This is a genomic window from Nonomuraea sp. NPDC049625 (assembly GCF_040675285.1).
Lineage (GTDB): Bacteria > Actinomycetota > Actinomycetes > Streptosporangiales > Streptosporangiaceae > Nonomuraea > Nonomuraea angiospora_A.
On record NZ_JBFAOQ010000004.1, the window covers coordinates 548,040 to 604,880 of the forward strand.

The window sequence follows — 56,841 nt, forward strand, 5'->3', positions numbered from 1 at the left end:
CACCGTCATTTTGACATCCCCCCGCTCCCGGGACCCGGTGACGCACAATCGAAAGCAGGACCCGCGGTAGGAGGCCTGATGCGCTTCATTCGCCGGAAGCAGGACGACGACGTCGAGCCTGGCCAGGTCACCCGCATCACGCCTGCCGTGGCGTACGACGGCGACCTCTACCACCTGCCCGACTGGGCGCGGCGCCGCCACGAGGAGCGCGAGCTCGGCCGCGGGCACGCGGCCGACGGCCAGATCGACACGCTCACGCTCCAGACCGGCAGCGTGCCGCGCTTCCACGAGCTGGAGGACGAGCGGCTGGCCGAGCTGGCCGAGATCGAGGACCGTACCGAGCAGGAGATCCAGCGGGCCCGCGCCGAGTTCGAGTCGCAGAAGATCGGTCTCGCCGAGTCGCAGCGGGCCTTCGGGGAGGCGCGCAAGGCGCTGGACGACAGCCAGCGCCAGGTCACCGAGCTGGAGCAGCCGAGCCGCCGGCCGGGCGACGGGCGGCCCAGCTCCATCGCGATCTCGGGCAGCCGCTGGCCGGTCGTCCGCCGCTGGCTGCCCGCCGCGCTCCTCCTGCTGCTCCTGCTGATCGTCGAGGTGCCCATCCTCTACCAGGTCATCCTCAACTGGGGCGACAGCGTGGCGATGACCGCGCTGCTCGCCGCCGGTGCCGCTCTGATCATGCTGGTGGCGCCGCACATGTACGGTCGCGCGTTCCGGTCGTGGCAGGAGCACGGCAGCCCGGCGAAGGGGCGGTGGCTGCTGGCCGGGGTGGCGCTCGTCTGGCTCGGCCTCATTGTCGCCGTGGCCGTCCTGCGCCGGGACGCCCTGGTCAAGCCGCTGGTCGTGGACGGCCAGGACATCGGGCCGACCTCTGAGGGGGTCAGCCAGTTGCCCACCATGATCCTGCTCCTGGCCCTCCTGATCGCCACCGCCCTGATCGCCGCCGACCTGGGGCGGCGCATGCACAACCCCAACGACCAGCGGTTACGGGAGCTGCGGGCCAAGCGTGACGCCGAGGCCCGCGCCTGCGCCGCCGCCCAGGCCGCCTACCAGCGGGACGCCGGATACGCCGAGAGCATCGCCCAATACCTTCAGGCGGTGGACCGGCGCAGGGCCGGCCGGCTGCGCCAGCTCGACAGCGGCTTCGACAGCCTGGCCACGGCGTACCTGGGAGGCGTGGTGGAGGGCCTCAAGGACCCGGAGGCGGCCAGCTGGGCCGAACGCATCGTCCTCCACCGCCGCACCCGCTCCTGACTCCCGTACCGGTGCGAGGGCTCAGCTCGACTCCCTGACCACGAGCCGGGTCGGCAGCACGGCGGAGGTGGTGTGGCGGCCCTCCAGCCGCGACAGCAGCAGCCGCGCGACCGCCAGCGCCTGCTCCGCCAGCGGAACCCGCACGGTGGTCAGCCCCGGCGTGGTGGCCGAGGCGGCGTCGATGTCGTCGAAGCCCACGATCGCCAGGTCCTCGGGCACCCGGCGGCCCAGCTCGCGCGCGGCCTGCAGCGCTCCGATGGCGAGCTGGTCGGTGGCGGCGAACACGGCGTCCAGCGCCGGCTCGTCGCCGAGGAGCTGCCGGGCCGCCGCCGCGCCCGAGGCGCGGGTGAGGTCGGCGAGGGCCAGTAACGGCTGCGCGCCCGCCCGCTGCAGCGCCGCCCGGTGCCCGGACAGCCGGTCCTGGACGGCGACCAGGTCCATCGGGCCGCAGATCATGCCGATGCGGCGGCGTCCGCTCGCGAGGAGGTGCTCGGTGGCGGCGGCCGCGCCGCCGGCGTTGTCCACGTCCACGTACGGCACCAGCGAGGCGACGGCCGGCTTGCCGAGGAGCACGATCGGCACGTCCGTACGCGAGAGCCGCTCGGCCAGCGTGTCTCCCCGGTCGGGCGGCAGCAGCACGACGCCGTCCACCAACCGGGCCTCCGCCTGCTGGACGATGCGCCGGTGGCTCTCGGCCGTGTCGGCCAGCATGAGCGTGATCTGCTTGCCGGCGCCCTCCAGCATGCTGGTGACGTACTGCACGACGGCGGCCGTCAGCGCGTCCCCCTGCCTGGGGACGGACAGGACGAGGGCGATGGCGTTGGTCCGCCGGGTGACCAGGCTGCGGGCGGCGGCGTTGGGCACGTAGCCGAGCTCCTTGACGGCCCGCATCACCGCCGTGCGGACCTCGGGGCTCACCGAAGCCTCGCCGTTGACCACGCGCGAGACGGTGGCGCGGGAGACGCCGGAGCGGGCGGCCACGGTCTCCAGGGTGGGCCGCTTGGGCCGGGTCTCGGTGAGGCCGTTGCGCCGGATGACGTCGCGGTACCACAGCGCGCTGTCCTTCGGCCGCCGTTTCTGGGTGGCGAAATCGACGTGCACGAGGCCGAACTTCCGCTGGTAGCCCTCGGTCCATTCGAAGTTGTCGAGCAGGGTCCAGACGAGATATCCGCGAACGCGGGCGCCGTCCTCGACGGCCGACAGCAGGGCCCGCAGATGCTCCTCGACGAAACTGATGCGTTCGACGTCGTGAATGCCGTCGCCGGTCACCACGTCGACGAAGTCGGCGCCGTTCTCGGTGACCATCAGGTCGAGCTCCGGATATTCCGCAGAAAGGCGCCGCAGCACCAGTGAAAGGCAATTGGGCACGATCGGCCAGCCCATCGCGGTGACCGCCGTCGGAATCGTGCAGAACAGCACGCCCTCGCTTCCCGGATAGGCCGAGGCGGCGGGCTCGCTGGGCTGGGCCTGCACCACGGAAGGCGAGTAGTAATTGATGCCGAGCAGGTCGAGGGGCTGGGCGATGATGTCGAGGTCGCCGTCGCGAATGTGGTCGAGGCCGCCGTTGCGCTCGATGATGGGCAGGATCTCGGCGGGGTACGAGCCGCGCAGCATCGGCTCCAGGAACTGCCGGTTGGCCAGGGCGTCGATCCTGGCCACGGACTCGGCGTCCTCCTCCGACAGCTGCCTGCCGAAGTCGCTGACCTGGGCGGGCGTCAGGACAGGCGAGATGTTGAGCACCGTCCCCACCCGGGCCGCCCCGCCTGAGCGCAGGGCCTGCGCGGCCAGCCCGTGCGCGAGCATCATGTAGTGGGCGCTCCTGAACGCCTCGGCGGCCGATTTCCGGCCCGGCGCGTGGCTCCCGTCGCCGTATCCCAGGAAGGCCGCCACCCAGGGCTCGTTCAGCGTGAACCAGGTGTCGACCCGGTCACCGAGCCGGCCGTGCACGGCGGCGGCGTAATCCGCGAAACGGCCGGCGGTGTCGCGGGACGGCCAGCCGCCGAGCTCCTCCACCGCCTGCGGCAGATCCCAGTGATAAAGGGTCGCATAAGGCGTGATGCCGGCCGCGAGAAGCTCGTCGAGCAGCCGGTCGTAAAAGTCGAGGCCGGCCTCGTTCACCTTGCCCGAGGCGTCGGGGAAAATCCGTGGCCAGCTCACCGAGAACCGGTAGGCGGCCATTCCCAGGTCTTTCATCAACCGCACGTCTTCGGGATAACGGTGGTAATGGTCGCAGGCCTCGGCGCGGTCGGCGGAAAAGACGTCCCAGATGGACGGCCCCCGGCCGCCGGCGGACGTGGCGCCCTCGATTTGAAAGGCCGAGGTAGAGACTCCCCACACGAAACCCTCGGGGAAGCTTGCGGTGCTCATTTTGGCGGAACCCTCCGATGACTGTTTGCCCGCTTAGTCTCCCGCGCGCCGCTCGTCGCGCGCCAGCCTGGCCAGGCGGTATACAGAGCGCGTGGAACTGGATCGGCTCGATCGTGACATCATCGCGGCGCTCGTCGAGGACGCCCGCGCGACCTTCGCGGACATCGGACACCAGGTGGGGCTGAGCGCGTCGGCGGTCAAGCGCCGGGTGGACCGGCTGCGCGAGACGGGGGCGATCACCGGGTTCAGCGCGAGGGTGGCGCCGCAGGCGCTCGGCTGGACGACCGAGGCGTACGTGGAGCTGTTCTGCCAGGGCAAGACCAAGCCGTCGGACATCGCGCTGGCCGTGGCGAAGTTCCCCGAGGTGGTGGGGGCGGCCACGATCACGGGCGAGGCGGACGCGCTCCTGCACATCAGGGCCACGGACGTGCGCCACGTGGAGCGGGTGATCGAGCGCATCGCGGCGCAGTCGTTCGTGGTGCGGACCAAGAGCTCCATCGTGCTCTCGCGGCTCGTGGACGCGCCTCCCGGCACCACCGTTCCGGAGCCGCGCAACGGATCGCCCGCCCAGCTCTGAAAGACGCAACAGACCCGCGCGAACACGCAATGCCAAACACTTGGCCTGCATAAACATGCATTCTTAGGCTGTCTCCGTCCCTTCGAAAAGGACATCCACCCATAAACCTCGACGGAGACCTGCATGCCCAAACACTTCCTGATGTGCCGTCCGGACTACTTCACGGTCGAGTACGCGATCAACCCGTGGATGGACCCCGAGGCCGGTGCGGACCGCGACCTGGCGGTCCGGCAGTGGGAGGGCCTGAAGGCGGCGTACGAGGAGCTCGGACACCGGGTCAGCCTGATCGATCCGATCGAGGGGCTGCCCGACATGGTCTTCGCCGCCAACGGCGCGCTGGTCGTGGACGGCCTCGTCTACGGCGCCCGGTTCGCCCACGCCGAGCGCGGCCCCGAAGGCCCCGCCTACCTGCGGTGGTTCACCGAACGCGGCTACCCGGCGCGCGAGCCGCTGCACGTCAACGAGGGCGAGGGCGACTTCCTCACGCTCGACGACGTCATCCTGGCCGGCACCGGCTTCCGCACGGACGTGGTGGCGCACCAGGAGGCGCAGGAGTTCCTGGGCCGCCCGGTGATCTCCCTGACGCTGGTGGACCCGCGCTTCTACCACCTGGACACGGCGCTGTTCCCGCTCGACGGGCGCAACGTCGCGTACTACCCGGAGGCGTTCTCCGAGGGCAGCAAGAAGGTGCTGCGCAAGCTGTTCCCGGACGCGGTGATCGCGACCGCCGAGGACGCCGAGGTGCTCGGTTTGAACGCCGTCAGCGACGGCAGGAACGTCGTCATCAACGCCGAGGCGTCGAACCTGCAGCTGGAGCTCAAGCGACGCGGCTACGAGGTCATCCCCGTCGACCTGTCGGAGCTGCGTAAAGCAGGTGGCGGACCCAAGTGCTGCACACTGGAGATCAGGGGGGAGAACTGACCATGACCACCAGCGCAGAGCTCATCGAGATGAGCGAGCGCCGTAGCGCGCACAACTACCATCCGCTTCCCGTCGTGATCCACGAGGCGCACGGCGCCTGGGTCACCGACGTGGAGGGCAAACGATATCTGGACTGCCTGTCCGGCTATTCCTCGCTCAACTTCGGCCACGGCCACCCGAAGATCATCGAGGCCGCCCGCGACCAGCTCGACAACCTGACCCTGACCAGCCGCGCGTTCTATCACGACCAGTTCGCGCAGTTCTGCGCCGGGCTCGGCGACCTCACGGGCAAGGACCTGATCCTGCCCATGAACACCGGCGCCGAGGCCGTCGAGACCGCCATCAAGGTGGCCCGCAAATGGGGCTACGAGGTCAAGGGCGTCGAGCCCGACCAGGCGAACATCATCGTGATGGAAGGCAACTTCCACGGCCGCACCACCACGATCGTGAGCTTCTCCACCGATCCGGAGGCGCACGACAACTTCGGGCCCTACACGCCGGGCTTCCGGCTCGTGCCGTACGGCTCCACCGAGGCGATCAGGCAGGCCGTCGACCCGAACACGGTCGCGGTGCTGGTCGAGCCGATCCAGGGCGAGGCCGGGGTGCTCGTGCCGCCGGACGGGTACCTGAGCGAGATCCGGGAGCTCTGCACCGCGCAGGGGATCCTGATGATCGCCGACGAGGTGCAGTCGGGGCTGGGGCGCACCGGGCAGACGTTCGCGTGCGACTACGAAGGGGTCGTGCCCGACGTCTACGTCCTGGGCAAGGCGCTCGGCGGCGGCGTCGTACCGGTCTCGGCCGTCGCCGCGAACCGCGACGTGCTCGGGGTCATCCAGCCCGGCCAGCACGGGTCCACGTTCGGCGGCAACCCGCTGGCCTGCGCGGTGGGCATCGCGGTCATCGAGCTGCTGAACACCGGCGAGTTCCAGGCCAGGGCCGCCAAGCTGGGTGAGGTGCTGCACGCCCGCCTCCGCGAGCTGATCGGCAAGGGGGTCCTGGAGGTGCGCGGGCGCGGGTTGTGGGCCGGCGTGGACATCGACCCGGAGCTCGCGACCGGGCGCGAGGTGTCGAAGGCGCTGATGGCGCGGAGCGTCCTCGCCAAGGACACCCACGGCTCCACGATCCGCCTCGCCCCGCCCATCGTGGTCTCCGAGGAGGACCTGATCTGGGCCGTCAACCAGCTCGCCGACGCGCTCTACGAGCTCAACACCGCCTGACCCGGTTTCAGAAAGCCGACCCGCCGTTCGGGGCTGAGCTTCGCAGGGTCTTTACGGCGGAGCACGGGAGGGCCCAGCCACCGCACGTGGCCGGGCCCTGTCCAGGGAGACGCTTCTCCGGTTCACGGGGCCGGGCGCCGTAACGGCGCCCGGTTGCCCGTCTGGGTGGTCATTTGCCGGCCGGGGACGCCTTCGCGGTCGCCGGCGCCGGCTCGTCCGACGGCCCCTCGGTGACCGTCGGCGGCGCGGCGGGCCCGTCCGACGGCTCCGCGCTGATCGCCGGCTCCGGCGGCGCGGTCGGGCCGTCCGTCGCCTCCAGCGAGGCCGTCATGGTCGGCACCGGCTCCGTGACGGCCTCGTCGCTCGGCAACGCCGACGGCACGGCCGAGCTCGTCTCGCCCGGTGCGGGCTCGGCGCTGGACGGGGCGCAGGCCGCCTCCTCTCCCTTGTCCGACGGCGTCGCCTGCGGCAGCACGTCCACCACCGACGTCTTGAGCTGGGCGGTCAGCGCCAGCACGCTCCCCTTGGGAGCCCGGGCGAGCCGGTCGTCCACGACCGTCTCCCGCTCCCCCATGAACACGTGCGTGGCCGGGTCGAAGATGGCCTGCCTGAGGATGCCCTGGGGGTCGACCCGCCCGAGCGCCACCCCCTTGCGGCCCGACGAGTCCTCCACCCCCTCGGCCACCTGCACGCCTGGGATCGACTTGGCCGCCTCGAAGAGCGCGTCGCGCTGCGCCTTCGGCAGGTACGTCTCCCTGACCAGGTCCGTCAGCTGGTCGAAGGCGGCCCGGTCGTTCTCGTCGCCCTTGGCTTCGGCGGCCACGGCGGGCATCTTGTAGAGGCGTGCCCGCATCCCGGCGACGTCCGTCGGCAGCGTGCTCAGGTAGGTGTAGTCGGTGCGGTTCTCGCCCAGCTGGGAGGGGCAGGCCGGCAGCACGTGCCAGTCGGAGCCCTGCCAGTTCTTGGCGTCCGCCGGCAACTGCTCGCCCGGCCACGGCTGGGGCTCGCGGCCCTCGATCAGCAGCAGGCCGTTCGCGCTCCCGTCCACCGACTGCCAGATCTTCCTGTGGGTCCGGTAGAGGTGGCGGGTGGTCTCGCCGCTCTGTCCGGCCGACATCGACCTGTACATGGTGTCGGACTCCATCAGGATGAACTGGCCGGGACGGGGAGCCAGTTCGTCGGACGACGACACGGCGGCCGACTGGGTCACCCCCGTGGCGGGGCCGGTGCTCCCGTGGCCCTGGTTCGTCAGGGCCACGGCCACCCCGCCGACCAGCGCGACCGTGACCCCGAACGCGGCCGCGGCCTGCCAGCCGAATCCGGGCAGGCGAAAGCGGCCCCCGCCACGCGCCTCCACCAGCAGCCGTTCCCGCGCCGTGGCCCTCGCCTCGGCCCCGTACGGGGGCACGGCGGGCCGGCCGTCGGCGAACGTGCGGATCTCGTCCTCATCCATGCTGGGGCTCCTCTGCTGCGAAGGGATCGGTGCCGCCGAGAGCCCTGCGCACCTTGACGCGGAGCCTGTGGAGCCTGGACCTGACGGTGCCGACCGGCACGCCGAGCGCGAGCGCCGCGTCCTCGTACGTCAGGTCCGCCCACGCCACGAGCAGCAGCAGGTCGCGCTCGCCCGCGCTGAGCCGGGTGAGCGCCCTGGCCAGTCTGGGCTGGAGCTGCTCGGCGGTCACCCGATCCGCGCTGCGGTCGTCGAAGCTGCCGGGGCGCTCCACGTTCACCTTGGCCATGGCGGCGGTGCGCCGCCGTTCGGCCCTGCGGTGCTGGGCGACGACATTGGTCGCGATGCCGTACAACCATGGCCTGGCATCGGGCCACGAGCGGTCGTAACGCGCCCGCCGGCGGAACGCGACGAGGAACACCTCCCCCGTCACGTCGTCGGCCAGCTCGGTCCCGAGGCGCCGGGCCGCATACCTGTGGATCTCGTCGGCGTGCCGGTCGAACAGCGCCGCGAAACTCTCCGGGTCGGCCAGCGAATGCCCGATCAGCGTCGAGTCATCCAGCGTCTCAGGCACATCCTGAACACCCACCACTCTGCCGGTCCTCTCTCATGCGGTCACCCTGTTGTTGGCCGCACGCCGGAGGGCGGTTCCACCTTTCTTGCGGCTAGAGGAGGCGCCACACCTCCATCCCCTCCGGAGCCGGCTCCGGGGTGAAGCCCGCGCTCTCCAGCTCCGAGACCAGCCGCTCCCGGGCGGGCCAGTGGTTCGTGAGGACCACCTCGTCCTCGCTGATGGCCACGCCGTGCTGCCTGATCCGGTAGACGAAACGCGTGGTGACGCTCTCCCCCTCGGCCTCCAGCACCTGCCCGGCCACCTCGTACTCGTGCCGGCCGACCTGGTACGACCCCATGACCTCCAGATCGCCCGGCACCGGCGCGGACCGCTCCCGCCAGTTGAACACCAGCCGCCCGCCCGGCTCCAGCTGCCTGGCCAGCACCTCCCACAGCGTGGCCCGCTCCTCCGCGTCGAAGCTCTGCAGAACGGAGATCATCACGACCGCCTCGACCGGCTCGTCCACCTCCACGTCGAGCGCCCCATACGGCAGCACGGTCACCCGCCGCAGCGTCGCGGGGTCGGACGCCAGGCGGGAGACCAGGACCGAGCGCATGCCCAGCGACGGCTCCAGGGCGTAGATCTCGGCCGGCGTCTCCCTGGCGATCAGCTCGGTGATCAGGCCGGTGCCCGCGCCGATCTCGAGCACGCTCCGCCGCACCCCCTTCAGCAGCAGGGGAAGCAGCTCCCGCACCATCGGGACATGCCCGTCCTCGTGCCAGAGGTCGTAGAACGGGACGGCGGCGGCGTAATCATCCTTGTGCATGCGCTTCAGCGTAGGCGGACGGAGTCGATCGGCCTGACCGCATCGCCGACGGACTCGTACCAGGTGACCTCGTCGGGCAGGGTCAGCGTGGCCACCGCGTTCTGGAACCAGGGCCCCTTCGTGACCCGCCACCTGAACGGCGGCTTCGGGATGCCCGCCAGCCGCGCCAGCAGGCCGCCGACCAGCGTGGCGATCGAGAACTGGGTGAACACGTTGGCCCAGCGGAGCAGGCGGCTGAGCGGGTTGCGGATCGGCGAGCAGACGATCTGGTAGATCTGCCCGGCACCGGCCTTGGCCAGGTAGGAGTAGTGGACGTCGCCCGAGAGGATCAGCACGGGCCGGCCGGCCTTCACCAGCAGCCGGGACAGGTCCTCGAACGAGCGCCGGAACGCCGCCCAGTGCTCCAGGTCGATGCGCTGCCGGAACTTCTCCGACCACCGCCGCGCCGGCCCGCCCCACTTGCCGTCGCACAGGGCCTCGTTCCAGTTCTGCACGCCGTGGACGCCCTCGGGGAGCAGGAACGGGATCGACGAGCCGATGATCAGCCGCTCGGCCGGGGCGGCGACCTGCTCCTCCAGCCAGGCCCACTCCCCCGGGTCGAGCATGCGGCGGTCGCCGGGCGTGAGCTGCCTGGCGCACCTGGTGTCCACCATGATCAGGCGGGCGTTGCCGAGGTCGCGGGCGTAGCTCCAGCGGTTGCTGCTCGGCTCGGCGTCGGCCTTCTCCGCGAACGAGTCCAGGGCCGCGCCGCCGTCGCCGTCCATCAGCTTGCGCAGCAGCGGGTCCTCCGCGCGCTCGGCCGGCGAGAGGTTGCCGAGGTGCTGATAGATCCAGTACGCCCCCAGCCCCGCGACGACGCGGCGCGGCCACCACGGCACGGCGGCCATCTGCTCGCGCCAGGGCTGCGAAGTGTTCCAGTCGTCACGCAGGTCGTGGTCGTCGAAGATCATCGCGGACGGGACGGTGGACAGCAGCCAGCGGATCTCCTCGTCGGTCCAGGCCAGGCGGTAGAGCTCGGCGTACTCCTCGAAGTCGGCGATCTCCCCCTGCGGCTCCGTGCTCCTGCGGGAGCGGATGTATTCGAGCATCGCGGGCGAGGGGTTGTCGGCGTAGACCTGGTCGCCGAGGAGCACCAGCAGGTCCGGCCACTCCTCGTCGTCCGCGGTGGGGAGGTGCTCGCCGTACGCGCGCAGGACGTCGTCGCCGTGGGTGAGGACGTACGTGGCGTCATGCGGGACGCTGGTGCGGCACGAGCCGAACGCCAGCTTGCGCAGCCCATCGGCGGGCAGCAGCCGGATCCGGCTCGGCGGGCGACCCGCCAGGGGCCATACCTGCTCCCCGTCGAGCCTCACCGAATACGACCCGATATCCTGGGAGAGTTCAACGAGATCCACGATCGCGTAGTGGTGACCGTGCACGGTGAAGGTAGGCGACCGGTAAGACCTGCCGTCCGCCTCGATGGTGACCGTGCAGGGCTCGGCGGTCTCCACCCAGATCGAGGCGCTGACGGAGTCCACGTATCGCAGCATCGGCCCCATCACGAGTGCGGGCATCTCACTCCCCGAGATATTCACGATTCAGCACACTGACCGGACGCAAGCCTGCCAGAGTGGCACGGTCCACAGCACCTCGGGATTTCATCGACCGCTAGGCAAGGTCAAACCCTCCGCCTTAGGATGATCGAGACAAGCACGCCCAAAGCGGGAGGCAAAGGCGCTTCTCTCTTAAAAAGGGCGTCATAGCAGGAGGATTCTCTTCCATGAGCATCATGGTGCCGTCAAAGACGCCGGCCCTGATCACCCCGGGCCGTCAGGCCCTCGACTCCGCACTCCACCAACTCGACCAGGCCGCCGAGCAGCTCGGACTCGACGACGGGCTCCGCACGATGCTGGCCACGCCCCGGCGGTCGCTGACCGTCTCGGTCCCGATCCGGCGCGAGAACGGCCGCCTGGACGTCGTGCAGGGCTTCCGCGTCCAGCACAACGTCTCGCGAGGACCCGCCAAGGGCGGGCTCCGTTTTCATCCGGACACCGACATCCACGAGGTCACCGCGCTCGCGATGTGGATGACGTGGAAGTGCGCACTGGTCGGCATCCCGTACGGCGGCGCCAAGGGCGGCGTGGCCGTGGATCCGTCCACGCTCACCGAGCGCGAGCGGGAGCGCATGACCCGCCGCTACGTCAACGAGGTCATGCCGCTGATCGGCCCTGAGCAGGACATCCCGGCTCCGGACGTCGGCACCGACGCGCAGACCATGGCCTGGATCATGGACACCTACAGCGTCCACACCGGCTTCCCGGTGCCCGGCGTCGTCACCGGCAAGCCGAAGACGCTGGGCGGCTCGCACGGACGCATGTCCGCCACCTCGCGCGGCGTGCAGATCGCGGCGCTGGCCGCACTCGGCCGCTCGCCCGCCGGCAGCACCGTCGCCGTGCAGGGCTTCGGCAAGGTGGGCGGGCCGGCCGCGCAGTTCCTGGCCGACGCGGGTTGCAAGGTGGTGGCCGTCTCCGACGCCACGGGAGCCGTGTACGCACGCGGCGGCCTCGACATCCCCGCCCTGGCCGCGTACGCGGCCGAGGCCGGGGGCGTGCGCGGCTTCCGCGAGGCCGACGCGCTGACCCATGACGAGCTGCTGGAGCTGGACGTGGACATCCTCGTCCCGGCGGCCCTCGAAGGCGCGATCACCGAGGCCAACGCGCCCCGGATCCGCGCCCGGCTGATCGTGGAGGGCGCGAACGGCCCCACCACGCCCGAGGCCGACGAGATCCTGACGGCCAACGGCACCACGGTGGTGCCCGACATCCTCGCCAACGCGGGCGGGGTGATCGTGTCCTACCTCGAGTGGGTGCAGAACCTGCAGGCCTACTCGTGGAGCGCCGAGGAGGTCGAGCGCAAGCTGCGCGAGCTCATGCTGGAGGCCTTCGCCGAGGTGAAGTCGGTGGCGGCCGAACGCGGCCTGACGCTCCGGCAGGCGGCGCACGTCATCGGCGTGGGCCGCGTCGTCGAGGCCCACCAGCTCCGCGGCCTCTACCCGTAACCACACCTCAGTCCCACCGGCTGAACCAGGGTGGGCGCGCCACCACCGCGCGCCCACCCCTCCCCGAAGAACCCCAGCCCCCCCTGCGACGGTGGCGCGGACGTAGCCGTGGCACCCGCCTACTGGTGCTCGTAGAGGCGGTAGGAGGCCAGGACGTTGAGCCGGTGGAGGTCCCGGCAGAGCGCGAGCATCCCCTGCTCGGCCAGTTCCCGCGGCACCGGATAACGGGCCAGGGCCGCCGCCAGGCCGGGATCGAGCGCCTCCGCCCACGGATCGGCGCAGGCCGCGTACGTCTCCTCCAGGCTGCGCCCCGCCCGCACACTGGCCAGCACCTCATCGTGCAGCCGCTCCAGATAGCCGATGAGGGCGTCCACCGCCGCCGGCCCGTCGCCCATCGGGCCGTGGCCCGGGACGATCGTCTCCAGCTCGGGCAGAGCCTCGCGCATCCTGCGCAACGACCCCAGGTACGGCTCAGGACCACCCTGGAGCAGCATGTGGGCCGTACCCGCGTGACAGACGAAGTTGCCGGTCCACGCGGTGCGGGTGTCGGGTACGTACACGACGGTGTCACCCGGACCGTTGCCGGGGCCGAAGTGGTGCAGCTGGACCACGCGCCCGCCGAGGTCGATCTCCGCGTACTCGTCGAACACGAGGTCGGGCAGGCGCCACGTGGTGACCGCGTCGAGCAGGGCGTCATCGCCGTACATGTTCGCCGACCTGGTCTGCTTCTCGTACGCGAGGTCGGACATGTTGTCGCGGTTCGTCCGGGACGAGACGACGACGACCTCGTCGGGGAACGCGGCGTTGCCGAAGCTGTGATCGCCGTGGTACGTGGTGTTGACCAGGTAGCGGAGGGGCCGGTCGGTCAGGTCGGCGGCGATCGCCTGGATTTTTGCCGAAATTTCGGGTGTGATCCCGGCGTCGACGACCAGCGCCGCGTCCCGCCCGGCCACCACCCCGTTGTTGTCCTTCGGCGGGAGGCTCGCCATCAACGCGTACACACCCTCGGTGAACGCGTGCGGCACCAGCTCCAGGCCCACCGGCGACAGGTTCGGCCCGCCGTAACCGGCCGGCCGCTCGGCGATCTCACGCTCGGGAATCCGCGAAGTGAACATTTCCGCTCCCATCTCTCTCCGTGCCTCTAAACTAATCGAACGAGCGATTATTTTTCAAGGTGATTGGATGTCCTCGTGAGCAGCATCACCAGCGGCCGCCGTCCGGGCCGTCCTTCCAAGGCCGAGGCAGGCGACACCAAGGCCGCGCTCCTGGACGCCGCACTGCGCCTGTTCGCGCAGAAGGGGTACGCGGGGACCTCGATCAGGGCCATCGCCAGAGAGGTGGGGTTGAGCGAGAGCGTCCTTTACGCGCACTTCGCCAGCAAGCAGGCGATCTACGACGCGGCCATGTCCCTGGCCGGCCCGCAGGCGGCCGACGTGGCGCTCGACCAGGCCCCGGACGAGCCGGCGGCCTTCGTCGAGTCGTTCGCGGCCCGGGTGCTGGCCGCGTGGGACACCCCGCAGTCCAGGCAGGTCATGAGCCTGGTCTCACGTGACGGCCTGATCCACGACGACACCCTCTCCGTGGGCATCGAGAACGTACTGGGCCATCTCGCCGAGGTGTTCGCGCGGTGGCAGTCGGAGGGGCGGATCCGTACGGACCTGGGCACTCCCGACGACCTCGCCTACGCCCTCCTGGCCCCGATCGCCCACGCCCGGCTGCTGTGGCTGCACGGGAACGCCACGGAGGCCCAGCGCGAGCGCGCCCGCGACCGCATCAAGGCCCACGCCGCCCTGTTCGCGAAAACGCTCACACGCTGAGCCCCTCCCAACGGACTCAGCGACCCACCGCGCCCGCCCCCTCCAAGGACCCCAGCCCGCGTCGGCGGCGCGCCCGGCGTTGGGGAAGAGCGCGTCACCCAGCGGGACCGGGCGTCAGACGCGGAGCTCCGCGTAGTCGAGGGCCTCCATCAGCCTCTCCAGGTCGCGCATGAGCTGCTCCGTGCGCTCCCGCCCGAACGCCCCCGCGATCAGCCCGTGATGCTCGGCCACCGCCCCGTCCACCCGCGCGAGCAGCTCCGCCCCCCGGTCCGAGACGAACACCGCCACCCGCCGCCGGTCACCCTTGGACGGCCCGCGGTAGACCAGCGCCCGGTCGATCAGCCGGTCGATGGCCTTGGTCAGCGTCGGGTGCGGCATCAGCACCGCCTCCGCCAGCTCGCCCATCGAATCGCCGTGCCCGTCGGCCAGCGCCCGCATGATGCGCCACTGCTCGACCGTGACGTCCTCGCCGGCCAGCACCGCGGCCAGCCCGCGGTTGACACTGCGCTCCGCACGGCTCAGCAGGTAGGCGAGTGAGGACCCGAGCCCAGAGGTGGTCATGGAGAAAGGTCCTTTCATCGGAGAGCTAGAACGGAGGATACTCGTCGGCGTGGCGGCGACCGTCGATCCGTTGGAAGCGCGGCTCATACCGTCGGAGTCGATCAGGATCGGCCTGGTCGTGCCCGTGTCAGGGGTGCTCGGCCTGATGGGCCCGTGCGCGATCAACTGCGCGGTGCTGGCCGCCGAGGAGGTCAACGCCGGCGGCGGCGTGCTGGGCAGGCCGGTCGAGCTGGTGCTCATCGACGGCGGCCGGCCCGCGCGCCAGGTGGCGGCCGAGGTGGCCGGGCTGGTCGGCTCGGAGACGGTGCAGGCCGTCGCGGGCGCCCACGCGAGCGACGTGCGGGTGGAGGTCGTGGCCGCGATCGCCGGGCGGGTGCCGTTCGTGTACGCGCCGCCGTACGAGGGCGGCGGCCACGCGCCGGGCGTCTACTTCCTCGGCGAGACCCCGGGCAGGCAGCTCGCGCCGGGCATCGAGTGGCTGGCCGGCGCGCGCAAGGCGCGCCGCTGGTACCTGCTGGGCAACGACTACGTCTGGCCGCGCCTGGTGCACGCCAGCGCCCGCGGGCGGCTGCGCGCCCGGGGCGCGAGCGTGGTGGGTGAGAGCTTCGTCCCGTACGGCGAGGCCGTCAGCCGGCTCGACCGGGTGGCGGACGCGCGGCCCGACGCCATCCTGCTGACCCTGATCGGCAGTGACCTCATGGCCTTCAACCGGGCGTACGCGGCCGCCGGGCTCGGCGCGGCCCGGCTGTGCGGGGCGCTGGAGGAGCACGGCCTGCTGGGCGTCGGCGGGGACGTCACCGGCGAGCTGTACGCGTCCATGGGCTACTTCCGTGACCTGTCCACCGACGCCGGTCTCGACTTCGCCGAGCGGTACGCGGCCAGGTTCGGCGAGGACGCCCCCATGCTGAACGCCCACGGCCACGGCTGCTACGAGGCCGTGGCGATGGTGGCCGCGCTGGCGGCGCGGGCGGGGTCGCTGGCCGTGCCCGCGCTCGACGCGGTCGCCGACGGCACCGAGATCACCAGCGCCCGGGGCACGCTCACGCTGCTCGACCGCCAGGTACGCCATCCCGTGCACCTGGGCAGGGCGGACGGCCTGGGATTCTTTCTAGAGAAACCTTTTCAGTAGAAAGCTTTGGCTCTAGGGTGCGAATCGCCCCCCACGCAGCTAGGAGCCGTAATGAGCACAGTCGAGCAGTTCGGCTACCGCCAGGAACTCCAGCGTTCCTTAGGCTTCGCCGACCTGATGATCTATGGCTTGATCTTCATGGTGCCGATCGCCCCGTTCGGCATCTTCGGCCACGTCTTCGCCGTCTCCCACGGGATGGTGGCGCTCGCCTATGTCATCGGCCTGGTGGCGATGGCGTTCACGGCGCTGTCGTATGCGCAGATGGCCCGCGCGTTCCCCATGGCCGGCTCGGTCTACACGTACGCGGGCCGGGGAATCGCCGCCCCCGTCGGGTTCATCGCCGGATGGGCGATCCTGCTCGACTACGTGCTCGTGCCCTCGCTGCTCTACCTGGTGGCCGGCGTGGCCATGAACTCGTTCGTGCCCGCGGTGCCCGTCTGGCTGTGGCTGGTGGCGTTCATCGTGCTCAACACGGTCGTGAACTACCTCGGCATCCAGATGACCGCCAGGATCACCCGGATCATGCTGGTGGCCGAGCTCGCGGTGCTGGCGATCTTCCTGGTGGTCGGCGGCATCGCGCTGGTCCAGGGCAAGGCGCAGACCGGCGCGCTCACCCCGTTCTTCGACTCCGCCGGATTCAGCTGGAGCGTGGTCCTGGCCGCCGCGTCCGTGGCCGTGCTGTCGTTCCTCGGCTTCGACGGCATCTCCACGCTGGCGGAGGAGAACCGCGAGGACGCCCGCCGGCTCGGCCGTTCCATGGTGGCCGCGCTGGGGCTGGCCGCGGTGCTGTTCGTGGCGCAGACCTGGGTCGCCGCGCTGCTCACCCCCGGCCGCGACGCTCTGATCGCGAACGACGACCCGGCGGGCAGCGCGTTCTACACCACCGCGGAGTTCGCCGGCGGGCACTGGCTGTCGGTGCTGACGGCCGTGGCCACCGCCGTCGCGTGGGGGTTCGCCAACTCGCTGGTCGCGCAGGCGGCGACCTCGCGCCTGCTGTTCGCGATGGGCCGCGACCGCCAGCTCCCCTCGTTCCTCGCGAAGGTGGACCCCAAGCACAAGGTGCCGGTCAACGCGACCCTCGTGGTGGCCGCGCTCTCGCTGGTCATCGGCGTCTACATGAGCACGCGGCCGACCGGCATCGGCGAGCTGAGCTCGCTCGTCAACTTCGGCGCCATGGCCGCGTTCCTGCTGCTGCACGTCTCCGTCGTCGTCCACTACGTCATCAGGCAGCGCAGCCGCAACTGGCTCGCGCACCTGGTCGTGCCCGTGGTCGGCATCGTCGTCCTGGTGGCCGTCGTCTTCAACCAGAGCGTCTACGCACAGTGGGCCGGCGGCATCTGGCTGGCCGTCGGCCTCATCGTCCTCGGCATCTCGTACGCCCGCGGCCGCCGGCCCGTACTCCCCTCGGAGGTTCAATGAACGTCGTCTCCTACCGTCCCTCCCCGGAGGACCTGAGCTACACCTTCGGGGGCCGCTCGGCCGTCGGCAAGGTACGGCCGGGCACGATCCTGGAGCTGTACACCGAGGACTGCTTCGGCGGCCGCGTGCGGACCGTGGACGACCTGCCGTCGCAGGTGTGCGAGTTCCCCTACCTGAACCCGGTGACGGGCCCCTTCCACGTCGAGGGCGCCGAGCCCGGCGACACGCTGGCCCTGCACTTCGTGAAGATCACACCGGCCAGGGACTGGGCGGTGTCGACGACGTTCCCCCACTTCGGCGCGCTGACCGGCACCCACACCACGGCCATGCTGCAGCCGCCGCTGGAGGAGCGGGTCTGGCGGTACGACATCGACCTCGACCGGGGCGTGGCCGTCTACCACGCCCGCAACAGCGACTTCAGCGTGGCGCTGCCGCTCGACCCGATGCACGGCACGGTCGGCGTGGCCCCCGCCGCGAACGAGGCACGCATGACGATCACCCCGGACGCGCACGGCGGCAACATGGACACCCCGGAGCTGCGCGCGGGCGTCACCGTCTACCTGGGCGTCAACGTCGAGGGCGGGATGTTCTCGATCGGCGACGGCCACGGGTTGCAGGGGCACGGTGAGGTCTGCGGCACCGCCGTGGAGTCGGCCATGAACACCGTGGTCGCGGTCGAGCTGGTCAAGGGGGTGGCGACGCCGTGGCCGCGGCTGGAGGACGACCTGCACCTGATGTCCACGGGTTCGGCCAGGCCGCTGGAGGACGCGTACCGGATCAGCCAGCACGACCTGGTCACCTGGACGTCGGAGCTGACCGGGCTGGACACGCTGGACGCCTACCAGCTCGTCAGCCAGGCCGGGCAGGCGCCGGTCGGCAACGTGTGCGACACCAACTACACGATGGTCGCGAAACTGCCCAAGGAGTATCTGGGCCGCCCGGCCGCCTACGAGTCGGCGCACGCCCGGCTGCGCGCGCTGGGCTCTCAGTACACAAGTTGAGGTAAAGATTGATGTTGCAGGTCAGAGCACTGATCATCGTCACCTTAAGGTGGGAGTGTGCTCAGGTTGGTGCTGTCTCTGGTCCTGCTCGACCCCACCGCCGTCGCCGAGGTGCCGCAACGTAACGTCCCCGTACCCCGCGTCCTGACCCCCGACGGCGACCGCCTGGGCTATGCGCCGGTCCCGCGCCCCTACACGGGGGCGCGGCGCCTCACGGGGGTCCTGCTCGGCCGCGACCCCGTGACGCGGACGAACGTGCTGTGCGGGGGCACGGTGATCGGCTCGCGCAGCCGCAGCCTGGTGGTCACCGCCGCGCACTGCCTCTACCAGAACGGCCACTCGCTCCAGCAGGTGACCTTCCTACCCGGCTACGACCAGGGGCAGCCGAAGCTGGGGGTCTGGCAGGCCGTGCGCGTGTGGGTGCCCGACAGGTGGCGCACCGAGCCGTACTCGGCGAGTCTGCTGCCGTACGACGTCGGCCTGGTCGGTGTGGCGCGCCGCGAGCGCCCGCTGGAGGCCGTCACCGGCAAGGGCGTGCGGCCGATGCCCACCACCAGGGGCACGAAGCTGCGCGGGCTCGAACTGCTCGGCTATCCGGCGGGCAAGGGCTATCCGGGCACGAAGATGTACCGGTGCGTGGGCGACGCGAGCGAGGGCCTCTCCGAGGGGCCCGGGCTGATGATCACGCGCAACTGCCACGCCGCCGCCGGCGGGAGCGGCGGTCCCGCCCTGTACGGCGACGCGCTGGCCGGCGTCGTGTCGTCCTCCAGCCCGATGAGCGACACCCAGGGGTACACCGTGCTGACCAGGCTGGGCGAGTCCGTGTTCGGGCGGATGCTGGCCAAGGCCGACAAGGAGATGCTCAAGCTGCCCGGCTGACGATCTCCTCGCAGAGCGCGTGGGTGGCCAGGGCGTCGTCGGCGGCGATCCGGCGGCCCTCGCGCACGGCGGCGAGGAAGTCGAGGCAGATCTGCTCGATGCCGCGCTGCCTGGCCACCGGCACCCAGTCGGGGCGACGGGCGAGCGTCTCGCCGCCCCGGTAGTCGACGACGTCGCCGAGGTTGGCCACGCGGCGCTTGGCGCCGTCGCCCATGGCCTCGCAGGTCTCCTCGCTCGCCCCGCTCGTCCGGTTCATGACGCCGATGGCGGTGAAGCCGTCGCCCGTCAGCTCCAGGACGACGTGCTCGAGGAGGCCGTCCTTGACGCGGGTCCTGCTCCTGGTGCCGGTCACCGGGCCGGGGGCGAGGAACCTGAGGGTGTCCACCACGTGGATGAAGTCGTCGAAGATCACCCGGCGCGGCTCGTCGGGCTGGTTGTCGCGGTTCTTCTCCATGAGGACGAGGTGCCGGGGATGGGCGGCGAGCCCGGCGTATCCGGGCGCGTACCGGCGGTTGAAGCCGACCATCAGCGACCTCCCCTCGCTCTCCGCGAGCCGTACGAGCCGCTCGGAGTCCTGGAGCGTGTAGGCGATCGGCTTGTCGACATAGACGTGGATCCCGGCCTTGAGCAGGGGCTCCACGATCTGCGGGTGCGCCTCGGTGGCCGCGTGCACGAACGCCGCGTCGGCCCCCGCCTTGATCACCTCGTCCACGCTCGTGGACCGCCCGGCGATCCGGTAGGTGTCGCCGAGCCGATCCAGGCGGGCCTGGTTGCGCGTGCAGAGGTGCAGGTCGAGGGAGGGCTGGGCGGCGAGCACGGGGAGGTAGGCCTTCTCCGCGATGTCACCCAGGCCGATCACGGCTATCTTCACGCCTCGAGCGTAGCCTTGAGGCTCACTTCGATCGGCGTAGGCGCGACACCGAACGTGGTCTGGAAGGCCGAGGAGTCGAGCACGAACGGCTGCGTGAACTGGTACCTGACGTGGCCGAGCTCCCCGATCATGGGCGAGAACAGGCCGGCCACCCTGACCAGCGGCCACGGGAGCTGCGCGAACTTGGGCGCGGGCCGCCCGAGCAGCGCGGCCATCCGCTCCCCCATCTGGCGGAAGCTCAGCGGCTCGCCGGTGGGCACGTGCCACGGCCGGCCCCAGGCCCGCTCGTCGCCGCCGGCCACGATCAGCGCGTCCGCCACGTCGGGCAGGTAGGTCCAGCTGTGCGGCATGTCCGGGGGGTAGACCAGCTGGATGGTCTTGCCCTCCCTGAGCGGCATGAGGAACCGGCCGCCCAGGTAGGACTGGTCGCTGGCGCCCGGGCCGAAGAAGTCGGAGCCGCGCACCTCGGTCGTCCTGATCCGGCCCGCCTCGTGCGCGGCCAGCGCGTCCCGCCACATCTTCGCCCGCACCCGGAACTTGGGGTTGTCGGAGGCGAGCGGCAGGTCCTCGGTCATGGGGCCGTTCACGGGCCCGTACGGGTAGAGGTTGCCGAGCATCACGTACACGGCGCCGCTCGCCTCGGCGGCGGCCAGGAACGACTCGGCCATCGGCGGCCAGTCGGTGAGCCAGCGGTGGTACTTGGGGTTGACGCAGTTGTAGAGGACGTCGGCCCCCTTGGTCGCCTCGATCAGCCCGGCCTTGTCGGAGATGTCGGCGGCCACCTTGACGGCCCCCTCGGGACCGCTGCCCGAGCGGGTCACGACGGCGACCTCGTGTCCCTGAGCGAGCAGCTTGTTCGCCACATGCGTGCCGACCTGGCCGGAGCCCACGACGACGTGCTTACCCATGATCAGACCTGCTTCCAGATGATGCGGAGAACCGCGTTGACGACGAACACAGCGAAGAAGACGACGGCGGGGGTCACCAGGCCGGAGGCGTAGAGCGCGACGGCGCCGCCGCCGAACCAGAGGATCTCCAGCGCGGCGCGGGCCAGACCGGTGAGGGGGAACGTGGCGTTGGCGCCCCCGCCCGCCCCGAACAATGCCCACGCGGCGATGAACAGCGCCGGCGCACCCACCCCGGCCAGCAGCTTGATCCACCAGGCGGCGCTCAAGGTGAAGCCCCAGTATCCCACGGAGGCCAGCACGCCGAGCTCCAGGAAGAACATCAGGACGGCGTTGGCGCCTTTGACTGTGCCGAGCATTTCGGTCCTCCGTGAACTGTCATTCGCTTACGAGAGCAATGCTCTCTCAAAAGAGCAGGGATCGTCAAGAGCGGTGCTCTCGTTTTTTGGCACCGCTCTGATAGCCTGCATCCATGACAGCCAGCCGCACCGCCAGAGAACGCGTCAGGGCCGAGCTCACCAGGGAGATCACCGACATCGCGCGTCGCCAGCTCGCCACCGACGGCGCCGGCGGCCTGTCGCTGCGGGCGGTCGCCCGCGAGATGGGCATGGTCTCCTCGGCCATCTACCGCTATTTCCCGAGCCGCGACGACCTGCTGACCGCGTTGATCATCGACGGCTACAACGCGCTCGGCGAGAGCGTGGAGCGCGCCGACGCCGAGTGCCGGCAGGACGACTACCTGCGCCGGTGGATGACGGCCTGCCACGCCGTACGCGACTGGGCGCTGGCGCACCCGCACGAGTACGCGCTGCTCTACGGCTCCCCCGTGCCCGGCTACCAGGCTCCGCAGGACACGGTCCCGGCCCGGATCCGCGACGTCACCGTGCTGGGCCGGATCGTCTCCGACGCCTGGGCCGCGGGCGCGGTCCAGGCCCTTCCCGGCGAGGCCCCGCGCGAGCTGGCGCCGGAGGCGGAGGCGATCCGCGGGCTCATGCCCGGCGTGCCCGACGACGTGCTCTGGCGCGCCCTGTCCGCGTGGACCACGCTGTACGGGTGGGTCAACTTCGAGGTGTTCGGCCAGTTCAACAACACGATCGAGAACAGGCGCGCGGCGTTCGAGCACTCGATGCGGCTGGCGGCTTCGGCGATCGGGCTCGCCGCCGAGTGAGCGGCGCCGCTCAGCTCGGCTTGAACAGCGGCACCAGCACCTCGTCCACGATCGCGACGACGAGCTCGTCGGGGACGGGCGAGCCCTCGAAGAGGAAGTGGTGGCGCAGCAGCGCGTGACCGGCGTCGAGGCGGCGGGGGGTGACGGCCTCGGGGGCGACCTCGCCGCGCTCGACCGCCCGGCCGACGACCTCCGTCATCAGCCTCCTGGAGGTGCTCTGGGAGTCCTTGCGCAGGGCGCGCAGCGGGGACCCGCTGCTCAGCGCCTCGCCGAGCAGCCCGCGCATGGCCTCGCCCGCTGGGCCCGCCAGCGCCTTCGACGTCATCCTGAGCATGGCCACCAGGTCGTCGCGCAGGTTGCCGGTGTCGGGCGCGGTCCCGGGGGTGGGCAGCGAGTTGTAGACCGCGTCCATCACCAGCTCGATGCGGGTGGGCCAGCGCCGGTAGAGCGACGCCTTGCTGGCCTTGGCCCGCTCGGCGACGCGCTCCATGGTCAGCCCGGCGTAGCCGGCCTCGGCCAGCTCGTCGAGCGTCGCCTGGAAGATCGCGGCGTTCAGCGCCTCGCCCCGGCGTCGCGGCAGCTTGCGGTGGTCGGTCACCATGGCATCTTAGAGAGCTCGGGTAACGCGGCCGGTGTCGCCGTTCACGGTCACCGGCTGGCCGTCCACCAGCACGGAGGTGGCCCTGCCGGTGCCCATGACGGCCGGGATCCCGTACTCCCTGGCGACGATGGCGGCGTGCGAGGCCGCGCCGCCGGCGTCCACGACCACGGCCGACGCCAGCTGGAACAGGGGCGTCCACGACGGGTTCGTGTACGGGCAGACGAGCACGTCGCCGCTCTCCAGCCTGGCGAACTCGGCCGGCTCCCTGATCACCTTCACCGGCCCGGTCGTCACGCCGCCGCTGGCCGGGGAGCCGGTGACCAGCGCGTCCCCCGTCTCGCGGACCGGGAAGACGGCCGCGGGGTCGATCAGCCGCACGCCCGACAGCTCCTCCCGCTTGGCCGCCCGTGCCCGGACCGCCTCGCGCAGCCGTTCCCGGTCGGCGCCGGCCATGGCGGTCACGTCGCGGATGGCCTCCAGCTCCGGCAGCCGCAGGTGGAAGACGTCCTCCGGCCGGTCGAGCACGCCCTGCCCGCGCAGGCGGCGGCCGATCTCCATGAGTGATCTGCGCAGGATGGGCTGCGGCATCATGAAGAAGAAATGGCTGTCCTCGCGAAACGCGACGCCCGCGCGGGCGGCCTCCACCCGCCGCCGCATCCGGGCGCGGCCGCCGGCTGTCAGCCACGGGTGGCGGAGCAGGCGGCCGAGAGCGTCGTCGCCGTCCTTGCGCGCGGGCGGCGCGGCGGCCAGCACCTTGATCAGGTCGAGGACGGTCTCGGGGGCGTCGGACCAGGTGGGCGTGGTGACGAGGATCGGGCTCGAGGTCTCGCGGTGGCCGTACTCGGCCAGGAACGCCCGCAGCCCCTCCTCGAACTCGGCCGGCCTCGGGCCCCCGTCGAGCGCGCCCGTCCGCCTGGCCAGCTCGGCCAGCCGTTCCAGCGCCTGGTTGGCGTCGGTGGTGCGGGTACGCGCCCCGTGCAGCAGGTCGCCGAAGAGCCGGCCGCGCCCGAGCAGCTTGACCGCCACCAGCAGCCGCAGCAGCGCCAGCCCGGTGCCGGGCAGGTAGTCCGCGCGCAGGCCGGCCACCGGGTCCACCAGGTCCAGGGCCTGCCGGGGCACGCGGACGAGCTCCGCCCACGGCAGCTCCGCCAGGTCGCGGGCGGCCAGCTCCCTGACCGCCGCGAGGTAGGCGCGCACGCGCGGGTCCTCGGTCCAGCGGGCGGGGTCGAACCTCCTGGCCCTGGCCAGCAGGCTGAACGGGACGGCCGGCAGCTTCCGGGTGGGGCGCGGGCTCCGCGGAACGAGCTGGTAGACGACGCCGTCCTCCTCCCGCAGGAACCCCTCGAACACGCCGGCTATGCCGAAGCCGGCCACCACCCTGGCCATCAGCCCGACGGGGCCGTACGGGATCCAGGTCGTCATGTCGATCGGATAGGGCCGTTCCGGGAGGTACTCCATCAGAATGGTGGCGATGCGGCGCTGGGCCGGGTTGAGCCTCCCGACCGGGGGCGGCGGCAGCGCGGTCATGGGCCGGGCCTGCAGCAGGTGGACGCGACCGCCCGCGTACGCCCACTCGATGTCCTGGGGCCGCCCGAAGTGCGCGGCGACCTCCTTCCCCAGCCTGGCCAGCTCCCCGAGCGCCGCGTCGGGCAGCCGCTCCTGAGCGGCCGAGCCCGTCTCGCGCGTGACTCCCCCGCCCGCCGCGCCCCTGATGACGACCTCGTGACGCCCCGGCGTGAAGCTCGTGCCGGCGTCGGAGATCACGTAGTGGTCGGGCGTGACCAGGCCGGACACCACGGCCTCGCCGAGCCCGCTGCCGGCGTCGACGACGAGCTGGGCGCGGTCGCCGGTGACCGGGTTCGCGGTGAACATGACGCCCGCCAGGTCCGCCTCGACCATGCTCTGCACCACGACCGCGATCCGCACCTCGGAGTCGTCGATGCCGAGCCGGGCGCGGTAGGCGACGGCGCGGTCGGTCCAGAGCGAGCCCCAGCAGCGGCGTACGGCGTCGAGCACGGCCTGCTCGCCCACGACGTTCAGGTACGTGTCCTGCTGGCCGGCGAACGCGGCCCCCGGCAGGTCCTCGGCGGTGGCGCTGGAGCGCACGGCCACGGGCCCGCCGCCAAGGGCGCCGTACGCGCCGGCGACGGCCTCCCTCAGCTCGTCGGGCAGCTCGACCTGCTCGAAGTACGCCCGCGTGCCGTGCCCCTGGGCGATCACGTCGTAGGCGTGGGTGGTGACGACGAAGCCGCCCGGGACGGGGAAGCCGTTCCTGACGAGCTCGCCCAGGTTGGCGCCCTTGCCCCCGGCCATGGCCAGGTCGTCCCGGCCGAAGGCGGCCAGCGGTGCGACGAGTTTCACGATCTCTCCTCGGCGTAGGCGGTGGTGCGGAGCGGACGCGCCGGCAGCGCCAGCGCGAGGAAGAACGCCACGGCCAGCAGCGGCGCCATGGCCGCGAAAACCGGCGGCACGGCCGCGGCGAAGGCGTCCCGCATGCTGTCGGGGACGTCGGACGGGTTCGTGGCGGAGATCCCGGACCTCAGCGTGATCAGCGCGCCCACCAGCGCGACCCCGGCGGACGCGCCGACCTGGCGCAGGAAGGTCACCGACGAGGTGGCGGTGCCCAGGTCGGCGTACTCCACGGCGTTCTGGGCGGCCAGCACCATGGTCTGCATGACGAGCCCGACCCCCAGCCCGGTCACCAGCATCGCGCCGGCCAGCGCGAGCGGGTCGCGGCCCGCCAGGCCGATCAGCCCGAGCCCGGCGGCGGCCACGGCCGTGCCCGCGATCGGGTACGGCCGATACTTCCCGGTCCGCGTGATCAGCCGCCCGGACACGACGGTCGTGGCGAGCACGCCCGCCATCAGCGCCGTCACCAGCAGCCCCGCCCCCGTCGCGCTGGAGCGCAGCGCGATCTGCAGGTAGGCCGGCATGTACGTGATCGTCCCGAACAACGCGAACCCGATGAGCAGGCTGATCGACACCGGCACCGCGAACGCCCGGTCGCGGAACAGCCGCAGCGGCAGGATCGGGTCCCTGGCGAACCGGGCGCTGACCAGCCACGCCAGCGCCCCGGCGATCGCCACGGCGAGATAGACGGGGTTCCCGGTCTGCCCCAGCAGGACCACCCCGACCACGGCGACGGCCAGCGTGACGGCCCCGGCGACGTCGAGCGGCGCCCGGCCCGCCTGCCCGCTCGGCCTCGGCAGCCGCAGGGTGGCGCTCAGCACGACCAGCGCCAGCACCCCGAGCGGCGGGTAGATCGCGAAGATCCACCGCCAGCTCAGCCGGTCGACGAAGAACCCCCCGATCAGCGGCCCGCCCACGGCGGCCACCACGTACATGGCCCCGATGAGCCCGAGGTAGCGGCCCCGCTCGCGCGGGCTCACCACCTCGCCGATGATCGCCTGCGCCCCGATCATCAGCCCGCCGCCGCCCAGCCCCTGCACGGCGCGGAAGGCGATGAACTGCGGCATCGACGTGGCCACCGAACACAGCACGGCCCCGGTCACGAACACGACGATGGCGACCTGCATGGTGGGCTTGCGGCCGTACCGGTCGCCGAGCTTGCCGTAGACGGGCATGACCACGGTGGCGGCGGCGAGGTAGGCGCTGACGACGGCGGGCATCTGGTCCAGCCCGCCCAGGCTGCCCGCCACGGCCGGCAGCGCGGGCGCCATGATCGTCTGATCGAGCGCGCCCAGCAGCATCGCCAGCATCAATCCGGACAGCACGACGCCCATGACGTCTCTCCTTAGAGAACGACTCGTTCTCTAAGGAGCATACGATTCAACTCGAAGAAACGCAACGTTCACTAATCGGACCTCAGCGGATGCCGCGGGTCCGGAGCGCACAGGCCAGGGCGGCGATGCTCAGGAACGAGACGGCCAGCAGGTAGAACGCCGGCGACACCTGCGAGCCGGTCCCCGAGACCAGCGCCGCGGCGATGGCGGGGGTGAACCCGCCGAAGGCCGCGACCGCCGCGTTGTAGCTGAACGACAGGCCGGTCGCGCGCGACTCCACCGGGAACGCGTCGGCCATGACCGACGGCAGCGCGCCGAAGTAGGCGGCCTTCAGCAGGCCGAGGATCGTCATGCAGAGCGTCAGGGTCAGGAACGACGGCGACGCGGTGAGCCAGAGGAACAGCGGGACGACGCTCCCGCCGATCAGCACCGCGGCCGGGATCATGATCTTCAGCCGGCCGAACCGGTCGGCCAGCAGGCCGACGAAAGGCGTCGCGACGGTCAGGGTGACCCCGGTGATGAGCAGCGCGACGAACGACAGCGAATCGTTCAGGCCCAGCTCCTCGATCCCGAAGGTCGGCATGTACTGCAGGATGAAGTTGAGCGCGGTCGAGATGACCAGCGCGCCACCGGCGATCAGCAGGCCGCCCCAGTGGTCGCGGAAGACCGCCCGGATCGGCGAGGGACGCTCGCCCGTCGCCTCCGGGGTGATCGCCGGCGACTCCAGGACGTACCGGCGGATGTAGAGGCCGACCGGAAGGACCAGCAGCCCGAACACGAACGGCACCCGCCAGCCCCAGGCCGCCATCTGCTCCTTGGACAGCACGGCGGTCAGGCCCGCGGCGAACCCGGAGGACATCAGGGTCGCGAGCCCCTGGCTGGCGAACTGGAAGCTGCCGAGGAAACCCTTGCGGCTGTCGTCCTGCTCGACCAGGAACGAGGTGGCCGCGCCGAACTCGCCGCCGGCCGCGAATCCCTGGATCAGCCGCGCGACCACGATCCCCAGCGGCGCGAGGAGCCCGAGCGTGGCGTAGCCGGGCATGACCACGATCAGCAGGGTGCCGAGGGCCATCAGCCAGATCGTCAGCACCAGGGCCTTCTTGCGCCCGTGCCGGTCGGCGTACGCGCCGATGACCAGCCCTCCGAGCGGACGGATCAGGTACGTCACGCCGAACACCGCATATGCCTGCACCAGCTGCACGCCGGGCGCGTCGGCGGGGAAGAACGCCTGTCCGATGTAGGCCGCCATCAGCGCGTACACGGCGAGGTCGAACCACTCGAGCGCGTTGCCGATGGTCGCCGCCGCGATCGCGCGGCCGGCGGAGCCGCGCGTCGCGGGCTGGGTCGAATCTGTGGAGGCGACGGCCATCGAAGGTCCTTCCGGTGGGGGGCTGACGTCCGTCAGACCGGGCGGGGGGCGGGGAGCGGGTGGTCGGCCGAAGGGTTGCCGAGAGCGTGGAACAGCGCGGCGGCCAGCACGACGCCCTCGCGGGCGATCCCGGCGAGCAGGTGCTCGTCGGGCGCGTGCTGGAGGCAGCCCGGGTACGAGTGCGGCAGCCACAGGGTCGGCAGGCCGAGGACGTCGGTGAAGACGAAGTTGGGCAGGGAGCCGCCGATGTTCGGCAGCAGGGCGACGGGCCCGCCGGTCACCTGCTCCAGCGATCCCCTGGCCCACCGCACCCACGGGTCGTCGAGCGCCGTACGGCTGGCCGGGAAGTGGCCCAGGACGCTGACGCCGACCATCGGGTAGCCGTGGGCGGCGAGGTGCTCGGCGACGGCCTGCTCCACGCCGCTCACGTCGGTCCCGGCCACGTACCGCAGCTGCAGGATCGCGCGGGCCCGGCCGGGGATCGCGTTGACGGGGTTGTCGATGTCGGCCGACCCCATCGCCAGGACCTCCAGGGTGTTCCAGCCGTACAGCCGCTCGGCGGCGGTCAGGCCGGTGTCGCCCCAGCCCTCGTCCGGGGCCGGGTCGCCGGGGCTGTTCGCGACAGTGACGCCGGCCAGCACCTCGCGGACCGCGTCCGGGAGCTCCGGCGGCAGCAGGGCGGGCACCCGGATGCGCCCGTGCCCGTCGACGCAGCTCGCGATCGCGCCGGCCAGGGTGGTGGCGGGGTTGCGCAGGACGCCGCCCCAGTTGCCGGAGTGGTAGGTGTTGGGGCGCAGATCGACGTCGAGCGCGATGTCGACGCCGCCGCGCGACCCGAGGAACAGCGTGGGCGTCGCCGCGTCCAGGCGCGGCCCGTCCGAGGCGATCAGGACGTCCGCCCGCAGCTCCTCGCGGTGCGCCGCGGCGAACTCGGCCAGTCCCGGCGAGCCGATCTCCTCGCCGGACTCGAACAGGAAGATCAGGTTGAACCCGAGCCTCCCCTGCCGGACGAGCAGCAGGCGCAGCGCGGCGAGGTTGATCAGGTGCTGACCCTTGTTGTCGGCCGAGCCGCGGCCGTACCAGCGGTCGCCGTCGGCGGTCAGCGTCCACGGGTCCCGGCCGTCGCTCCACCGGCCCGCGTGGCCGTCCACCACGTCGGCGTGGCCGTAGCAGAGGAGCGTCGGCAGCGAGGAGGACTCGATCCGGGTGCCGACCAGGAACGGGCCCCCAGCGGGGTCGGGGTTGGGGTGCTCGGTCACGGAGCACCCCAGGCCGGTCAGCGCGGGCGCCAGAACCTCGTCCAGGTATGCCTTGACGGCAACGCGGGCTCCCGGCTTGGTGCTCTCGGTCGGGTAGGAGACCATCGCGGCGAGGTCGGTGAAGAACGCGCCGGAATCGACGTACTCCTCCGCCTGTTCGATGAGGTCTGCTGGGATCACGAGAGGTTCCTCCGGGGGGGTCGCGGGCGCTGTGCTGGTCAGCAGCGTAGGACGGTTCACGGGCTTGGACCATTGCCGATTGCCGCAACGAGCGTTCTACTATTGGCAAACCCGTGTGTCCGAAGCATTTACCAGGAGATCCCGATGCAACTCCTGCCGGTGGGCCTCTCGTACTTCCTCGAGGTGGCCCGGACGGGGTCGGTGACCGAGGCGGCCCGTACGCTGACCGTCGCGCCCTCGGCGATCAGCAGGCAGATCGCCAAGCTGGAGTCCGGGTGCGGGGTGCCCCTGTTCGTCCGGCATCCGCGCGGGATGGCGCTGACCGAGGCCGGATCCCGGCTCCTCGCCCACGTCCGCCGCAGCGAGGCCGAGGCGTCCGCCCTGGTGAACGAGTTGCGGACCGGGCGCGGAGGCGATGTCCGCAACGTCACGGTGGCGTGTTCGGAGGGGTTCGGACGGCGGATCGTCCCGCGGGCGATGGCGGCCTTCCGTCGCGACCACCCCGACGTGACGTTCCAGCTCGACGTCGTCCCCCGGCAGGAGGCCACCCGCCGGGTGATCGAGGGGATCGCCGACGTCGCCGTCACCTACGCGATGGGGCCGCAGCACGATGTGCGGGTGGAGTGCGCCGTCGTGATCCCGGTGGTCGCGATCGTCCCGCTCGGGCACGAGCTCGCCGGACGCGATCAGGTCGGGCTGGCGGAGCTGTGCGAGCACCCGCTGGCCCTCGCCTCCACCGGGACCAGCCAGCGCGAGCTCTTCGACATCGGCACGCAGATCGAGGGACTGACGGTCCGCCCGGTGCTGGTCTGTGACGGGCTCGGCCCGCTGCACGAGTTCGTCCGCTGCGGGGGTGGCATCGCGCTCGTCGGAGATCTCGGCGACCTGCACCGGGAGGGCTCGGGCGAAGGGGTCGCCTACGTGCGGCTGGACCACCCGGTGTTCCGCCAGCGGGAGGCCCAGGTGCAGACCGCCCTGGGCCGCCGGCTGCCCTGGTCGGTGACGGAGTTCACCGGGCTGCTGGTCTCACTGCTCGGCCCGCCGCCCAAGTGACGGACGGCCCCTTGGACGGCGTACCGAGTGGATGGGATGCGGTGCGGTCAGCGCGAGGCGCGGTTGACCGCGGAGATGATGGCCTTGAGCGAGGCCGTCGTGGTGTTGGCGTCGACGCCGACGCCCCACAGCACCTGGCCGTCGACCTCGCACTCCAGGTAGGAGGCGGCCTTGGCGTCGGAGCCGGCGCTCATCGCGTGCTCCACGTAGTCGAGCACGCGCACCTGGATGCCGACCCCCGCCAGGGCGTCGATGAAGGCCGAGATCGGGCCGTTGCCCGCGCCCGCGATCTCGCGGATCTCCCCGTCGACCCGGACGTCGGCGCCGATGCGGTCCTTGTCGTCCACCGTGGACTCGTGGCGGTGGGCCATCAGGCTGAGGCGGCCCCAGCGGTTGGCCGGGTTGGGCAGGTATTCGTCGCGGAAGATCTCGTACATCGCGGTGGGGCTGATCTCGCCGCCCTCGCTGTCGGTGCGGGCCTGCACCACCTTCGAGAACTCGATCTGCAGCCGGCGTGGCAGGTCGAGCTGGTGGTCGGCCTTCATGATGAACGCGACGCCGCCCTTGCCCGACTGGCTGTTGACGCGGATGACGGCCTCGTAGGTGCGGCCGATGTCCTTCGGGTCGATCGGCAGGTACGGCACCGCCCAGGTGAACGCGTCGACCGGCACGCCCGCCGCGGCCGCGTCGCGCTCGAGGTGCTCGAAGCCCTTCTTGATGGCGTCCTGGTGGGAGCCGGAGAAGGCGGTGTAGACCAGCTCGCCGCCCCACGGGTGGCGCGGGTGCACGGGCAGCTGGTTGCAGTATTCGGTGACGCGGCGGATCTCGTCGATGTCACTGAAGTCGATCTCGGGGTCGACGCCCTGGGAGAACAGGTTCATGCCCAGGGTGACCAGGCAGACGTTGCCGGTGCGCTCGCCGTTGCCGAACAGGCAGCCCTCGATGCGGTCGGCGCCCGCCATGTAGCCCAGCTCGGCGGCGGCCACGGCGCTGCCGCGGTCGTTGTGCGGGTGCAGCGACAGGACGATCGAGTCGCGGTGCTTGAGGTTGCGGTGCATCCACTCGATCTGGTCGGCGTAGATGTTGGGGGTGGCCATCTCGACCGTGGCCGGCAGGTTGATGATGACCTTGCGCTCGGGGGTGGGCTGCCACACGTCGTTGACCGCGTCGCACACCTCGACGGCGTATTCGAGCTCGGTGCCGGTGAACGACTCGGGAGAATACTGGAAGTAGACGTCGACGTCGCTCGCGTCGGCGAGCTTCTTGACCAGCTTGGCGCCCTCGACGGCGATGGCGGTGATGCCGTCCTTGTCCAGGCCGAACACGACGCGGCGCTGGAGGGTGGAGGTCGAGTTGTACAGGTGGACGATGGCCTGCTTGGCGCCCTCGATGGACTCGAAGGTGCGCTCGATCAGCTCCGGCCTGGCCTGGGTCAGCACCTGGATGACCACGTCGTCGGGGACGCGGCCCTCTTCGATGATCTGGCGGATGAAGTCGAAGTCGGTCTGCGAGGCGGCCGGGAAGCCGACCTCGATCTCCTTGTAGCCCATGCGTACCAGCAGCTCGAACATCTGCAGCTTGCGATGGGAGTCCATCGGGTCGATCAGGGCCTGGTTGCCGTCCCGCAGGTCCACCGCGCACCAGCGGGGCGCCTTGGTGATGACCTTGTCGGGCCAGGTGCGGTCGGTCAGGCGGATGGGTTCGAACGCCTGATAGCGATGGGTCGGCATGGGACTGGGCTGCTGAGTGGTCATGTCTGCTGGCTCCTCATCGGTCGAAAGAAATCGGCCGACGCGCATGACTGGCTCCGCGGCGAGGGAGCCGGCCTCAGTGGCCCCCGCCGCGGCAGCTAAGAAGCAGCCCACGCAGCATGCCATGCACGTTACCAGACGTCTCGCGATGCACTGCCCCGGATCTCAGATCCTGAGAAGGCGGGCGAGTCGCCCTCAGCCGGAGTGCGGCGGGAAACGGGCCCCGGGGCGGGAGGCCGGCCCGGACCGGTGACTAGAGTTCAGGCATGCGGGACGACGAAATTCTCACCAAGATCGGTGCCCTGGTCGACGAGGAGCACGAGCTGCGCAACCGGCTGTCCACGGGCGAGGTGACCACGGACGAGGAGCACGAGCGCATCAAGCAGCTGGAGAGTGCGCTCGACCAGTGCTGGGACCTGCTCAGGCAGCGCCGGGCCAGGCGGAGCGCGGGCGAAGACCCCGACAACGCCGCCGCCCGCCCCGCCAACGAGGTCGAGAACTACAGCCAATAAATTCGCTCGCCCCGGCCGTCGTCCGTGCGATTTGCTGGGCACATGTGGATCCAGCCCATCGATCTCGACCGGCCGGGCGACCTGGTCACGGGCCTGCATGAGGCGTACACGGCGGCCTACTCCGACGACCCTGGCCCTCTGATGTCGCTCGCCCACTTCCGCCACGACATCGCCAGGCACTCGCCGGGCGACCGGGCCGAGCTGTGGGCCGTCGTCGAGGGCGGCGAGGTCGTCGGCGGCTACGCCCTGTCGCTCTCCCAGCTCGACAACACGCACATGGGCTGGATCTTCCCCCTCGTCGTGCGCCCCGAGCGGCGCGGCCGGGGGCTGGGCTCGGCGCTGTTCGAGCATGCGCTGGAGAGATTGCGCCACCACGGCAGAAGCCTGCTCCTCACGGAGACGCCGACCACCGGCGTGGGCGCCCGCTTCGCGCTCGCCCACGGCATGACGGTCGCGGTCGCCGAGGCCCGCCGCGTGCTGGATCTCCGCAAGGCCGGCTGGGACACCCTGGAACGCATGATCCCCACCGTCGAGGGCTACCGTCTCGAACGCTGGACCGGCCCGGCCGACCCCGGCCTGATCCCCGATCTCTCGACCCTGATGAACGGCATGAACGACGCCCCGCGCGACGCCGGCATCGAGGACTTCGACTTCAGCTCCGAGCGTCTCCGCGACCGCGAGGAGGGCATCAAGGAGCGCGGCTTCACCAGCTATTCGATGATCGCCCGCCGCGACTCCGACGGAGCCCCCGCCGGATACACGCGTGTCTACCTCACCGCCGACCGCTCGGACGGCTGGGGACACCAGGCGGACACGACCGTGCTGGCCGGGCACCGGGGCCACCGCCTCGGGCTGCTGCTCAAGCTCGCCAACCTGTTCTGGCTCCGCGAGCACGAGCCCCACCTGGAGCGGATCATCACCTGGAACGCCACCTCCAACGCCCACATGCTGGCCATCAACGAGGCCATGGGCTTCGAGCTCCTCGACGAATGGAACGAATGGCGGCTGGAGCTGTAGGCCGTTCGGAGGCGGGAGGCTAACCTGACCCTTTATGACCTTGGAGGCGTTGAGGGACGGGGATCCGCGCCAGGTGGGGCCGTACACGCTCCTGGTTCGGCTGGGCGAGGGCGGCATGGGCGTCGTCTACCTGGGCCAGGCGCCGGACGGCACGCGGGTGGCGGTCAAGCTCATCCACGCCAGGATGGACGCGCAAGCGGACTTCAGGCGGCGCTTCGCCCGCGAGGTGGCCGCCGCCAAGCGGGTCGCCCGCTTCTGCACCGCTCCCGTCCTGGACGCCGACGTCGAGGGGGACGTGGCGTACCTGGTCACCGAGTACGTCGAGGGGCCCAGCCTGGGGGACGCCGTCCACGAGTCGGGGCCGCTGAAGGGCTCGGCGCTGGACGGCCTGGCCGCCGCGATGGCCATGGCCCTGCGCGCCATCCACGGGGCGGGGGTCGTGCACCGCGATCTCAAGCCGTCGAACGTGCTGCTCTCCCAGGTGGGGCCCAAGGTCATCGACTTCGGCATCGCGCAGCTCATGGACGCGGAGATGAGCAGCGCGATCGTGGGGACGCCGTCGTACATGTCGCCCGAGCAGGTGTCGGGCGCCACCATCGGCCCGGCCTCGGACATCTTCTCGTGGGGCTGCACGGTCGCCTACGCGGCGAGCGGCAGGCCGCCGTTCGGCTCGGGCTCGGTCCCCACGATCCTCCTGCGCATCGTCAACGAAGCCCCGGAGCTGCACGGCCTCTCGGGCCCGCTGCGCGACCTGGTGCTCGCCTCGCTGACGAAGAACCCGCGCGAACGCCCCACGGCCCAGGACCTGATGGACCACCTCAGCGTGGCGGACCCCGGCGGCGCTCCACCCCCCAGCGCGGAAACGGACACAAGCGGTACTCCGGCATCCACTGGCAGCACCGGCACGGGCACGAACGCGACCGGTCACCCGGAGCACGCCGAGGTGACGACGGCGCCGCCCGACAGCCCCTTGACTCCCAGCCCCGGGGTGGCGGGGAACCGGAGGAGGGTGCTCGCCGCGGCGGCGGCCGTCGCCGTGGCCGTGGGAGGCGCGTCCGTGGCGGTCGCCTGGCGCACCCTGGGCACCTCGTCGAGCGCCCGCACCCCCGCCCAGACGACCACCACCCAAGCCGCCCGCTCCAACAACCAGGCCAAGCCCCAGAACCCGCTCACAGCCCCAGGCAAGATCACGTTCTACTCTCCACCGGAGCCGGCCGCCACCCGCCAGGCCGAGCAGTGGAAGAAGGACCGCCCCGAGGACGCCGAGCTCATGAGCAGGCTGGCCGCGGTCCCCCATGCCATCCGCCTCAACCAGCCCGAGGCCAGGCCGGAGGTCGAAGCCACCGTCACCGCGGCCCGGCAGGAAGGCGGCGTCCCGGTGTTCCTGATCAACTCCTTGCCGGGCAGCGAGTGCCGCTCGACGACCGCCGCGGAACTGGCCTCGTACCAGGAGTGGATCAAGGGCATAGCGAGCACGATAGGCCAGGCCAAGGCGGTGGTGATCCTCGAACCGGGCGCCACGGTCAAGATCCCCGGAGTCGAGGAATGCGACCCGCGGGGCTCGGTGGAGCAGCGCTACGACGCCCTCCGCCAGGCCGTCCAGACCCTCAAGGCCAACCCGAACACGGCCGTCTACCTCGACGGCAGCCAGGATCTCTACCCGGGCACCGCGCTCATGGCCGACCGGCTGATCAAGGCCGGCATCGACCGGGCGGACGGCTTCTTCCTCAACACGGGGGCCTTCCACCCCACGGAGAGGACCGTCGCGTACGGCAAGGCGCTGTCGGCCTGCGTCAGCGTCCAGCGGGCCACGGGCGCCAAGGACTGCCCGTCGGACGGGAAGGTGGACCCGGCGACGATGCCCCACTTCGTGGTCGACACCGCCAGGAACGGCCAGGGCTCGTGGTCCCCGCCGCCGAAGAAGTACCCCGACCCGCAGACGTGGTGCAACCCGCCGGGCCGGGGCGCCGGCGACCGGCCCACGACCGACACGGGTGAGGAGCTGGTGGACGCCTACCTGTGGATCGCGCGGGCGGGCTCGTCCAGCGGCCGGTGCAGGCGCGGGGAGGGCGGGGAGAAGGACCCCGAGCGCGGCGTCGTGTCCCCGGAGGCCGGCGAGTGGTGGCCGGATCTGGCGCTGGAGAGGGCCGAGAAGGCCAACCCGCCATTGTGACGGGCCGGGGCAGGCCCGAGGTTGCGCCCATGTTAAGCGGACGTTAGATCTCGGCCACCTGCCCTTGTCCGAACATCCTTCTGCGGAGAGGCTCTGACCTGCACCTACTCCCCCCAGGAGGTTACCCGTGAGCAAGGCACGCGTGCCGTGGAAGGCAGTGATCGGCGGCTCCGTCGGCAATCTGGTCGAGTGGTACGACTGGTTCGTCTACACCAGCTTCGCCGTCTATTTCGCCGCGTCCTTCTTCCCTGAGGGCGACAACACGGCGAAGCTGCTCAACACCGCGGCCATCTTCGCCGTCGGCTTCTTCATGCGCCCGCTCGGCGGCTGGCTGCTCGGCCGCTACGCCGACAGGAAGGGCCGCAAGGCGGCTCTCACGCTCACCGTCACCCTCATGTCGGCCAGCGCCCTGCTGATCGCCATCGCCCCGACGTACGAGACGGTCGGCTACTTCGGCGCCGTCGTGCTGGTGGTGGCCCGCCTGCTGCAGGGGCTGTCGGTCGGCGGCGAGTACGCGGCCAGCGCCACGTACCTCACCGAGGCCACCCCGCGCGGCCGGCGCGGCTTCGCCTCGAGCTTCCAGTACGTCTCCATGACCGCCGGCCAGCTCGTCGGCCTCGGCCTGCAGATCATCCTGCAGAACACGATGTCCACGGAGGCCCTCAACTCCTACGGCTGGCGCATCCCGTTCGTGATCGGCGCCCTGGGCGCCGCGGTCGTGTTCTACCTGCGCCGCAACCTCCTGGAGACGGAGGCGTACGACGAGGAGGAGCGCGAGGTCGAGCACCAGGGCCGCGGCACGATCAAGCAGCTGCTCGCCCACAAGAAGGAGGCGCTGCTGGTCATCGCCCTGACCATGGGCGGCACGGTCGCTTACTACACCTACACCACGTACCTCACCAAATACCTCGCCATCACCGCCGGCCTGCCCAAGGAGACGGCCACGCTGGTGAGCTTCTGCGCGCTGTTCATCTTCATGTGCCTGCAGCCGCTGGCCGGTGGGCTGTCGGACCGGATCGGGCGGCGGCCGCTGCTGATCACGTTCGGGATCGGGTCGATGCTGGGCACGGTGCCGCTGATGACGGCGCTCGGCGGGGTCACGGGGTTCGCCGGCGGGCTCACGCTCTCGCTGATCGGCCTGATCATCGTCACCGGCTACACCTCGATCAACGCGGTGGTGAAGGCCGAGCTGTTCCCGACGAACGTGCGCGCGCTCGGCGTCGCCCTCCCCTACGCCATCGCGAACGCCCTGTTCGGCGGCACCGCCGAGTACGTGGCGCTGTGGTTCAAGAACAACAAGATCGAGTCCGGCTACTTCTGGTACGTCTCCGCCTGCGCCGCCGTGTCGCTCGTGGTCTACCTCACCATGCGCGAGACCAGGGACGCCGCCCTCTCCCGCGCCGAGCAGGCTTCGGAGGATGTGGTCGCGGCCCGCGTCTAACCTGACCGTATGCGAGTTCTCCTGGTCGAGGACGACGATCGGCTCGCGTCCGCGCTCACCACGGCCCTCGCCCGGCACGGCCATCAGGTCACCCGTGCCGGGCTGGCCGTCGACGCCCTCCGCCTGGCGGGGGGCGTCGACTTCGTCCTGCTCGACCTGGGCCTGCCCGACATGGACGGCCTCGACGTGCTGCGCCGCCTGCGCCGGGTGTCGGCGGTGCCGCTCATCGTGGTCACGGCCCGCACGGAGGAGCGCGAGGTGCTGCGCGGGCTGCGGTCCGGGGCCGACGACTACCTGGTCAAGCCGTTCCGCACGGTGGAGCTGATGGCCCGCATGGAGGCGGTGGTGCGGCGCGGCACCAGGCCGATGCCGGCCCGCGACGACGTGGTGAGCGTCGGGGACGTCCGCATCGACCTGGATTCCAGGCAGGTCACGGTGGCCGGCGAGCCGGTGACGCTGACGCGGCGGGAGTTCGACGTGCTGGCGATGCTGGCGCGCGAGCCGGGCGTGGTGCGCGGCCGGGAGGAGATCCTCGACGAGGTCTGGGGTGATCCGCTGCTGTCGGCGTCCCGCTCGCTCGACGTGCACGTGGCCAACCTGCGTTCCAAGACCGGCCGTCCGGGGCTGGTGGAGACGCTGCGCGGCACCGGCTACCGGCTGGGCTCGACGGCGTGAACTCCCGCCTGGTGGTCACGTTCACCACGCTGATCGTCTTCCTGATCGCGGCGCTGGCCGTGCCGCTGGGCCTCGCCTACGCCTCCCACCGCACGAACCGCCTGCTCCTCGACCGCCGCGCCGACGCCACCCGCTTCGCGGAGCTGGCCGACCAGGCGGCCAGGGAGGACGACCGCTCGGGGCTGATCGCCGAGATCGACCGCTACGCCGAGCTCTACGGGGCGGCGGTACGCGTACGCGACCGCGACGGCTCCGTCCTGGCCACCGCGGGCCGCTTCGACGCCGACGACCGGGAGGCCACCCGCCTGGCGCTGTCCGGCCGCACGACGGAGGAGCTGCCCACGATCAGCCCGTTCGGACCGGCCACGGTGCTGCTGGCCGAGCCCGCGGGCCGGGACGCGCAGCTGTCCGGCGTGGTGCTGCTGGAGGCCCCCACCGACCGGGCCAGGCAGGACGTGTCGCTGGTGTGGGGCGCGCTGCTGGTCGGCGCGCTGGTGGCGCTGGGCTGCTCGGCGCTGGTGGCCAGGCGGCTGGCCCGCTGGATCCTGCGGCCCGTCACCGAGCTCGACCGGACCACGCAGGCCATCGCGCAGGGCAGGCTCGACGCGCGGGCGCATCCCGGCGCCGGGCCCTCCGAGCTGCGGCGGCTGGAGGAGCGCTTCAACGCCATGGCGGACGCGGTCTCCAACGCGATGGAGCGGCAGCGGGCGTTCGTGGCGGACGCCTCCCACGAGCTGCGCACCCCGCTCACGGTGCTGGGGTTGCGGCTGGAGAACCTGGAGCCGCATCTGCGGGGTGAGGGCACGGCCGAGTTCGAGGAGGCGATGGCGGAGCTGGACCGGCTGGCGCTGCTGGTGGAGGACCTGCTGGCGCTGGCGAAGGTGGAGGCGGGCGCTGGCGTCGAGGGCAAGGAGATCCCGCTGGCGCCCCGGCTGGGGACGTGGCGGGAGGTGTACGCGGCCAAGGGCATCCACCTCATAACCGAAATTTCGGAAATGGCGGTGGTTCCCGAGGCGGCGGCCAGGGTCGCGGACATCGCGCTCGACAACGCCCAGAAGTTCGTGCCCGAAGGCGGCACCGTCACGGTCACCCTGGAGGACGGGGTGCTGCGGATCGCGGACGACGGGCCCGGGCTCGGCGAGGAGGAGCGGGCGGAGGCGCTGGGACGGTTCTGGCGGTCCGGGGCCCACGCGAACGTGGTGGGCAGCGGCCTGGGCCTGGCCATCGCCGCCGAGCTGGCCAGGGCGTGCGGGGCCACGCTGGCGCTGCTGCCCGCCGTACCGCAGGGTCTGGTCGTGGAGCTGCGCCTGAGGGCTCAGCCGTAGGCGTAGCGGTAGTAGCGGGCGGCGCCCGGGTGGAGCGGGACGACGCCGGTGCCGATGGCGTAGCGCATGTCGAGCCGCCCGCCGGGCGCCGACGGGGCCTGGAGGCGGTCGCGGGCGCCGAAGAGGGTCTCGGTGATCGAGTACGCCAGATCGTCCGGGAGCGTGGCCCGGCACATCAGGTAGCTGGGGGTGCCGATGGTCGGCACCGGCCGGCCGACGCCGTACACGCCGGCGGGCACCAGCCCGTGCTCGTAGAGCGGGCCGAACCGGCGGCGCAGGACCGTCACCAGCGGCTCCAGCGGCACGAGCTCGATGTCCTTCAGCGCGGCCAGGACCGGCGTGGGCACCCCGCCCGACCAGAAGAACGCCTCGATCCCGCCGTCGCGCAACGCCTGGACCGACTCGTCCAGGCCCAGCCTGCTGACCTCGGCGGGCTCGGCCAGGTCGGCCACGGCCAGCACGCGGGTGGCGGTCACCGCGGTGCCCGAGCCCTCCAGCCCGATGGAGACCGCCCGACCCGCCAGGTCCTTGACCGCCGCGATGCCGGAGCCCCGCCGCACCACCAGGTGGACGTAGTTCATGTACACCCTGGCCAGCGCGGAGACCGGCTGGTGGCGCACCCTGACGGCGTCGTCGGCGCTGTCGGCCAGCGCGAACGCCACGTCGGCCCGCCCGTCGGTCATCATCGTCAGGTTCTGCACACTGGCCGCGGTCTTCATCACCCGCACCGTGAGCCCGTCCTGCCGCAGCTCCCGCGCGAGCCCGTCGCCGAGTTGCTCGTAGATCCCGCCCGTCACACCTGTCGCCAGCCGCAACTCGGCCCGCCTGCCGTCGGCGGCCGAGCACCCGGTCGCCAGCGCGGCGAGCCCCAGGAAGGCGCGGCGAGATATCGGCATGAAATTACGTTATCCGGTCCACCAGAATGGACATGTGAGCGAACGGGACGCACGCCTACTCATCGCCTCAGAGCTGACGATGTTCCTGCCGGTGAGCCGGCGCCAGGAGTGGCAGCGGGTGACGCCGGACGGCACCTCGACGCTGGGTCACCACGTCGAGTCGCTCGGCATCCCGCTGACCGAGGTGGGGCCGATGGTCGCCGACGGCCGCGGGGTGCCGCCGTCGTACCAGCTCGTGGCCGGTGACGTGGTGGAGGTCCAGCCGGTGCCGCGCCCGCAGCCGCTGCCGGAGGAGCCGCGGTTCCTGCTGGACGTGCACCTGGGCACGCTGGCTCGGCGGCTGCGGCTGCTCGGCATCGACACGGCCTACCACAACGACATGGACGACCCCTCGCTGGTGGTGCAGGCCAACGAGGAGCACCGGGTGCTGCTCACGCAGGACCGCGGCCTGCTGCGCCGCCGCGCGCTGTGGCTGGGCGCGTACGTACGCGGCTCCCGCCCCGCGGACCAGCTCCGCGACCTGCTCGAACGCTTCACCCCGCCGCTGCGCCCGTGGACGCGGTGCACGGCGTGCAACGGCGAGCTGCGGCCGGTCGCCAAGCAGGAGATCGCGCCGCTGCTGGAGGCGGGCACGGAGCGCAACTACGACGCGTACGGGCGGTGCGGCGAGTGCGGCCAGGTCTACTGGCGCGGCGCGCACAGCGACCACCTGGAGGAGATCATCCGGTCGGCCCGCGCCTGGACCGCCTAGCGGCAGAGAGTGAAGGGCTCGACGCCGGGCAGGTGGCGGGCCCACTCCTGGGCGGTGAGGGCACGTCCGGCACGCCGGCAGACGGTGCCGGCCACCCGGTCCCCGTCGAGTTCGTGGGTGCGCAGAGTGCCGTCCGGCGTGACGCTGTAGACCCTCCTGCCGTCCGGTGAGAACACCAGCCGGCCGCTCCCGGCCGCCTGGAACGACTGGAGACCGTCGAAGATCATGCCCAGCGGGTGGTTGTGCGGCACGTCCCACAGGCGGACGCGGTCGCCCCTCTCGTACGCGGCCAGCGTGCGCCCGTCGGGCGACCAGGCGAGCTGCGCGACGTCGCTGTCCGGCACGGCGGGGAAGCTCGCCAGCCGGGTGGTGACGTCCCCGTCCCAGACGGTGATCCGGTCGGGGCCGGAGAACGCCACCCGCCTGCCGTCGGGGCTGACGGCGAAGGTGCCCTCGAGCTGCCCGGCGCCGGGGGCGGGCGGCCGTCCGGCGGCCGTCCGGGGGTCGATGAGCCTCGGTGTCGTGCCCGCGAGCAGCAGGCGCCCGTCCGGGCGGAAGGCCAACTGCCCCGCTCCCGGGACCGTCGCGGTCCTGGAGGTCCCGCGTTCGAGGTCGTGCAGCTCCACGGGCAGGCCGCCGCCGGTGCCCCAGGGTGAGAGCGCGAGCGTGCGGCCGTCCGGGCTGAAGGCGACCGCGTCGACCCCGTTCGCACCCTTGGTCGCGATCCGGAACTCCTGGGCCGCGGCCCCCGGGGGCACCTGGATGACGTGCACGGTGTCGTTCTCGACGAAGGCCAGGCGGCGGCCGTCGCGGCTGAACGCCATGGCCGCGCCCGTGCCCCGCCACCTGATCGGGGCCGCCAGCGGGCGTCCCGTCGCCGTGTCCCACAGGGTGAGGGCGTCGTGCTCCTTGGCCGCCAGGATCCGGGACGACGGGTCGAGCAGGACCTGGTCCTGGTCGTCGCCGCCGCCGCCGATCGACCGGTCGAACAGCATGGAGACGTCCATCGTGAAGACGGCCCCGCCGTCACTCAGCAGCCGCAGCGCCTGCCGGTCGCCGTCGAAGCGCAGGTCGAGGATGGGGGCGGGCGACTGCCGCCGCAGCACGACGTCCCCGCCGGGCCACCGGCGGATCATCAGCTCCTTGCCCCACGCCCAGGTGGCGACGAACCGGTCGCCGAACGCGAACTCGACCGCGTCCCCCGACACGTCGGTCAGCCGCACCTCGCCCCCGGGGAGGCCGTAGATCGTGATGGCGGACTCGCCGGGCGCCCGGTTCGCGGTGACCGCCAGGACCCGGCTGTCCGCGCTGAACTCCGCCTCCAGGAGATCGGCCCGGAGCGGCAGCCGCGGGGCGGCCAGGCGCCTGCCGGCGCGCAGGTCCCAGAGCTGGGCGCGGCCGGTGACGCTGCTGGCGACGACGCCGAGGCGGCCGTCCGGGCTCACCGCGTCCAGTCCTGCTCCTCCGGGGGTGGTGAGGGGCCTGCGGGTGCCGATGTCCCACCAGCGCTCGACGGCGGCCGGTCCCACGGGCACGGACAGCAGCCGTCCCGTCGCGTCGAACTCGAGCTCACCCAGCTCGCCCGCGGGCACCCCGAACCGGTCGCCGAGCGGACGGCCGGTGGCGGCGTCCCAGAGCCGTACCCCTTGGTCGTCCTGGAGGGCGAGGGTGCGCCCGCCGGGGTCGATCGCCGCCTTGCGCACGCCGGTGCCCACCCCGGCGATCTCCCGGAGCAGCCGGTGCGCCGGCACGTCCCAGATCCTGGCCAGACCGGCCTGTACGGCGACGAGCGCGCGCCCGTCCTGGCCGAGCCCGTACACGGAGCCGGAGCCGCGGTACGGATCGGTGAAGACGTCGGTCACGGGCTGGGAGAGCGAGTCGTAGAGCGCCCCGCGCGTCTCCGGCAGCGACGGGCTCAGCCGCCAGGCCGCCACGGTGAGCAGCCGCGCCAGCGGCGGCTCAGACTGCCGCAGATCGGCGGCCCGCAGGGCGAGCTCCCTGGCCAGGGCGTCGTCGCGCTGGCGCACGGTCTGCCTGCGCAGATATTCGGCCAGCCCGAGCCCGCCAAGCGCGACCGCCAGCAGCACGGCCAGGGCCGCCGCCAGCAGGCCCCGCCTCCTGGACTGCCGCCTGGTCTGCCTGGCCCCCGCGTCGAGGAACTCGCTCTCCCGCCTGGCCAGCGTGAGGTCCCTGCGCTCGGAGGCCGCCCACCGCAGCGCCCTGTCGAGGTTGGAGCCGTGCAGCAGGTCGGCGGGCTTCCTGCCGTGGCCGTCCCACTGGGCGGCCGCGTCGGCGAGGCGGCGGTGCACGGGCAGGCCCTCGCGGTTGGCGGCCACCCAGTCGCGCAGCCGGGGCCAGGCCTGGATGAGCCCCGGCCGGGCCAGCTCGAACGTGGTGCCGCTCCGGGTGAGGAGGCCCGCGGCGGCGAAGACGCCGAGCAGGGCGTCCACGGCCCCGGTGTCCGGGAGCTCGTCGCGGCCGACCGGCCGCAGCTCGTCGCCGTCGATCATCCGCAGCAGGACCTCGGGAACGCTCGCCCGCTCGGCCTCGGTCAGCTCGGCGTAGAGCTCCTCGGCGACGGCCCCGAGATCGGGCTCCGCGACGGCGCTCCTGAGCTCCCCCGCCAGCGCTCCGCCCGCGGCCAGCGCGTCCCCGTCCGGCTCGCCCAGCAGCCGCAGGAGCACCGTCTTCGCCGGCGGCCGGTCGGCGGGCGCCTGGGAGAGGGCCGCCGAGACGAGCGACCCGAGCGGTTCGGGCAGCCCGCCCGCGTCCGGGCTGAAGCTCAGCACCCGCGTGACGACCGCCACCGGATCGCCCGCCTCCACGGCGTCACTCCCCCGGGCCGCGAACAGCACCACCATCCCCCACGCCCACAGGTCCGCCGCCGCCGTCGCCGCGCGCCCCTGGAACACCTCGGGCGACATGTACTGCGGCGTCCCCATGATGGGACCGGAGGTGGTCGGCCCGACCTCGCGGGCCACCCCGAAGTCGATCACGCGTGGCCCGTCGGGGCCGAGGATGATGTTGTCCGGCTTCAGGTCCCGGTGCACGATCCCGGCCTGGTGGATGGCCGTCAGCGCGGTCGCCACCCCGACGGCCAGCCTGCGCAGCCGGTCGCCCTCGTACGGCCCCGACTCCGCGACCACCTGCCGCAGGCTGGGCCCGGGGACGAACTCGCTCACGATGTACGGGGCGGGCACGTCCACCTGCGCCTCGATCACCCTGGCCGTGCAGAACGAGGCCACCCGCCGGGCCGCCGCCGCCTCCTTGGCCAGCCTGGCCCTGGCGTCGGCGCTGTCGAACCTGGGCACCTTGACCGCGACCCGCTCGCCGTCCGGCCCGTACGCCTCGTACACCACACCCTGGCCGCCGGCGCCGAGCCGCCCGGCCAGCCAGTAGCGGCCCAGCCGGTGGGGGTCGGTGGGAGTGAGAGCAGCCATCAGTTGTGCCATTCTGATCGACGTCTCCTCCTCCAAGGAAGGTCGCGTGGAATTTCGCATCATGGGGCCGCTCAAAGTGCTCGACGGCGACGGCCAGGACCGCACCCCCACCGTGCCGAAGCACCGCGATCTGCTGGCGATGTTCCTGCTGAACGCCGGGCGCCCGCTCAAGGTCGAGCGGCTGCGCAGGCTGCTGTGGCCGCGCGAGGACGGCGACCGCTCCGACTCGCTGGTGCGCGGCTACGTCGGCCAGCTCCGCCAGCTCGTCGGGAAAGACGTGATCACGACCGTGGCGGGCTCGTACGTGCTGGCGCTGGGCGACGGGCAGCTCGACGTCGACCGGTTCCGGCTGCTGGTGGACAAGGGGGCCTACGAGGAGGCGCTGAGCCTGTGGCGGGGCGAGGTCCTGGAGGACGTCGACCCCGAGGGCGAGCGGTGGGTCGAGACGCGGCGGCTGCGCGAGGAGCTGGAGGAGCTGCGATTACTGGCGCTGGAGCGCCGGGTGCAGGCCGACCTGGACGCCGGCAGGCACCGCGAGCTGCTCGCCGAGCTGCGCCGGCTGACCAGGCAGCATCCGATGTGGCAGCGCTTCCGCGGCCAGTACATGCTGGCCCTCTACCGCAGCGGCCGCCGGGTGGACGCGCTGGCCGCGTACGCGGTGCTGCGTGACCAGCTCGACGGCGGGCTCGCGATCGAGCCCGACTCCGAGCTGCAGCTGCTCTACCACCGCATGCTGCACGACGACGTGTCGCTGCACGTCTCGGCCGGCCCGCCGGTGCTGCTGCCGCCCGACGTGACCGGCTTCACCGGCCGGGGCGAGCTGCTCGACGAGGTGGTGGGCGGCCACGTCGTGGTGCACGGGCAGGCGGGCGCGGGCAAGTCGGCGCTGGCCGTGCACGCGGCCTGGCGGGAGCGGGAGAGCTTCCCCGACGGCATCCTGTACGCCGACCTGCGCGAGACGACCACCCCGTCGGCCGTGCTGGAGGACTTCCTGCGCTGGCTGGGCTGCCCGGCCCAGGCGATCCCGGCGTCGCCGGAGCAGCGGGAAAGGCTCTTCCGCACCTACACGGCCAACCGCAGGCTGCTGGTGCTGCTCGACAACGCCTCGGGTGAGGCGCAGGTGCGGCCGCTGCTGACCTCGTGCCCGACGATCGTGACCAGCCGGTCCTCGCTCGGCGGCCTGACGGGCGCGCGGCGGCTGTCGGTGGGCGTGCTCGGCGCCGGCGAGGCCATCGACCTGCTGGTGAGCGGCTCGGGCCGGCCGGCCGACGACGCCATGACCCGGCTGGCCCGCTTCTGCGGCGGCCTGCCGATCGCGCTGCGCATCGCCGGCTCCCGGCTGGCGGCCCGGCCGGAGTGGACCGTCGACTACCTGGTGGGCCTGCTGGAGGACGAGCACGAGCGGCTCGACCGGCTGCACGCGGGTGACCAGGCGGTGCGCAGTGTGTTCGCGATCGGCTTCGACGGGCTGCCCGAGTCCGCCCGGCTGACGCTGCGGGGGCTCGGCGCGCTGTCGGCCCCCGACTTCGCCGACTGGGTGACCGAGCAGCTCGGCGGGCAGGCCGAGGCGCTGGTGGACGCTGGCCTGCTGGAGACGCACGGCGTGGACGTGGCGGGCCAGGTCCGCTACCGGCTGCACGACCTGACCAGGCTCTTCGCCCGCGAGCAGCCCGTGCCGGGCGTGCTGGGGCGGCTGTCGGAGGTGGTGCTGGCCAGGGTGCGGGCCTCGCGGTTCTCGCTGGTGTCGGGCGATCCGGCCACGGCCGTGGCCACCAGGGACATCAGGGAGTCGGTCGAGTGGCTGGCGGCCGAGCGGGCGTTCCTGGTGAGCCTGGTCGCCGACCTGCACGCGGCGGGGCTCGACGAGGGGTGCTGGCGGCTGGCGCACCTGCTGGCTCCCTACCTGGAGCGCCACCGGTTCCTGGACGACTGGCGGGCGGTGGCCGCGCGGGCGCTGGAGGCGGCGCGGCGCTCGGGCGACGACCGGGGCGAGGCGCTGGTCCTGCTGGACCAGGGCGACCTGCACCTGGCCGAGCGGGAGTGGGAGCTCGCGCACGGGCGGCTGCGGCTGGCGCTGGGCATGTTCCTGCGGCAGGGCCGGACCCGCGAGGTGAACCACACCAGGCGCCGGCTCGGCCGCGTCCACCTGGAGCAGGGGCGGCTGGAGGACGCCGAGCGGGCCCTGCGCACCTGCCTGGAGGGCGCGGACAACCAGCGGGACGCCGCCGACGCCGAGCGCGTGCTCGGGGCCGTGCTGCGCCGCGCGGGGCGGCTCGACGAGGCCGCCGAACGCCTGCGGGCCGCCGTCAAGCACCTGGAGGAGCTGGGCGACCGGCACCGGCAGGCCGACACGCTGCTCGACCTGTCCGCGACGCACCTGGCGCAGGCCGCCAAAACGGACGCCAGGGCCGCCGCCGAGCAGGCGAGGGGCATCGCCGTACGCCTCGGCGACCGGCTGCTGGACGCGCACGCCCTGCTGGCCCTGGCCAGGGTGAACCGGGCCGAGGGTGCGGCGGGGCGGGCGCGGGAGCTGGCCGGGGCGGCGCTGGAGGTGTTCGAGCGGACCGGCGACCGCCAGGGCGCCGCCAACGCCCGCGCCCTGCTGGCCCAGGGTTAGACCGCGAGCAGGCGGCGGACGTCCTCCCGGTGCAGCTCCTCGGCGGCCCCGGTGCGCACGACGTGCCCGCCGTCGAGGATGACGAACGTGTCGGCCAGCCGCAGCGCGATGTCCAGGTACTGCTCCACCAGCACCACGGCCAGCCCTGCGGCGTGCAGCCGCTCGATCGCCGCCTCGATCTCCAGGATGATCGACGGCTGGATGCCCTCGGTCGGCTCGTCGAGTATGAGCATCCTGGGCCTGGTGACCAGGGCCCGGGCCATGGCGAGCTGCTGCTGCTGGCCGCCCGACAGGTGGCCGGCGCTCCGTTTGAGCAGCGGCTTGAGCGCGGGGAACACGTCCAGGGCCTCGTCGATGGCCTCCCTGGTCACCTTGGCGGCCTCCATGGTGACCAGCAGGTTGCCCAGGACCGAGAGCTGAGGGAAGCACTGGTGGCCCTGGGGGACGTACCCCATGCCGAGCCTGACCCGCTCGTGCGGTTTCAGCCGGGTGATGTCGCGGCCGTCGAACGTGACCGTGCCGGCCGTCGCCGGGATCACGCCCATGACGGTGTTGAGCAGCGTGGTCTTGCCGACGCCGTTGCGTCCCATGACGCACACGAGCTGTCCCGGCCCGACCTCCAGAGAGACCCCGAACAGTACGCGTGCCCTCCCGTACCCCGACTCAAGGCCGGTCACCGACAGCATCGCTGGCCCTCCTCCCCAGGTAGACCTCCTGGACGCGGGGGTCGGCGCTGACCTCGTCGACCGACCCCTCCACGAGCACCCTGCCCTCGTGCAGCACGGTCACCGTCGAGGCGTGCCGCCGAAGGAACTCCATGTCGTGCTCCACCACGATCACCGTGTGGTCGGCGGCGATCTGGGTGAGCAGCTCCCCCGTGCGCTCCCGTTCGTCGCTGGACATGCCCGCCACCGGCTCGTCCAGGAGCAGCAGCCGGGGGCGCTGCGCCAGCAGCATGCCGATCTCCAGCCACTGGCGCTGGCCGTGCGAGAGAACACCGGCCGAACGTTCGGCGAGATCTTCGAGTCCGGTCCTGGCCAGCGCCTCCTCGACGGCCTCCGACACGCCCTTGCGCCGCCTGGCCAGCGACCAGAGCGGCTTGCGGAAGCTGGCCGCGAGATCGAGGTTCTCGACCACGCTCAGCTCCTCGAACACGACCGACGTCTGGAACGTGCGGCCGACACCCAGGCGGACGATCTGGTGCTCCTTCCTGCCGACCAGGTCGTGCTCGCCGAACCGCACGCTCCCCGCCGCCGGCCTGGTGAGCCCGGTGATCACGTCGATCAGCGTGGTCTTGCCCGCGCCGTTGGGCCCGATCAGGAAGCGCAGCTCGCCCTCGGGCACGGTCAGGTCCACGCCGTCGAGCGCCCGGAAGCCGTCGAAGACGACCTGGACGTCACGCAGTTCGAGCACGCCGCCACCTCCCCACCAGGCCCACGATCCCCTTCGGGGCGAGCGTCATGACCAGAATGAACAGCGCGCCCTGCAGGTAGAGCCAGCCGTCGGCGAACTGCTCGCTGAACGCCGTCTTGGCGTAGCCCATGACGACCGCGCCGAGCACCGCGCCGGCCAGCGCGTGCCGCCCGCCGACCGCCACCGCGACGACCAGCTCCAGCGAGGGCACGACGCCGAGCAGCGCGGGCGAGATGATGCCGACCACCGGCACGAACAGCGCGCCCGCCAGCCCCGCCATGCCCGCCGAGGCGGCGAAGGTGACGGTCTTGACCAGGGCCGGGTCGTAGCCGAGGAAGCGCACCCGGTCCTCGCCGTCCCTGACGGCGACGAGGAGCCGGCCGTAGCGGCTGTTCACGAGCTGGCGGGTGGCGAGGTAGAGGACCCCGAGGACGACGGCCACCACGAGGTAGAGCGTCCGCTGCGTGGAGTCCTCGGCCAGGTCCTGGCCGAACAGCTCGAAGAAGTTCGTCATGCCGTTGGTGCCGCCGGTCAGGCCCTGCTGGCCGATGAGCAGGATGACCAGGGCGGCGGCCAGGGCCTGGGTGAGGATCGCGAAGTACGCGCCCCGTACCCGCTGCCGGAACACCAGCGCGCCCAGCAGCAGCGCGATCGCCACGGGTCCGAGCACGGCCATGGCGAGGGCGAATATGGGGTTGGCGAACGGCGCCCACAGCGCGGGCAGCCGCTCCACCCCGCTCCACACCATGAAGTCGGGCAGCCCGCCGCCGGCCTCGGTGAGCTTGAGGTACATCGCCATGGCGTAGCCGCCGAGCCCGAAGAAGACGCCCTGGCCGAGGGTGAGCATGCCGCCCTGCCCCCAGGCCAGCCCGATCCCGAGCGCGACGATCGCGTAGCAGAGGTATTTCGCCAGCAGCCCCAGCCGGAACGGCTCCAGCAGCAGCGGGGCCGCCACCAGAGCGATCACGGCCACGGTCGCGAAAGGCAGATTTCTCTTGATCATGTGAGCACCCTCGACCGGAGCACGAACATGCCCTGCGGGCGTACCTGCAGGAACGCGATGATCACGGCGAACACGATGACCTTCGCCAGGGAGGCGTCCGACCAGAACTCGGCGTAGGAGTTCAGCAGCCCCAGCCCGATCGCGGCCAGCACGGCGCCGCGCAGCTGCCCGAGCCCGCCCGCCACGACGACGAGGAACGCGTCCACGATGTAGTACGTGCCGAGCGCCGGCCCGACGGGCCCGATCAGCGTCAGCGCCACCCCGGCCACGCCCGCCAGCCCGGACCCGATGAAGAACGTCAGCATGTCCACCCGGCCGGTGTCGATGCCGCTGGTCGCGGCGAGCTGCCGGTTCTGCACGACGGCCTGGGTCCGGCGGCCGAGCCCGGTGCGGTTGAGGTACAGCCAGACCGCCACCACGCCGGCGATCGCGAGCCCCATGATGAACAGCCGGTTGTAGGGCAGGATGCCCACCCCGCCCGCGAGCCAGGAGGGGGCGGGCACCTGCACGTTCGGCGCGCCGAACAGGTCGCGGGCGAGCTGCTGCAGCACCAGGCTGACACCCCAGGTGAGCAGCAGCGTGTCCAGCGGGCGGCCGTAGAAGTGCCTGATGGCGGCCCGCTCCAGGATCAGCCCCATGAGCCCCGCCACCAGGAACGCCGCCGGCAGCGCGAGCACCAGGTCCTGCAGCAGGAACGCGGTGTACGCGCCCGCCATGATGAACTCGCCGTGCGCCATGTTGATCACGCCCATCTGCCCGAACGTGAACGTCAGCCCGAGCGCGATGAGCAGCAGCACCGCCCCGATGGACAGGCCGATGGGGAGCTGGTTGAGGAAGGCCGGCATCACTGCCCCGCCGCCAGGCCGGAGGCCCAGGAGTAGCCCTTGAGGTACGGGTCCGGCTTGATCGGCTTGCCGGAGTCCCACACCTGCTTGATCAGGCCGTCGGGCTGGACGATGCCGATGCGGGCGGTCTTGTACATGTGCTGGTTCTCGCCGTCGATGGTGACCAGGCCCTCGGGGCGTTCGAGCGAGATGCCGGGCGCGGCCTTCTTGACCGCCTCGACCTCGGTGCTGCCCGCCTTCTTGACCGCCTCGGCCCACAGGTAGACCGCGTTGTAGCCGGCTTCCATGGGGTCGGAGGTGACCTTGTTCTGCCCGTACTTGGCCTTGTACGCCTTGACGAACGCGTCGTTGGCCGGGGTGTCGGTGGTCTGGTAGTAGTTCCAGGCGACCGGCTGGCCCACGATGTTGTCCACGCCGATGCCGGTGACCTCCTCCTCGGCGATGCTCACCGACAGCACCGGCATGCTGTCGGCGGACGAGCCCGCGCTCTTGAGCTGCTTGAAGAAGGCCACGTTGCTGTCGCCGTTCAGGGTGTTGAAGACGGCGTCCGGCTTGGCCTGCATGACCTTGTTGACCAGCGTGGAGTATTCGGTGTGGCCGAGTGGCGTGTACTCCTCGCCGAGGATCTCCATCCCGTTCGCCGCCGCGTACGCCTTGATGATCTTGTTCGCGGTCCGCGGGAAGACGTAGTCGCTGCCCACCAGGAACAGCTTCTTCTTGCCCTGCTCCTTCAGGTAGTCGAGGCCGGGGATGATCTGCTGGTTGGTGGTGGCGCCCGTGTAGAAGATGTACGGCGAGCTCTCCAGGCCCTCGTACTGCACCGGATACCAGAGCAGCGCCTTGTGGCGCTCGAAGACCGGCAGCATGGCCTTCCTGCTGGCCGAGGTCCAGCCGCCGAACACGGTGGCGACCTTGTCCTGCCTGATCAGCTTGGTGGCCTTCTCCGCGAACGTGGGCCAGTCGGAGGCGCCGTCCTCCACCACGGGGACGAGCTGCTTGCCGAGCACGCCGCCGGCCTTGTTGATCTCTTCTATGGCCAGGAGTTCGGCGTCGCGGACGGTGACCTCGCTGATCGCCATCGTGCCGCTGAGCGAGTGGAGAAGGCCCACCTTGATCTCCTTGGAGTCGGCGGGCTTGGCGCCGGATCCGCAGGCCGCGAGGGCCAACACCAAAGCGGCGGAGACAATCGGACGGGAGATGCGCACAGCCGTTCCTTCCTGCCGACCGATACTGGGAGAAAGGTGACTCGGCGAGATTTCCCAAGTAGATCGCGGTTGTTAAGACGCGTTTGCCCAGTGTTCACAAATGCACTTAATCCGAAATATGGGGATTGAGTCGCAGTGCGAAACCAACACGACATGCCCCGGCAACAGCCACGAAACCGCCGGTTCCTATGGTCCGGCCATGCGGCTTACCTCACACGAGCAGGAACGGCTGCTCATCCACGTCGCCGCCGGGGTGGCGCGCGAGCGGCAGGCCAGAGGCCTGCGCCTGAACCATCCCGAGGCTACCGCCATCATCGCGTCGTTCCTCATGGAGGGGGCCAGGGACGGGCGCTCCGTGGCCGACCTGATGGAGGCCGGACGGTCGGTGCTCGGCCGGGCCGACGTCATGGAAGGCGTGCCGGAGATGCTGGAGAGCGTGCAGATCGAGGCGACGTTCCCCGACGGCACGAAGCTGGTCACCGTACACAGGCCTATCCCGTGATCCCGGGCGAGTACGTGCACCCCGAGGGCGCTCACACCCTCAACCCCGGGCGCGAGCGCCGCACGCTGCGGGTGGTGAACACGGCGGACCGGCCGGTGCAGGTGGGCTCGCACTACCACTTCGCGGCCGCCAACCCGGGGCTGGAGTTCGACAGGAAGGCGGCCTGGGGCATGCGGCTGGACGTGCCGGCGGGAACGGCGGTCAGGTTCGAGCCGGGCGTCGAGCGCGACGTGACGCTCGTGCCGCTGGCGGGCAACCGGGTCGTGCCCGGGCTGCGGCCGGAGTGGGCAGGGCCGCTCGATGGCTGACATCTCGCGCGCCCGGTACGCGGCGCTCTACGGCCCCACGGTCGGCGACCAGATCCGGCTGGCCGACACCGACCTGTTCATCGAGGTCACCGAGGACCTGTCGATCGGGCCCGCCGGGCCGGGCGACGAGGCGGTGTTCGGCGGCGGCAAGGTCATCCGCGAGTCCATGGGACAGGCGCGGACCACCCGGGCGCAGGGCGCGGCCGACCTGGTCATCACCGGCGCGGTGATCCTCGATCACTGGGGCGTGGTCAAGGCCGACGTCGGCATCCGCGACGGCCGCATCTACGCCATCGGCAAGGCCGGCAACCCCGACACGATGGACGGCGTCGACCTGGTCATCGGGCCGTCCACGGAGGTGCTCGCGGGCAACGGCAAGATCCTCACCGCCGGGGGCGTCGACTCGCACGTCCACCTGATCTGCCCGCAGGTCCTCGACGAGGCGATCGCCTCCGGCGTCACCACGATCGTCGGCGGCGGCACCGGGCCCGTCGAGGGCACCAAGGCGACGACCGTCACCGGCGCCTGGTACCTGGGCCGGATGCTGGAGTCGCTGGACGCGTACCCGCTGAACTTCGCGCTGCTCGGCAAGGGCAACACGGTCTCCACAGACGGCCTGACGGAGCAGCTCGAGGCCGGGGCCTCCGGCTTCAAGCTGCACGAGGACTGGGGCTCGACGCCGGCCGCCATCGACGCCTGCCTGAGCGTGGCGGACGCCTCGGGGGTGCAGGTGACGCTGCACACGGACACGCTGAACGAGGCGGGGTTCGTGGAGTCGACGCTGAAGGCCATCGGGGATCGGATGATCCACGCGTACCACACCGAAGGGGCCGGCGGCGGGCACGCTCCCGACATCATCCGCGTCGCCTCCTACCCCCACATCCTGCCCTCCTCCACCAACCCCACCCGGCCGCACACCGTCAACACGCTGGACGAGCACCTCGACATGCTCATGGTGTGCCACCACCTCAACCCGTCGATCCCGGAGGACCTGGCCTTCGCCGAGTCGCGCATCAGGCCGGCGACGATGGCCGCCGAGGACGTGCTGCACGATCTGGGGGCGATCTCGATGATCGGCTCGGACTCGCAGGCGATGGGGCGGATCGGGGAGACGATCATCCGTACGTGGCAGACGGCGCACGTCATGAAGGGCCGCCGGGGGTCGCTCGGCGGGCCCGCGGACAACCTGCGAGCCCGCCGCTACATCGCGAAATATACGATTTGTCCGGCTATCGCCCACGGGCTGGACGGCGAGGTCGGCTCCGTCGAACGCGGCAAGCTCGCCGACCTCGTCCTCTGGGACCCGGCGTTCTTCGGGGTCAAGCCCGACCTCGTCCTCAAGGGCGGCGTGGTGGCCTGGGCGCAGATGGGCGACGCCAACGCCTCCATCCCGACGCCGCAGCCGGTGCTGCCCCGTCCCATGTTCGGCGCCTCACCGGTGACCGCCGCCGCCACCTCGCTCCACTTCGTCGCGCCGCTGGCCCTGGAGTCCGGCCTCGCGGACCGGCTGTCCGTACGCCGCCGCCTGGCTCCGGTGGCGGACGTACGACGGCGCGGCAAGTCCTGGATGCCGCTCAACGACGCCATGCCCCGGATCGAGGTGGCGCCCGACACGTTCGAGGTCCGCATCGACGGCGACCTCGTCGAACCGGCCCCCGCCACCCGCCTTCCCATGGCCCAGCGCTACTTCCTCTTCTGATGCCATGAACCCAGCGCTGCTCCTCCTCGCCGACTCCCGCCTCCCGGCCGGCGGCCACGCCCACTCGGGCGGCACCGAACAGGCCATCACGTCGGGAGCGGTCTCCGACGTGCCCTCACTGGCGCGTTTCCTCCGCGGCCGCCTCCACACCACCGGCGCCCTCGCCGCCACCCTCACAGCCGCCGCCCACACCCAGGCCACCACCCCACCACCTCAGCCGCCCACCAGCGCGAGCAGCACCACTGGGGCGGGGGCCGACGCCGACGAAGTCGGTCAGGTCGCGGCCGGGGCGCCGTGGGTGCTGCTCGACGCCGAGGTCGATGCCAGGACCGCCGCCCCCGCCCAGCGGGACGCGTCCAGGACCCAGGGCAGGCTCCTCCTCAGGGTCGCCCGCCGCATGTGGCCGTCACCGGTGCTCGATGAGCTGGCGCGAGCCGTACCGAGCCCTCATCACCCGATCGCCCTCGGAGCGGTGGCGTACGCGGCGGGCGCCACGGCCGGGGAGGCGGCCATGGCGGCGGCGTACCACGCGATCAGCGGCCCCGCCACGGCGGCGGTGCGGCTCCTGGGCCTCGACCCGGTGGCCGTGCACGGGCTCCTGGCCGACCTCACCCCCGACCTCACGGCCATCGCCACCGAAGCCCACCTCGCCGTGACGAACGCCCGCTCCACCGCTCACCTCGCCGTGACGGACGCCGACTCAACCGCCCACCCCACCGTGACGGACACCGACTCGACCGCCCACCCCGGCCCCACGAGCCAGACCCCGGACCCGGCAGACCCGCTCCCCTGGTTGGCGGCGCTCCCTGCGTACTCGTCCCCAGCCCTTGACCTCCTGGCCGAGCAGCACGCGCGCGCCGAGGTCAGGTTGTTCGTCTCCTAAGGAAGGATCCCCAGACATGGGTGCCAATCACGACGACCACCACCACGCCCCCGACGGCCGCGGCCGGGCGCTGCGGCTCGGGGTGGGCGGCCCGGTAGGGAGCGGCAAGACGGCCCTGGTGGCCGCGTTGTGCAGGACGCTGGGCCCGTCGCTGTCCCTCGGGGTGGTGACGAACGACATCTACACCACCGAGGACGCCGACTTCCTGCGCCGGGCGGGTGTGCTCGACCCCGAGCGCATCCTCGCCGTCGAGACCGGTTGCTGCCCCCACACCGCCATCCGCGACGACATCGCCGCGAACCTCGACGCCGTGGAGACCCTGGAGCACCGCTTCGGCCCGCTGGACCTGGTGATCGTGGAGAGCGGCGGCGACAACCTGACGGCCACGTTCAGCCGGGGGCTGGCGGACAGGCAGATCTTCGTCCTGGACGTGTCGGGCGGCGACAAGGTGCCGCGCAAGGGCGGTCCGGGGGTGACGACGGCGGACCTGCTGGTCGTCAACAAGACGGACCTGGCCCCGATGGTGGGCGCCGACCTGGGCGTGATGGATCGGGACGCGGCGGCCGTACGCGGTGACAGGCCGGTGCTGTTCACCTCGATCAGGCAGGAGCCCACCGCCGCCACGGTCGCTTCCTGGGTGTCCGAGCAGGTGACGGCCTGGTCCCACACCCACGCGGCCGCCGTCTCCTGATGCCCGCCAGCGCCCGGCCCGGCCGCCGCGGGATGAGGGCGAGCGCCGCCGTCGCGACGGCCTCGTCCCCGGACGGCCGGACCCTCATCCGCCGGCTGGCCTCGGCGCCGCCGCTGACGCTGCGCCAGACGGGGCCGTACACCGTGCATCTCATCTCCACGGCGGCGGGCCCGCTCGGCGGCGACCGGCTCTCCCTGGACCTGGACGTCGCCCCGCGCACCACCCTGGAACTGGGCTCGGTCGCCAGCACCCTGGTCCTGCCGGGGGACGGCACGTCCGAGATGCTGGTCACGGCCCGGGTGGGGGCGGGCGCCACACTCCGCTTCACCCCGGAGCCCACGGTGCTCGCCACCGGGTGCGAGCATCGGCTCCTGGTACGCCTCGAGCTGGCGGCGGACGCCGAGGTGCTGTGGCGCGAGGAGATCGTCTTCGGCCGCCACGGCGAGGTCTCGGGGCGTTGCCACGCCCGCTTCGACGCGACGTGCGACGGCCGCCCGGTGCTCCGGCAGGAGTTCACCGTCGGCGACCCGGCCGTGGACACCTCCCCGGCCGTCTACGGCTCTGCCCGCTGCGTCGGCACCACGTTCCTCACGACGTCCGCCAAGGAGCCGGTGGTGGCCGAAGGCGTCGCCGTCCTGCCCCTGGCCGGTCGGGGCACGCTCGTGTCCGCCCTGGCCGCGGACGCCGTCCAGCTCCGCTCCCGCCTCGAATGGGGCGAACGCACCACCCTCACCCCGGAGCCCTGACCAGGCGAACCCGTTAGGACAAGAGCGGCCCCCCGTATCGCCAGCCCCGGCGGCCGATGACGGCGCTGGCGGTGATGGTGACGACCTCGTTGCGTTCGGTGGTGGGAGGCGCGGGTCCGGCTTACAGTGATCGTGTGGCCGATTACCTCCAGCCCGCCCCCGCCAAACCGGCGGCCCGTCGCGGCTACGCCCTGGCCGTCGTGGTGGCCGGAGCGCTGCTGGTGTTCTGCGCCGTCCTGCCGTGGTCCGGGCTCGAGGTGCGCAGCGAGCTGATCGGCGGCGGGCTGGCCAACGACATCCGCGGCATCGACGACACGTTCGGCGTCTACACGCTGGTGGCGGGCCTGGCGGCGCTGGGCTGCGGCATCGCCGGGCTGCTCACCCGCCCCAGGGTCGCCGCCCTGGCCGCCGTCCCGGGGGCGGCGGCGGTGGCGGTGCTGGTGCTCTTCATGACCGACGGGAGCGGCGTCCGCGACCGGCTCTCCTTCGACCTGGGCCAGGTGCTGTCGGTCGGGCCGGTGATCAAGTTCGGCTGGTTCGCGGCCATGGGCTGCGCGGTGGCGGTCGTCGTGCTATCCGTCGTAGCGCTGGTCCGCCGCCCCTGAGCTGATCAGTCGTAGAAGCCCAGGCGCCGCAGCTGCTTGGGGTCGCGCTGCCAGTCCTTGGCCACGCTGATCCGCAGGTCCAGGTAGACGCGGGTGCCGAGCAGGGCCTCGATCTGCTTGCGGGCCTTGGTGCCCACCTCGCGCAGCCGCTCGCCCTTGTGCCCGATGACGATCGCCTTCTGCGAGGGC

Annotated in this window: 52 protein-coding genes (2 of these 52 running past the window's edge); 27 read left to right on the plus strand and 25 right to left on the minus strand. The window is 71.9% G+C overall.

The genetic code is table 11. The annotated features are described in order from the left end of the window. Position 1: a 1-nt sliver of a 2-oxoglutarate and iron-dependent oxygenase domain-containing protein gene (locus AB0J87_RS20865; protein WP_363967382.1), read on the minus strand. The gene continues 986 nt to the left of window position 1, outside the view; a 1-nt sliver of its 987-nt coding sequence is all that appears in the window; the start codon is cut by the window's left edge — 1 of its three bases falls inside, at position 1; its stop codon lies off the left edge, out of view. Positions 2–78: 77 nt separating this feature from the next. Between AB0J87_RS20865 and AB0J87_RS20870 the strand changes: the two genes are divergently transcribed. Further along, on the plus strand, positions 79–1,251 hold the full coding sequence (locus AB0J87_RS20870) for a hypothetical protein (RefSeq protein ID WP_363967384.1): 1,173 nt from the start codon (positions 79–81) through the stop codon (positions 1,249–1,251). Between the two features lie 21 nt (positions 1,252–1,272). Here the strand turns inward: AB0J87_RS20870 and AB0J87_RS20875 are convergent, their stop codons facing one another. Next, positions 1,273–3,618 carry a GH1 family beta-glucosidase gene (locus AB0J87_RS20875; protein WP_363967385.1) on the minus strand — a complete coding sequence of 782 codons (2,346 nt, stop codon included), beginning with the start codon at positions 3,616–3,618 and terminating at the stop codon, positions 1,273–1,275. Positions 3,619–3,709: 91 nt separating this feature from the next. Between AB0J87_RS20875 and AB0J87_RS20880 the strand changes: the two genes are divergently transcribed. The 3 genes from AB0J87_RS20880 (at position 3,710) to rocD (ending at position 6,333) form a co-directional block, all read left to right on the plus strand. Further along, positions 3,710–4,195, plus strand: a complete 486-nt coding sequence (locus AB0J87_RS20880) for an Lrp/AsnC family transcriptional regulator (protein WP_350725028.1) — start codon at positions 3,710–3,712, stop codon at positions 4,193–4,195. A gap of 123 nt (positions 4,196–4,318) precedes the next feature. Next, on the plus strand, positions 4,319–5,116 hold the full coding sequence (gene ddaH / locus AB0J87_RS20885) for a dimethylargininase (RefSeq protein ID WP_363967387.1): 798 nt from the start codon (positions 4,319–4,321) through the stop codon (positions 5,114–5,116). A 2-nt stretch (positions 5,117–5,118) separates the two neighbouring features. Further along, positions 5,119–6,333 carry an ornithine--oxo-acid transaminase gene (gene rocD / locus AB0J87_RS20890; protein WP_363967389.1) on the plus strand — a complete coding sequence of 405 codons (1,215 nt, stop codon included), beginning with the start codon at positions 5,119–5,121 and terminating at the stop codon, positions 6,331–6,333. Positions 6,334–6,502: 169 nt separating this feature from the next. On the opposite strand, the gene AB0J87_RS20895 is transcribed toward rocD, so the two are convergent. The 4 genes from AB0J87_RS20895 to AB0J87_RS20910 all read right to left on the minus strand — a co-directional run bounded on the left by AB0J87_RS20895 (position 6,503) and on the right by AB0J87_RS20910 (position 10,715). Further along, on the minus strand, positions 6,503–7,786 hold the full coding sequence (locus tag AB0J87_RS20895; protein ID WP_363967390.1) for a CU044_5270 family protein: 1,284 nt from the start codon (positions 7,784–7,786) through the stop codon (positions 6,503–6,505). Beyond that, positions 7,779–8,357 carry an RNA polymerase sigma factor gene (locus AB0J87_RS20900; protein ID WP_350725021.1) on the minus strand — a complete coding sequence of 193 codons (579 nt, stop codon included), beginning with the start codon at positions 8,355–8,357 and terminating at the stop codon, positions 7,779–7,781. Before AB0J87_RS20900 ends, AB0J87_RS20895 begins: the two co-directional genes overlap by 8 nt. A gap of 91 nt (positions 8,358–8,448) precedes the next feature. Beyond that, a complete protein-coding gene (locus tag AB0J87_RS20905; protein ID WP_363967392.1) occupies positions 8,449–9,162 on the minus strand; it encodes a class I SAM-dependent methyltransferase in 714 nt (237 codons plus the stop codon). Between the two features lie 5 nt (positions 9,163–9,167). Next, complete coding sequence (locus AB0J87_RS20910; protein ID WP_363967393.1) at positions 9,168–10,715, minus strand: alkaline phosphatase D family protein; 1,548 nt, start codon at positions 10,713–10,715, stop codon at positions 9,168–9,170. Positions 10,716–10,921: 206 nt separating this feature from the next. Between AB0J87_RS20910 and AB0J87_RS20915 the strand changes: the two genes are divergently transcribed. Further along, a complete protein-coding gene (locus tag AB0J87_RS20915; RefSeq protein WP_363967395.1) occupies positions 10,922–12,199 on the plus strand; it encodes a Glu/Leu/Phe/Val dehydrogenase in 1,278 nt (425 codons plus the stop codon). Positions 12,200–12,318: 119 nt separating this feature from the next. Here AB0J87_RS20915 and AB0J87_RS20920 read toward each other — a convergent pair whose 3' ends face one another. Further along, entirely contained in the window at positions 12,319–13,314 is a 996-nt protein-coding gene (locus AB0J87_RS20920; RefSeq protein ID WP_363967396.1) for an MBL fold metallo-hydrolase, read from the minus strand. A gap of 75 nt (positions 13,315–13,389) precedes the next feature. Between AB0J87_RS20920 and AB0J87_RS20925 the strand changes: the two genes are divergently transcribed. Next, positions 13,390–14,016, plus strand: coding sequence for a TetR/AcrR family transcriptional regulator (locus AB0J87_RS20925; RefSeq protein ID WP_355201928.1), 627 nt, complete (start codon positions 13,390–13,392; stop codon positions 14,014–14,016). Between the two features lie 114 nt (positions 14,017–14,130). On the opposite strand, the gene AB0J87_RS20930 is transcribed toward AB0J87_RS20925, so the two are convergent. Next, positions 14,131–14,577, minus strand: a complete 447-nt coding sequence (locus AB0J87_RS20930) for a MarR family transcriptional regulator (RefSeq protein WP_350725011.1) — start codon at positions 14,575–14,577, stop codon at positions 14,131–14,133. A 49-nt stretch (positions 14,578–14,626) separates the two neighbouring features. On the opposite strand from AB0J87_RS20930, the gene AB0J87_RS20935 reads away from it, so the two are divergent. From AB0J87_RS20935 to AB0J87_RS20950, 4 genes are read left to right on the plus strand one after another with little or no spacing between them, the layout of a single operon-like run. Further along, positions 14,627–15,706, plus strand: a complete 1,080-nt coding sequence (locus AB0J87_RS20935) for a substrate-binding domain-containing protein (protein ID WP_363967397.1) — start codon at positions 14,627–14,629, stop codon at positions 15,704–15,706. A gap of 51 nt (positions 15,707–15,757) precedes the next feature. Further along, the gene (locus AB0J87_RS20940; protein ID WP_363967399.1) at positions 15,758–17,125 is read left to right on the plus strand and encodes an APC family permease; all 1,368 of its coding nucleotides are present in this window, start codon (positions 15,758–15,760) and stop codon (positions 17,123–17,125) included. Next, positions 17,122–18,126: an acetamidase/formamidase family protein gene (locus AB0J87_RS20945; RefSeq protein WP_350725005.1), complete on the plus strand. Its 1,005-nt coding sequence runs from the start codon at positions 17,122–17,124 to the stop codon at positions 18,124–18,126. Before AB0J87_RS20940 ends, AB0J87_RS20945 begins: the two co-directional genes overlap by 4 nt. A gap of 57 nt (positions 18,127–18,183) precedes the next feature. After that, entirely contained in the window at positions 18,184–19,005 is an 822-nt protein-coding gene (locus AB0J87_RS20950; protein ID WP_363967401.1) for a trypsin-like serine protease, read from the plus strand. On the opposite strand, the gene AB0J87_RS20955 is transcribed toward AB0J87_RS20950, so the two are convergent. The 3 genes from AB0J87_RS20955 to AB0J87_RS20965 are packed head-to-tail and all read right to left on the minus strand — an operon-like array spanning position 18,989 to position 21,140. Next, on the minus strand, positions 18,989–19,876 hold the full coding sequence (locus AB0J87_RS20955) for a Gfo/Idh/MocA family oxidoreductase (protein ID WP_363967403.1): 888 nt from the start codon (positions 19,874–19,876) through the stop codon (positions 18,989–18,991). The two genes, AB0J87_RS20950 and AB0J87_RS20955, sit on opposite strands and share 17 nt — an antisense overlap. After that, positions 19,873–20,784, minus strand: coding sequence for an NAD-dependent epimerase/dehydratase family protein (locus AB0J87_RS20960; RefSeq protein WP_363967405.1), 912 nt, complete (start codon positions 20,782–20,784; stop codon positions 19,873–19,875). The genes AB0J87_RS20955 and AB0J87_RS20960 overlap by 4 nt, the downstream gene beginning before the upstream one ends. 2 nt (positions 20,785–20,786) lie before the next feature. After that, positions 20,787–21,140: a YrdB family protein gene (locus AB0J87_RS20965; RefSeq protein ID WP_363967407.1), complete on the minus strand. Its 354-nt coding sequence runs from the start codon at positions 21,138–21,140 to the stop codon at positions 20,787–20,789. A gap of 113 nt (positions 21,141–21,253) precedes the next feature. Between AB0J87_RS20965 and AB0J87_RS20970 the strand changes: the two genes are divergently transcribed. Then, positions 21,254–21,949 carry a TetR/AcrR family transcriptional regulator gene (locus AB0J87_RS20970; RefSeq protein ID WP_363967409.1) on the plus strand — a complete coding sequence of 232 codons (696 nt, stop codon included), beginning with the start codon at positions 21,254–21,256 and terminating at the stop codon, positions 21,947–21,949. Positions 21,950–21,959: 10 nt separating this feature from the next. Here the strand turns inward: AB0J87_RS20970 and AB0J87_RS20975 are convergent, their stop codons facing one another. From AB0J87_RS20975 to AB0J87_RS20995, 5 genes are all read right to left on the minus strand, one after another. Next, on the minus strand, positions 21,960–22,550 hold the full coding sequence (locus tag AB0J87_RS20975; RefSeq protein WP_363967411.1) for a TetR/AcrR family transcriptional regulator: 591 nt from the start codon (positions 22,548–22,550) through the stop codon (positions 21,960–21,962). A gap of 6 nt (positions 22,551–22,556) precedes the next feature. Next, a complete protein-coding gene (locus AB0J87_RS20980) occupies positions 22,557–24,911 on the minus strand; it encodes a PEP/pyruvate-binding domain-containing protein (protein WP_363967413.1) in 2,355 nt (784 codons plus the stop codon). Beyond that, positions 24,908–26,293 (minus strand): MFS transporter, encoded by a 1,386-nt coding sequence (locus AB0J87_RS20985; RefSeq protein ID WP_363967414.1) that lies wholly within the window; start codon positions 26,291–26,293, stop codon positions 24,908–24,910. Before AB0J87_RS20985 ends, AB0J87_RS20980 begins: the two co-directional genes overlap by 4 nt. Before the next feature lie 82 nt (positions 26,294–26,375). Then, positions 26,376–27,662 carry an MFS transporter gene (locus AB0J87_RS20990; protein ID WP_363967416.1) on the minus strand — a complete coding sequence of 429 codons (1,287 nt, stop codon included), beginning with the start codon at positions 27,660–27,662 and terminating at the stop codon, positions 26,376–26,378. Positions 27,663–27,694: 32 nt separating this feature from the next. Further along, positions 27,695–29,101, minus strand: coding sequence for a M20 family metallopeptidase (locus tag AB0J87_RS20995; protein ID WP_363967418.1), 1,407 nt, complete (start codon positions 29,099–29,101; stop codon positions 27,695–27,697). A gap of 144 nt (positions 29,102–29,245) precedes the next feature. Here AB0J87_RS20995 and AB0J87_RS21000 point away from each other — a divergent pair, with 144 nt between their 5' ends. Next, the gene (locus AB0J87_RS21000) at positions 29,246–30,154 is read left to right on the plus strand and encodes a LysR family transcriptional regulator (protein ID WP_363967420.1); all 909 of its coding nucleotides are present in this window, start codon (positions 29,246–29,248) and stop codon (positions 30,152–30,154) included. 47 nt (positions 30,155–30,201) lie between these two features. Here the strand turns inward: AB0J87_RS21000 and leuA are convergent, their stop codons facing one another. Continuing rightward, complete coding sequence (leuA, locus tag AB0J87_RS21005; RefSeq protein ID WP_363967422.1) at positions 30,202–31,908, minus strand: 2-isopropylmalate synthase; 1,707 nt, start codon at positions 31,906–31,908, stop codon at positions 30,202–30,204. A 263-nt stretch (positions 31,909–32,171) separates the two neighbouring features. Between leuA and AB0J87_RS21010 the strand changes: the two genes are divergently transcribed. From AB0J87_RS21010 to AB0J87_RS21035, 6 genes are all read left to right on the plus strand, one after another. After that, positions 32,172–32,417, plus strand: a complete 246-nt coding sequence (locus AB0J87_RS21010; protein WP_363967423.1) for a DUF2630 family protein — start codon at positions 32,172–32,174, stop codon at positions 32,415–32,417. Positions 32,418–32,459: 42 nt separating this feature from the next. Then, positions 32,460–33,434 (plus strand): GNAT family N-acetyltransferase, encoded by a 975-nt coding sequence (locus AB0J87_RS21015; protein WP_363967425.1) that lies wholly within the window; start codon positions 32,460–32,462, stop codon positions 33,432–33,434. Positions 33,435–33,468: 34 nt separating this feature from the next. Then, positions 33,469–35,607, plus strand: a complete 2,139-nt coding sequence (locus AB0J87_RS21020; protein ID WP_363967427.1) for a glycoside hydrolase family 6 protein — start codon at positions 33,469–33,471, stop codon at positions 35,605–35,607. Between the two features lie 127 nt (positions 35,608–35,734). Beyond that, on the plus strand, positions 35,735–37,048 hold the full coding sequence (locus tag AB0J87_RS21025; protein WP_363967429.1) for an MFS transporter: 1,314 nt from the start codon (positions 35,735–35,737) through the stop codon (positions 37,046–37,048). Between the two features lie 9 nt (positions 37,049–37,057). After that, a complete protein-coding gene (locus tag AB0J87_RS21030) occupies positions 37,058–37,723 on the plus strand; it encodes a response regulator transcription factor (protein WP_363967431.1) in 666 nt (221 codons plus the stop codon). Further along, entirely contained in the window at positions 37,720–39,048 is a 1,329-nt protein-coding gene (locus AB0J87_RS21035; protein ID WP_363967433.1) for a HAMP domain-containing sensor histidine kinase, read from the plus strand. Before AB0J87_RS21030 ends, AB0J87_RS21035 begins: the two co-directional genes overlap by 4 nt. Here AB0J87_RS21035 and AB0J87_RS21040 read toward each other — a convergent pair. Then, a complete protein-coding gene (locus AB0J87_RS21040; protein ID WP_363967435.1) occupies positions 39,039–39,944 on the minus strand; it encodes a TAXI family TRAP transporter solute-binding subunit in 906 nt (301 codons plus the stop codon). The two genes, AB0J87_RS21035 and AB0J87_RS21040, sit on opposite strands and share 10 nt — an antisense overlap. Positions 39,945–39,978: 34 nt before the next feature. On the opposite strand from AB0J87_RS21040, the gene AB0J87_RS21045 reads away from it, so the two are divergent. Beyond that, positions 39,979–40,695 carry a Mut7-C RNAse domain-containing protein gene (locus tag AB0J87_RS21045; protein ID WP_350724970.1) on the plus strand — a complete coding sequence of 239 codons (717 nt, stop codon included), beginning with the start codon at positions 39,979–39,981 and terminating at the stop codon, positions 40,693–40,695. On the opposite strand, the gene AB0J87_RS21050 is transcribed toward AB0J87_RS21045, so the two are convergent. Next, complete coding sequence (locus AB0J87_RS21050; protein WP_363967437.1) at positions 40,692–44,135, minus strand: WD40 repeat domain-containing serine/threonine-protein kinase; 3,444 nt, start codon at positions 44,133–44,135, stop codon at positions 40,692–40,694. The genes AB0J87_RS21045 and AB0J87_RS21050 overlap by 4 nt on opposite strands. 46 nt (positions 44,136–44,181) lie before the next feature. On the opposite strand from AB0J87_RS21050, the gene AB0J87_RS21055 reads away from it, so the two are divergent. Then, complete coding sequence (locus AB0J87_RS21055) at positions 44,182–46,752, plus strand: BTAD domain-containing putative transcriptional regulator (protein WP_363967439.1); 2,571 nt, start codon at positions 44,182–44,184, stop codon at positions 46,750–46,752. Here AB0J87_RS21055 and urtE read toward each other — a convergent pair. From urtE to urtA, 5 genes are read right to left on the minus strand one after another with little or no spacing between them, the layout of a single operon-like run. Next, a complete protein-coding gene (gene urtE / locus AB0J87_RS21060) occupies positions 46,749–47,438 on the minus strand; it encodes an urea ABC transporter ATP-binding subunit UrtE (RefSeq protein WP_363967441.1) in 690 nt (229 codons plus the stop codon). The genes AB0J87_RS21055 and urtE overlap by 4 nt on opposite strands. Beyond that, positions 47,416–48,165 carry an urea ABC transporter ATP-binding protein UrtD gene (urtD, locus tag AB0J87_RS21065; RefSeq protein WP_350724963.1) on the minus strand — a complete coding sequence of 250 codons (750 nt, stop codon included), beginning with the start codon at positions 48,163–48,165 and terminating at the stop codon, positions 47,416–47,418. The genes urtE and urtD overlap by 23 nt, the downstream gene beginning before the upstream one ends. Beyond that, a complete protein-coding gene (gene urtC, locus AB0J87_RS21070) occupies positions 48,149–49,168 on the minus strand; it encodes an urea ABC transporter permease subunit UrtC (protein WP_363967443.1) in 1,020 nt (339 codons plus the stop codon). Before urtC ends, urtD begins: the two co-directional genes overlap by 17 nt. After that, positions 49,165–50,013 carry an urea ABC transporter permease subunit UrtB gene (gene urtB / locus AB0J87_RS21075; RefSeq protein ID WP_319713349.1) on the minus strand — a complete coding sequence of 283 codons (849 nt, stop codon included), beginning with the start codon at positions 50,011–50,013 and terminating at the stop codon, positions 49,165–49,167. Before urtB ends, urtC begins: the two co-directional genes overlap by 4 nt. Then, the gene (gene urtA, locus AB0J87_RS21080; RefSeq protein ID WP_363967865.1) at positions 50,013–51,182 is read right to left on the minus strand and encodes an urea ABC transporter substrate-binding protein; all 1,170 of its coding nucleotides are present in this window, start codon (positions 51,180–51,182) and stop codon (positions 50,013–50,015) included. Before urtA ends, urtB begins: the two co-directional genes overlap by 1 nt. 235 nt (positions 51,183–51,417) lie before the next feature. On the opposite strand from urtA, the gene AB0J87_RS21085 reads away from it, so the two are divergent. The 7 genes from AB0J87_RS21085 (at position 51,418) to AB0J87_RS21115 (ending at position 56,652) form a co-directional block, all read left to right on the plus strand. Beyond that, positions 51,418–51,720, plus strand: a complete 303-nt coding sequence (locus AB0J87_RS21085; RefSeq protein WP_080041930.1) for an urease subunit gamma — start codon at positions 51,418–51,420, stop codon at positions 51,718–51,720. Further along, complete coding sequence (locus AB0J87_RS21090; RefSeq protein ID WP_350724958.1) at positions 51,717–52,028, plus strand: urease subunit beta; 312 nt, start codon at positions 51,717–51,719, stop codon at positions 52,026–52,028. Before AB0J87_RS21085 ends, AB0J87_RS21090 begins: the two co-directional genes overlap by 4 nt. Beyond that, entirely contained in the window at positions 52,021–53,727 is a 1,707-nt protein-coding gene (locus tag AB0J87_RS21095; RefSeq protein ID WP_363967446.1) for an urease subunit alpha, read from the plus strand. The genes AB0J87_RS21090 and AB0J87_RS21095 overlap by 8 nt, the downstream gene beginning before the upstream one ends. 4 nt (positions 53,728–53,731) lie before the next feature. Beyond that, the gene (locus AB0J87_RS21100) at positions 53,732–54,610 is read left to right on the plus strand and encodes an urease accessory UreF family protein (protein ID WP_363967448.1); all 879 of its coding nucleotides are present in this window, start codon (positions 53,732–53,734) and stop codon (positions 54,608–54,610) included. A gap of 16 nt (positions 54,611–54,626) precedes the next feature. Then, positions 54,627–55,301, plus strand: coding sequence for an urease accessory protein UreG (gene ureG / locus AB0J87_RS21105; protein WP_363967450.1), 675 nt, complete (start codon positions 54,627–54,629; stop codon positions 55,299–55,301). Then, positions 55,301–56,047 carry an urease accessory protein UreD gene (locus AB0J87_RS21110; protein WP_363967452.1) on the plus strand — a complete coding sequence of 249 codons (747 nt, stop codon included), beginning with the start codon at positions 55,301–55,303 and terminating at the stop codon, positions 56,045–56,047. Before ureG ends, AB0J87_RS21110 begins: the two co-directional genes overlap by 1 nt. A gap of 134 nt (positions 56,048–56,181) precedes the next feature. Next, on the plus strand, positions 56,182–56,652 hold the full coding sequence (locus AB0J87_RS21115) for a hypothetical protein (RefSeq protein ID WP_363967454.1): 471 nt from the start codon (positions 56,182–56,184) through the stop codon (positions 56,650–56,652). A gap of 5 nt (positions 56,653–56,657) precedes the next feature. On the opposite strand, the gene era is transcribed toward AB0J87_RS21115, so the two are convergent. Beyond that, a protein-coding gene (gene era / locus AB0J87_RS21120; RefSeq protein ID WP_350724946.1) for a GTPase Era crosses the window boundary here: on the minus strand, positions 56,658–56,841 show its end. The gene runs 734 nt beyond the window's last position; the window shows 184 of its 918 coding nt (coding positions 735–918); its start codon lies off the right edge, out of view; the stop codon is at positions 56,658–56,660.

Coding starts and splice junctions, on each gene's coding strand:
- AB0J87_RS20965 (WP_363967407.1), bottom strand. CDS start 21,140: ATGCTCGGCACAGTCAAAGGCGCCAACGCCGTCCTGATGTTCTTCCTG.
- AB0J87_RS21020 (WP_363967427.1), top strand. CDS start 33,469: ATGACCTTGGAGGCGTTGAGGGACGGGGATCCGCGCCAGGTGGGGCCG.
- AB0J87_RS21030 (WP_363967431.1), top strand. CDS start 37,058: ATGCGAGTTCTCCTGGTCGAGGACGACGATCGGCTCGCGTCCGCGCTC.
- ureG (WP_363967450.1), top strand. CDS start 54,627: ATGGGTGCCAATCACGACGACCACCACCACGCCCCCGACGGCCGCGGC.
- AB0J87_RS20920 (WP_363967396.1), bottom strand. CDS start 13,314: ATGTTCACTTCGCGGATTCCCGAGCGTGAGATCGCCGAGCGGCCGGCC.
- AB0J87_RS21110 (WP_363967452.1), top strand. CDS start 55,301: ATGCCCGCCAGCGCCCGGCCCGGCCGCCGCGGGATGAGGGCGAGCGCC.
- AB0J87_RS21095 (WP_363967446.1), top strand. CDS start 52,021: ATGGCTGACATCTCGCGCGCCCGGTACGCGGCGCTCTACGGCCCCACG.
- AB0J87_RS21100 (WP_363967448.1), top strand. CDS start 53,732: ATGAACCCAGCGCTGCTCCTCCTCGCCGACTCCCGCCTCCCGGCCGGC.
- leuA (WP_363967422.1), bottom strand. CDS start 31,908: ATGACCACTCAGCAGCCCAGTCCCATGCCGACCCATCGCTATCAGGCG.
- AB0J87_RS21010 (WP_363967423.1), top strand. CDS start 32,172: ATGCGGGACGACGAAATTCTCACCAAGATCGGTGCCCTGGTCGACGAG.
- AB0J87_RS20945 (WP_350725005.1), top strand. CDS start 17,122: ATGAACGTCGTCTCCTACCGTCCCTCCCCGGAGGACCTGAGCTACACC.
- AB0J87_RS20990 (WP_363967416.1), bottom strand. CDS start 27,662: ATGGCCGTCGCCTCCACAGATTCGACCCAGCCCGCGACGCGCGGCTCC.
- AB0J87_RS20910 (WP_363967393.1), bottom strand. CDS start 10,715: ATGCCCGCACTCGTGATGGGGCCGATGCTGCGATACGTGGACTCCGTC.
- urtC (WP_363967443.1), bottom strand. CDS start 49,168: ATGATCAAGAGAAATCTGCCTTTCGCGACCGTGGCCGTGATCGCTCTG.
- AB0J87_RS20870 (WP_363967384.1), top strand. CDS start 79: ATGCGCTTCATTCGCCGGAAGCAGGACGACGACGTCGAGCCTGGCCAG.
- AB0J87_RS20960 (WP_363967405.1), bottom strand. CDS start 20,784: ATGGGTAAGCACGTCGTCGTGGGCTCCGGCCAGGTCGGCACGCATGTG.
- AB0J87_RS21015 (WP_363967425.1), top strand. CDS start 32,460: ATGTGGATCCAGCCCATCGATCTCGACCGGCCGGGCGACCTGGTCACG.
- ddaH (WP_363967387.1), top strand. CDS start 4,319: ATGCCCAAACACTTCCTGATGTGCCGTCCGGACTACTTCACGGTCGAG.
- AB0J87_RS20905 (WP_363967392.1), bottom strand. CDS start 9,162: ATGCACAAGGATGATTACGCCGCCGCCGTCCCGTTCTACGACCTCTGG.
- AB0J87_RS20985 (WP_363967414.1), bottom strand. CDS start 26,293: ATGGGCGTCGTGCTGTCCGGATTGATGCTGGCGATGCTGCTGGGCGCG.
- AB0J87_RS21085 (WP_080041930.1), top strand. CDS start 51,418: ATGCGGCTTACCTCACACGAGCAGGAACGGCTGCTCATCCACGTCGCC.
- AB0J87_RS20930 (WP_350725011.1), bottom strand. CDS start 14,577: ATGACCACCTCTGGGCTCGGGTCCTCACTCGCCTACCTGCTGAGCCGT.
- AB0J87_RS21000 (WP_363967420.1), top strand. CDS start 29,246: ATGCAACTCCTGCCGGTGGGCCTCTCGTACTTCCTCGAGGTGGCCCGG.
- AB0J87_RS20915 (WP_363967395.1), top strand. CDS start 10,922: ATGAGCATCATGGTGCCGTCAAAGACGCCGGCCCTGATCACCCCGGGC.
- AB0J87_RS21050 (WP_363967437.1), bottom strand. CDS start 44,135: ATGGCTGCTCTCACTCCCACCGACCCCCACCGGCTGGGCCGCTACTGG.
- AB0J87_RS20970 (WP_363967409.1), top strand. CDS start 21,254: ATGACAGCCAGCCGCACCGCCAGAGAACGCGTCAGGGCCGAGCTCACC.
- AB0J87_RS20875 (WP_363967385.1), bottom strand. CDS start 3,618: ATGAGCACCGCAAGCTTCCCCGAGGGTTTCGTGTGGGGAGTCTCTACC.
- rocD (WP_363967389.1), top strand. CDS start 5,119: ATGACCACCAGCGCAGAGCTCATCGAGATGAGCGAGCGCCGTAGCGCG.
- AB0J87_RS20895 (WP_363967390.1), bottom strand. CDS start 7,786: ATGGATGAGGACGAGATCCGCACGTTCGCCGACGGCCGGCCCGCCGTG.
- urtE (WP_363967441.1), bottom strand. CDS start 47,438: ATGCTGTCGGTGACCGGCCTTGAGTCGGGGTACGGGAGGGCACGCGTA.
- AB0J87_RS21040 (WP_363967435.1), bottom strand. CDS start 39,944: ATGCCGATATCTCGCCGCGCCTTCCTGGGGCTCGCCGCGCTGGCGACC.
- AB0J87_RS20940 (WP_363967399.1), top strand. CDS start 15,758: ATGAGCACAGTCGAGCAGTTCGGCTACCGCCAGGAACTCCAGCGTTCC.
- AB0J87_RS20975 (WP_363967411.1), bottom strand. CDS start 22,550: ATGGTGACCGACCACCGCAAGCTGCCGCGACGCCGGGGCGAGGCGCTG.
- urtB (WP_319713349.1), bottom strand. CDS start 50,013: ATGCCGGCCTTCCTCAACCAGCTCCCCATCGGCCTGTCCATCGGGGCG.